Genomic DNA, 56,935 nt, shown 5'->3' with positions numbered 1-56,935 from the left:
AAGCACGAAAGCTGCGGCCAGTGCACCCCGTGCCGCGAGGGCACCGGCTGGATGTGGCGCGTGATGGAACGCCTGCGCACCGGCGACGCGACGATCGATGAGATCGACACGCTGTTCGACGTGACCAAGCAGGTCGAAGGCCACACCATCTGCGCGCTGGGCGACGCGGCGGCGTGGCCGATCCAGGGCCTGATCCGCCATTTCCGCCCCGAACTGGAGCGCCGTATCCGCGAAAATGGCGGCATGATGGAGGCCGCGGAATAATGCCTAAAGTAACCGTAGACGGCATCGAACTCGATGTTCCACAGGGCGCGACGGTCCTGCAGGCGTGCGAGATGGCGGGGAAGGAAATCCCGCGCTTCTGCTATCATGAGCGGCTGTCGATCGCCGGCAATTGCCGCATGTGCCTGGTCGAGGTGTCGCCGGGGCCGCCGAAGCCGCAGGCATCGTGCGCGCTGCCCGCATCCGACGGGCAGATCATCCGCACCGACAGCCCGATGGTCAAGAAGGCGCGCGAAGGGGTGATGGAGTTCCTGCTCATCAACCATCCGCTCGACTGCCCGATCTGCGACCAGGGCGGCGAATGCGACCTGCAGGATCAGGCGGTCGCCTACGGCCGCGGCGGATCGCGCTTTCACGAGAACAAGCGCGCGGTGACCGAGAAATATATGGGGCCGATCGTCAAGACGATCATGACCCGCTGCATCCAGTGCACGCGCTGCGTCCGTTTCGCGGAAGAGGTCGCGGGGGTCGAGGATATCGGCGCCCTCTATCGCGGCGAGAATATGCAGATCACCTCCTATCTGGAGCGTGCGGTCGCGAGCGAGCTTTCGGGCAACGTCGTCGATCTCTGCCCGGTCGGCGCGCTGACCAGCAAGCCCTATGCGTTCGAGGCGCGGCCGTGGGAGCTGACCAAGACGCTCGGCATCGACATGAGCGATGCTGTCGGCACCAACGTCCGCATCGACAGCCGCGGGCGACAGGTGCTGCGCGTGCTGCCGCGCGTCAACGACGACGTGAACGAGGAATGGGCGAGCGACAAGACGCGCCACCATGTCGACGGCCTGATCCGTCGCCGCCTGGACCGTCCCTATGTCCGCAAGGACGGCCAGCTCGTCGAGGCGAGCTGGGCCGAGGCGTTCGAGGCGATCAGGGCCGCGAATGCCGGTGCTTCGGTCGCGGCAATCGCGGGCGACATGGCCGACTGCGAGACGATGTTCGCGGCGAAGGCGCTGGTGACCGCGCTCGGCGGCCATCTGTTCGAGGGGCGCCAGACCGGGCTTGCCTATGACGTCACCAGCCTGTCGGCGGTCAATTTCAACACGACGATCGCCGAGGCGGAGAATGCCGACGTGATCCTGCTCGTCGGCACCAACCTGCGCTGGGAAGCGCCGCTCATCAATACGCGCGTCCGCAAGGCGGTGTACAAGAAGGGCGCGAAGGTGTTCGGCATCGGGCCCGAGATCGACCTGACCTACAAGGTCGAATGGCTTGGCAACGACGCCTCGCTCGTCGCGAAGCTGCCCAAGGCGGCGCTCGATGCGCTGAAGGGCGCCGAGCGGCCGATGCTCATATTCGGCGGCGGCGCGCTGTCGGTGCCCGGCGTCCACGGCGCCGGCCTCGCACTCGCCAGGAGCGTGAACGCGGTCAGGGACGGCTGGAACGGCTTCAACGTCGTCCATTTCTCCGCCGCGCGCATGGGCGCGCTGATGCTCGGCTATTCGCAGCCGGGCGGCATCAACGACGTGATCGCGGCCAAGCCGAAGCTGGCCTTCTTCCTTGGCGCCGACGACGTCGATTTCGCGGCGTTCGATGGAACGCTGAAGGTCTATGTCGGCCATCACGGCGACAAGGGCGCGCACGCCGCCGACGTCATCCTGCCCGCCGCGGCGTGGACCGAGAAGGATTTCACCACGGTCAACACCGAGGGCCGCGTCCAGCGCAGCGACAAGGCGGTGTTCGCGCCCGGCGACGCGCGCGAGGACTGGAGCATCTTCCGCGCCCTCGCCGACGCGCTGGGCGTTTCGGTCGGCTTCGACAGCTTTGACGAGTGCCGCGCGGCGATGATTGCGGCGGTGCCGGAACTGGGTATCGAAGGGCTGGTCGATTACGGCTGGCCAGAAGACTTTAATGACTTACCCAAGCTGCCCGCCAAGCCCGAGGCGCGCGAAATTCCGTCGCCGATCAAGGATTTCTACCTGACCAACGCCATCTGCCGCGCCTCGCCGACGATGCAGCGCTGCTCGGACGAACTGCTCCACGGCGTCGATTTTGCGGAGGCGGCAGAATGACCGAGTTTTTCCAGAATCTCGGCCTGTCCTACGAATGGGCGTGGGGGCTTGCCACCATCTGCGGCATCCTGCTGATCGCGCTGCCGCTGATGCTCGCGGTGGCGATGATCATCTATGCCGACCGCAAGATCTGGGCGGCGATGGCGCTGCGGCGCGGGCCGAACGTCGTCGGACCTTTCGGCCTGCTCCAGAGCTTCGCCGACGGACTCAAGGTGTTCCTCCAGGAAACGATCATCCCGTCGGGCGCCAACCGCGGCCTGTTCCTGATCGCGCCGATCATCACCTTCACGGTGGCGCTGATGGCGTGGGCGGTGATCCCGTTCAATTCGGGCGCGGTGCTCGCCGACATCAATATCGGGCTGCTCTACATCCTCGCCATCTCGTCGCTCGGCGTCTATGGCGTCATCCTGTCGGGCTGGTCGTCGAACTCCAAATACCCCTTCTTTTCCGCGCTTCGCGCGTCGGCGCAGATGATTTCCTATGAAGTGTCGATCGGTTTCATCCTGATCGGCGTCGTGCTGTTCGCCGACAGCTTCAACCTCAATGAGATCGTCAAGGCGCAGCAGGGGCACGGGCTTGGGCTGGTCAACGCCTTCGGCTTCAACCTGCTGCTCTTCCCGCTCGCGGTGCTGTTCTTCATCTCGTCGCTGGCCGAGACCGCGCGCACGCCGTTCGACCTGACCGAGGCCGAAAGCGAGCTCGTCGCGGGCTATCAGACCGAATATTCGTCGATGAGCTTCGCGCTGTTCTGGCTCGGAGAATATGCGAATGTGCTGCTGATGTGCGCGCTCAACGCGATCCTGTTCTGGGGTGGCTGGCTGCCGCCGATCGACTGGGCGCCGCTCTATGCCGTGCCCGGCTGGATCTGGCTGTTCGCGAAGATCTTCTTCTTCTTCTTCGTCTTTTCCTGGGTGAAGGCGACCGTCCCGCGTTACCGCTACGACCAGCTCATGCGGCTGGGCTGGAAGGTCTTCCTGCCGATCTCGCTCTTCTGGGTGTTCCTGGTGTCCGGCTATCTGATGCTGACGAGGTATTCATGAGTAACATCGCCCATCTCGTCAGAACCTTCACCCTGTGGGAGTTCGTGCAGGCGCACTGGCTGACGCTCAAATATTTCTTCAAGCCGAAGGCGACGATCAACTATCCCTTCGAGAAGAATCCGCTGTCGCCCCGGTTCCGCGGCGAGCATGCGTTGCGCCGCTATCCGAACGGCGAAGAGCGCTGCATCGCGTGCAAGCTGTGCGAAGCGGTCTGCCCGGCGCAGGCGATCACGATCGAGGCAGAACCGCGCGACGACGGGTCGCGCCGCACGACGCGCTACGACATCGATATGACCAAGTGCATCTATTGCGGTTTCTGCCAGGAAGCCTGCCCGGTCGATGCGATCGTCGAGGGGCCGAACTTCGAATTCGCGACCGAAACGCGCGAGGAACTGCTCTATGACAAGGCCAAGCTGCTCGCCAACGGCGACAAATGGGAGCGCGCGATCGCGGCCAATCTTGCCGCCGACGCGCCCTATCGGTAAGGGCGCGCGGACATGATTCAGCTCATCGCCTTCTATCTCTTCGCAACCGTCACCATCGCCGCGGCCGCGATGGTGATCCTCGCGCGCAACCCGGTCCACAGCGTCATGTGGCTGATCCTCGCCTTCTTCAACGCGGCAGGACTGATGCTGCTCGCGGGGGCCGAGTTCATCGCGATGCTGCTCGTCATCGTCTATGTCGGCGCGGTCGCGGTGCTGTTCCTGTTCGTCGTGATGATGCTCGACATCGATTTCGCCGAACTGCGCGCCGGTTTCGTGCGCTATCTGCCGCTGGGCGCGCTCGTCGCGATCATCCTCGCCGCCGAACTGGTCTTTGCCGTCGGGGCATGGAGCGCGGGCGGGATCGACCTCGCCAATCGCGCCGCGCCGATCGCAAGCGATACAAGCAATATCCAGCAGATCGGCGAACTGCTCTACACGCGCTACATCTTCCTGTTCGAGGCGGCGGGCCTGATCCTGCTCGTCGCGATGGTCGGCGCGATCGCGCTGACGCATCGCCGGCGCGGCGGCACGCGCAACCAGAACATCGCCGCGCAGAACCGCCGCCGCCCGTGGGAAGCGACGCGGCTGGTCGATCCGGGCGTCGGGCAGGGGATGGAACTGTGATTTCGGTCGGCCATTATCTTGCCGTTTCGGCGGTGCTGTTCACGCTCGGCGTGCTCGGCATCTTCATCAACCGCAAGAACATCATCGTCATCCTGATGGCGATCGAACTGATCCTGCTCGCGGTGAACATCAATCTCGTCGCGTTCAGCGCCGCGCTCGGCGATCTGGTCGGGCAGGTCTTCGCGATGTTCGTGCTGACCGTCGCCGCGGGCGAAGCCGCGATCGGGCTCGCGATCATCGTCATCTATTTCCGCGGCCGCGGCACCATTGCCGTCGACGATGCCAACCGGATGAAGGGGTAAGCCGGTGATCCAGGCTATCGTTTTCCTGCCGCTGCTCGCGGCTCTCGTCGCAGGGCTGGGCCAGCGCGTGATCGGCAATGTGCCGTCGAAAATCATCACGACGGGCGCGCTGTTCGCGAGCTGCGTGCTCAGCTGGCCGATCTTCCTCTCCTTCGTCGCGGGAACGGGCGAGGCGAGCGTGACGCCGGTGCTGCACTGGGTCCAGTCGGGCGCGCTCCAGTTCAACTGGGAATTGCGCGTCGACACGCTGACCGCGGTGATGCTGGTGGTGGTGACGACGGTGTCGGCGCTCGTCCATCTTTACAGCTGGGGCTATATGGCCGAGGACCCGGACCAGCCGCGCTTCTTCGCCTATCTGTCGCTGTTCACCTTCGCGATGCTGATGCTGGTGACCGCGAACAACCTCGTCCAGATGTTCTTCGGCTGGGAGGGCGTCGGTCTCGCCTCCTATCTGCTGATCGGCTTCTGGTACAAGAAGCCGAGCGCCAACGCCGCGGCGATCAAGGCGTTCGTCGTCAACCGCGTCGGCGACCTCGGTTTCATGCTCGGCATCTTCGGCACCTTCCTGGTGTTCGGCACCGTGTCGATCCCCGCGATCCTCGACGCCGCGCCGGGCATGGCGGGCACGACGATCGGTTTCCTCGGCATGCGGCTCGACACGATGACCGTGCTCTGCCTGCTGCTGTTCATCGGCGCGATGGGCAAGTCGGCGCAGCTCGGGCTGCACACTTGGCTTCCCGACGCGATGGAGGGCCCGACCCCGGTGTCGGCGCTGATCCACGCCGCGACGATGGTAACGGCGGGCGTGTTCATGGTGTGCCGCCTGTCGCCGATGTTCGAGGCGGCGCCGGTCGCGCTCGGCGTCGTGACCTTCGTCGGCGCCGCGACCTGCCTGTTCGCCGCGACGGTCGGCACGACGCAATGGGACATCAAGCGCGTCATCGCCTATTCGACCTGTTCGCAGCTCGGCTACATGTTCTTCGCGGCGGGCGTCGGTGCCTATGGCGCGGCGATGTTCCACCTGTTCACGCACGCCTTCTTCAAGGCGCTGCTGTTCCTGGGCGCGGGCAGCGTCATCCACGCGATGCACCATGAACAGGACATGCGCTATTACGGCGCGCTCCGTAAGCATATCCCGCTCACCTATTGGGCGATGATGGCGGGGACGCTGGCGATCACCGGCGTCGGGATCGCGGGCGTCGCGGGCTTCGCCGGCTTCTATTCGAAGGACGGCATCCTCGAGGCGGCCTTCGCGTCGGGCGGCGGTGGCGTCATCGCCTTCTGGGTCGGCATCTTCGCCGCGTTGCTCACCAGCTTCTATTCGTGGCGGCTCGTCTTCCTGACCTTTCACGGCAAGCCGCGCTGGGAGCAGAGCGAGCATATCCAGCACGCGGTGCACGACGATCATGGCTACGGCCACGACGATCACGCGCATCATCATGAAGCGCACGGCGACGGCACCGCGGGCTATCATCCGCACGAAAGCCCGCTGTCGATGCTGATCCCGCTGGTGGTGCTGTCGCTCGGCGCGGTGTTCGCCGGCATCCTCTTCCACCACCAGTTCATCTATCCGGAGGAAGGCGCGGCCTTCTGGAAGGGCAGCCTGTTCTTCGACGAGCATCTGATGCACGCCGCGCACGAGGTGCCGCTGTGGGTCAAGTGGATGCCGTTCACGGTCATGGCGATCGGCCTGTTCCTCGCGTGGAACAGCTATATCCGCGACACCAGCCTGCCGGAGAAGTTCGTCGCGCAGTTCAAGCTGCTGCACCGCTTCCTGTACAACAAATGGTATTTCGACGAGCTTTACGACATCCTGTTCGTGAAGCCCGCCTTCGCGATCGGCCGCTTCTTCTGGAAGCGGGGAGATGAGGGCACCATCGACCGCTTCGGTCCCGATGGCGCCGCGGCGCTCGTCGAGGGGGGCACGCGGCTCGCGGTCCGGCTGCAATCGGGTTATGTTTATGGATATGCGTTCGTGATGCTGCTCGGTCTTGTCGGCCTCGCCAGCTGGGCCATGGTGAATTTCCTGTGAGCGGGCTTCCCATCCTGTCGCTGATGCTGGCGATCCCCATGGTCGCCGCCATCCTCTGCCTGTTCCTGGAGGCGCGGCCTGCACGCCAGGTCGCGCTCGCGGCGACGCTGCTCGACTTCGCGCTCGCGGTGCTGATGTGGACGCAGTTCGACATCGGCGGCGCGCAGTGGCAGTTCGTCGAACGCGCCGACCTGTTCGGCCGCTTCCAGTGGGCGCTCGGCGTCGATGGCGTCGCGATGATGCTGGTCGTGCTCAGCGCTTTCCTGATGCCGCTGTGCATCCTCGCGAGCTGGGAATCGGTCAAGGAGCGCGTCGGGCTCTACATGGCGATGTTCCTGATCATGGAAGTGATCATGATCGGCGTCTTCGTGGCGCAGGACCTGCTGCTCTTCTACATCTTCTTCGAAGGCGTGCTGATCCCGATGTATCTGATCATCGGCATCTGGGGCGGAGCGAACCGCCGTTACGCGGCTTACAAATTCTTCCTCTACACGCTGCTCGGGTCGGTGCTGATGCTGCTCGCGATGATCGCGATGATCCGCGAGGCGGGGACGACCGAAATCCCGGTGCTGCTCAACTACGACTTCCCGCCGGAGATGCAGACCTGGCTGTGGCTCGCCTTCTTCGCCAGCATGGCGGTCAAGATGCCGATGTGGCCGGTTCACACCTGGTTGCCCGACGCGCACGTCCAGGCACCGACGGCGGGGTCGATGATCCTGGCGGGCGTGCTGCTGAAGATGGGCAGCTATGGCTTCCTGCGCTTCATGATGCCGATGTTCCCCGACGCCTCGGCACAGTTCATGTGGCTGATCTTCGGGCTGTCGATGGTCGCGGTGATCTACACCAGCCTCGTCGCGCTGGTGCAGAGCGACATGAAGAAGCTGATCGCCTATTCGTCGGTCGCGCACATGGCGATCGTCACCGCTGGCCTCTACGCCTTCAACCAGCAGGGGATCGAGGGCGCGCTGATCGTCATGCTCAGCCACGGCGTCGTGTCGGCCGCGCTCTTCTTCTGCGTCGGTGTCATCTATGACCGGCTGCACACGCGCGAGATCGACCGCTACGGCGGGCTTGCGGTGAACATGCCGGCCTATGCGCTGTTCTTCCTGCTGTTCACCATGGCGTCGATCGGCCTGCCGGGGACCAGCGGCTTCGTCGGCGAATTCCTGAGCCTTGCCGGCCTCTATGAGGCGTCGAGCTGGGCCGCGCTGGCGTGCACCACGGGCATCATCCTCGGCGCCGCCTATATGCTTTACCTCTACCGCCGCGTCGTGTTCGGCGAACTGACCAAGGACGATGTGAAGGCGATGCCCGACCTCAATCCGCGCGAATGGGCGATCTTCGTGCCGCTGGCCGCGGTGACGCTATGGATGGGCGTCTATCCCGAAAGCTTCCTCGCGCCGATGCGTGGTGACGTGACGACGGTGGTCGCGCGGCTGGCCCCGACCAAGCCCGCGGGCGACGCGCAGCTTGCCGCCGCCAAGCCGAAAGCCGCCGCAACGGGCGACGCACACCATGCGGGAGGCGTGCAATGACCGCCGATCTCGCTCTCATCTGGCCCGAGCTGATCCTGACGATCGGCGGGCTGGTCACGCTGCTGCTCGGTACGTTCGGCGGCGACCGCCGGGTCGGGCTCTACCAGCTTGCGTCGCTGCTGACGCTGGCTGCCGGCGCGGCTGCTGTGGTGGCGCTGTTCGGGACCCAGGCCTCGGTCTTTTCGGGAACCCTCGCGGTCGACGATTTCGGCGGTTTCGCCAAGCTGATCATCTATGCCGCGAGCTTCGTCTGCATCGCGATCGCGCCGCGCTATTTCGGCGAAGGCATGCGCGCCGAATATTCGGCGCTGATCGTCTTCGCGACGCTCGGCATGGGGATCATGGCCGCGTCGCGCGACCTGATGACGCTCTATATCGGGCTCGAACTCAACAGCCTCGGCTCCTATGTGCTCGCCAGCTTCATGCGCGGCGACGACCGGTCGAGCGAGGCGGGGCTCAAATATTTCGTCCTCGGCGCGCTGGCGTCGGGCTTCCTGCTGTTCGGCATCTCGCTGCTTTACGGCTTCTCGGGCACGACCGATTTCGCCGGCATCGCGCGCGCGATGGGCGACGGGATCAACATCGGGCTGCTGTTCGGTATCGTCTTCGTGATCGCGGGCCTCGCGTTCAAGATCAGCGCCGTGCCGTTCCACATGTGGACGCCCGACGTCTACGAAGGCGCGCCGACCCCGGTGACGACGCTGTTCGCCAGCGCACCCAAGGTGGCGGCGATGGCGCTGCTCGTGCGCGTCGTGATCGACGCGATGGGATCGGCCGGCCCGGCGCTCGCCGCGTGGCAGCAGATCATCATCTTCCTGTCGCTCGCTTCGATCATCCTCGGCGCGGTCGGCGCGATCGGGCAGAAGAATATCAAGCGCCTGCTTGCCTATTCGTCGATCAACAACGTCGGCTTCATGCTGATCGGCCTCGCCGCCGGGACGCAGCAGGGGGTCGAGGCGGTGCTGACCTATCTGCTCGTCTATGTCGTCACCACGATCGGGGCGTTCCTGTTCGTGATGCAGCTTCGCGACGCCGATGGGCGCATGGTGGAAAGCATTCCCGCCTACGCCGGCCTGTCGAAGCGCCAGCCGGGGCTCGCCGCGGCGATGGCGGTGTTCCTGTTCAGCCTCGCTGCGATCCCGCCGCTGTTCGGATTCTGGCCGAAGTATCTGGTGTTCGAGGCCGCGGTGAACGCCGGGCTCGTCCCGCTGGCGGTGGCCGGGGTGGTCGTGTCGGTGATCGGCGCCTTCTATTATATTGCGATCGTCAAGACGATGTTCTTCGACGACGAGGCCGATGCGGTGATCCGCAACGACGGATCGCGGATCGAGGGCGCGGTGATCGGCGTCAGCGCGCTGTGGCTGTCGGTGATCGGCTATCTGTTCATCCCGATGCTGGCGGTGGCCGCGGCGGGCGCCGCATCGGTGCTGTTCTGATCCCGCCGATCGAGCGGATCGCGCAGACAGGTTCGACCAATGCCGACCTGCTGGCGCGGCTGGCAGGCGGCGAGCATGTCGGCGAAGGCCATTGGCTGGTCGCCGATCGCCAGACCGCCGGACACGGGCGGCTCGGCCGGCCATGGGGCGACGGGCTCGGCAATTTCATGGGCTCGACCGTGGTGCGGCTGACCGCCGCCGATCCGCCGGCCTCGACGTTGGCGCTGGTCGCAGCGGTCGCGCTGGCGCGGGCCCTCGCGGCCTTTGCGCCGCAGATTCCGATCCAGGTCAAATGGCCGAACGACCTGCTCGTCGACGGCGCGAAATGTTCGGGAATCCTGCTCGAAAGGGCGGGCGATACCGTGGTGATCGGCATCGGCGTCAATCTGGCCGTCGCGCCCGATCTGCCGGATCGCCCGACCTTTTCCTTTGCAAGCCGCGGCGTCGCCATCGACCGCGACCGGTTTGCCGACGCGCTGGCGGTGGCGCTGATGGACGCGTTGTGGACGTGGCGACAGGAAGGCGTCCCCAGCATCGTGCGCGCCTGGCTGCCGCTCGGCCATCCGGTCGGAACGCCGCTCCATGTGTCGGAACAGGGCATCGACGGGACGTTCGACGGCCTCGCGCCCGACGGGGCGCTGCGCTTGCGCGGCGCGGACGGGACGGTCATGCTGATCCATGCGGGCGATGTCGAGCTTCGCCGCCCGGTCAGGGAAGGGGAGTAAGCGATGCTGCTCGCAATCGACGTCGGCAACACCAACGCCAAGTTCGCGCTGTACGACGGCGCGGCGGGGCAGCCGCTCGCGCGCTGGCGGATCGCGACCGACGACCGCCGCACCGCCGACGAATATATGGTCTGGCTCGACCAGTTGCTGCGCATCGAGGGGCGCGACCGGCGCGCCATCGACGCGGTCATCATCTCGACCGTCGTGCCGCGCGCGTTGCATAATCTGCGCCTGCTCGCGCAGAAATATTTCGGGGTCGAAGCGCTGATCGCCGGGCGCGATCCGGTGAGCTGGGGCATCGCGCTCAGAGTCGACGAGCCGCAATCGGTCGGGGCCGACCGCGCCTGCAATGCCATCGCGGCGCAGGCCATCGCACCGCGGCGGGACAAGCTGGTCGTCAGCTTCGGTACCGCGACCACCTTCGATCATATCGGGCCGGAGGGCGCCTATATGGGCGGAATCATCGCGCCCGGCGTCAACCTGTCGCTGGAGGCGCTGGTCGCCGCGGCGGCCAAGCTGCCGCGCATCGCGATCGAGGCGCCGGCCAGCGCCAGCGTCATCGGCCGCACGACCGAAAGCCAGATGCTGATCGGCGTCTATTGGGGCTATGTCGCGATGATCGAAGGCCTGATCGCGCGCATGAAGGCGGAGGTCGGCGCGCCGATGACCGTCATCGCGACCGGCGGACTCGCGCCGCTGTTCGAACAGCACGCGCATCTGTTCGACCATATCGAGCCCGACCTGACGCTGAACGGCCTGATGCACCTCTATCACCAGCGAGGACAGGACGCATGACGACCCCCGGCAAGGAACTGCTCTTCGTCGCGCTCGGCGGATCGGGCGAGATCGGCATGAACGCCAACCTTTATGGCTGCGACGGCAAGTGGATCATGCTCGACCTCGGCGTGACCTTCGGGTCGCACGATTATCCGGGTATCGACATCGTCATGCCCGATCTCGAATTCATCGAAGATCGCAAGGCCGACCTGCTCGGCATCGTGCTGACGCACGGGCACGAGGATCATATCGGCGCGCTTCCCTATCTCGCCGCCGACCTCGGCGTGCCGCTCTATGCCAATCGCTTCACCGCCGGACTGATCGCGCACAAGCTGGCCGAGGAGGGGCTGGAGAAGGAGGTCGAGATCCGCACCGTCGATCTCGACGCGCAATTCCGACTCGGCCCCTTCGGCATCCGCCTGATGCCCCTCGCGCATTCGATCCTCGAGATGAGCGCGGCGGTGATCGACACGCCCTACGGCCGCATCTTTCACACCGGCGACTGGAAGCTCGACGACGATCCGGTGCTCGGCACGCCGTCGAGCGCCGCCGCGCTGACCGCGGTCGGCGACGAGGGCGTCGACGTGCTCGTCTGCGATTCGACCAACGTCTTCAATGCGCAGGCGTCGGGAAGCGAAGGCGCGTTGCACGACGGCCTGCTCGAAGCGGTGGGTTCGGCGCGCGGCCGCGTCGTCGTCACGACCTTCGCGTCCAACGCCGCGCGACTCAAGACGCTGGGCGATGTCGCGCGGGCGACGGGGCGCAGCCTGTGCGTCGCGGGGCGCTCGCTCGACCGCATCCTCGGCGTCGCCCGGGCGGTCGGCTATCTCAAGGATTTCCCGCCCACCGTCGATTTCGACGAGGCGATGCGGCTGCCGCGCGACAAGCTGATGGTGGTCGCGACCGGCGGGCAGGGCGAGCCGCGCGCGGCGCTTGCGCGCATGGCGGGCGACGGTCATCAGATCAAGCTCGAAGCGGGCGACACGGTCGTCTTCTCCTCGAAGCAGATTCCGGGCAACGAGATCGCCATCGGGCGGATCATGAACCAGCTCGCGGCAAAGGACGTGCTGACCGTCACCGAGAAACAGGCGCATATCCATGTCAGCGGCCACCCCGGCCAGCCCGAACTCGCGGCGCTTTATGGCTGGCTGCGGCCGAAGCTGATCGTGCCGGTGCACGGCGAAATCCGCCATATGCACGAACAGGCGCGTTTCGCGCGCGAACGCGGCGTCCCCGATGCGCTGGTGCAGGAAAATGGCGACCTCGTGCGGCTCGCGCCGGGGCCGGCGCGGATCGTCGAGCGCGTGCGCGCGGGGCGGCTGATCCTCGACGGCGACGTGATCCTGCCCGCCGATGGCGAGACGATCAACGAACGGCGCAAGCTGGCGATCAACGGCCAGATTTCGGTCGCGGTCGTGTTCAACGGCGGGCGCTTCGCCGACAACCGCATCCATTATCGCGGCGTGCCGGTCGAGGATGAGCGCGACGCCTTCCTCGACGAAATGAACGACGCGGCCGAGCAGGCCGCGACCGGTCCGGCGCGAAGCCCGGATGCGCTCAGGGAAGCGATCCGCCTCGCCGTGCGCCGCGTAGCGACCGACTGGACCGGAAAGAAGCCGATCGTCGACGTGCTGGTCGTCGATCTGTGATGGGGAAGACGACGCGATGAAGTGGACCTCGGCCGTCGCCATTTATTTTCTGCTGTGGATCTTCAGCGCTTTCTTCGTGCTGCCGTTTCACGGGCGGCGGGCCGGTGACGACGCCGTGCCGCTGGTCAGGGGGCAGGAACCGGGTGCGCCGGCGCATTTCCGGCCGCTGCGCGTGCTGGCCCAGATGACGATGCTGAGCGCCGCCATCTTCCTCGCCTTCTACATCGCGTACAAGCAGGGCTGGGTCGATCCCGACGTGATCGCGGGCCGCGCCTGACGCGCCGCCCGCGAGGCGCTCCAGCGATCGGCAGACCGCTTTTCAATAAATAAAGTGAATATGCCGTGTCCCCGCGAAGGCGGGGACCCAGAGCGGCAAAACGCCAAACTTGGCTTTAGAGCGGCGTGCCATAAGCCTGCAACGCCCCTTATCCGTTCGTGTCGAGCGAAGTCGAGACACTCATCGGCCTTGCGCCACACAGATGGGTGTCTCGACTTCGCTCGACACGAACGGGACGACGGGTCAGATTTAAGGCTCGATGCTATAGCCGCTCTGGGCTCCCGCCTACGCGGGAGCACACGCTCTCTTCGAGCCGCGCCATTACCCAAACGACGCGAGTTCAGCCCCGTAGCCGGTCGATCGCCTGCGCGAGCGCGACATAGAGCTTGCCGATGTCGGACGAGAGCAAGGTGACGCTGATCGCCGACCCGTCGCGCGCGCCGAGCAGCAGGCGGAGCATCGCCTCGAAATCGTGGATGAACTGGTTCACCGCGGCGTGGAACCCGTCGTCATTCTGGTAAAGGCGCAGGATTTCCTTCGCTTCGCTATTCTCGACCAGCTTGACCGCGCGCCGGGCGAAGACGCCGCGGTCGCCCTTCAGATAGGCGTCCCAGGCCGTGTCGCTGACCTCGGTCGACAGGATCTTGGTGACGTCGATCGCGGTCGATTTCAGCGCCTCGGTCAGCACGCCGACCTGTTTGGCGAGCGAATCGCGGTCGGAGGCGGCAATCGCCTGTTCGGCCTCGACGGCGCGCTGCTCGACGCTGGCGCTGGTGTCCATGATCGTGATGAGCTGCCGCATCAGCCGGTCGGCGGCGCCGTTCGCCGCCGATACCGCGCGGGCCGAAGCCTCCTCGATCGCGGAGAGCTGTTGCATCACCTCGGTCTTGAATGCGGCATCGATTGCGCCCGTCGCGGTGGCAGTCATCGTTTCGCGGGCGCCGGCGACGAGCGCGTCGAGCGTCCGGCGCGCATCGGCGGCCGCGGCTTCGGCGGTGGTCCGCACCTCGTCGAGCGTTGCGGTCATCCGGGCGCCGCCCTGTTCGGCGAACGCGTCCGCGCCGGCGCGCAGCCGCGCGAGCGCATCGTCGGCTTCCGCCAGCACGGCGTTGATCCGTCCGGCGAGCGCTTCCTGGCTTTCGGCCTGGCTCGCCATCCGCTCCTCGGTGGTCGCGAGCGCCGACTGGACGGCGTTGACGTGCGACAGCGTCGACTGCGCCACCATTTCGGAGGCTTCGAGCATCGGGCGCATCTGCGCCAGCGTTGCCTGCGTCGTCTTGCCGTGCGCCCCTAGGCGGTCGAGGGCGTGCGGCAGCGTCTCGTCGAGTTCGCGCGTGACGGCGTCGAGCGCGAGCAGCAGCGATTCGGCATGCGCGATAAGCTGGTGCGCCGATCCGTTGCCGCTTTCGACCGTGGCCATGAAGGTCGCAAGCTGCCCCTTGGTGTCGTCGATCGCGCGGCCGATCACGCCCGTGCTGGCCGAGACGCTGATATCGAGCACCTCGAGCTGCTGGCCGATCTCGGTCACATGCGCCTTGACCCGCGCGGCCAGCGCCTCGCTGGCCTCGCCATGTGCGGCGAGCTGCGCGCCCATCGCATCGCCGGCGTCGCGGGCTGCCGAAAGGCGCTCGTCCATCTGCTGTCCGGCGGCGGCGAGCCTGTCGCGGAACCCGTCCCACGTCTCGGCCATCCGCGCGCCCATCGCGCCGACCGCCGTCTCGAGCGCCGTCTGCGCCGCCGCGCTTCCGTCGGTCATCCGGGCCAGGGCAGCGTCCTGCGCTTCGGTGACCTGCACCGACGCCAACAGCAGCTTCGCCTCGGTCTCTTTCGTTTGTGCCTGCAAGGCGCCGATCGTTTCGTGAAGGCTGGCGGCGGCCGCTTCACCGACCTGCGCCGCATGGGCGCTTTCCTCGCTCAGCGCGGCAAGCCGCGCTTCGAGGTTGGCGCCCTGCTGATGCGCGACGAGGCCGGCTTCGCGGAAATTCACCGCGAGCCGCTGCGCCACATCGTCGATTCGCGGCAGGCCCGCGAGCAGTCCGTCCATGCGCTGCATCGCGACATCGCCTGAACGGGCAAGCTGGTCGTGCGCATTGGCGATCACCGAGGCGTTGCTCGCCAGCCGGTCGCTGCTTTCGTGCAGCCGCGCGACGGTATCGAGTCCGAGCTGCTGCACGGTGCGCGCCTGATCCGAAAGCTGTTGCTGCGCGTCGGCAAGATGCCGGGCCAGCGCCTGCATCGAATCGTTGAGCGCCCGGTTTTCCTCGCGCAGCTCGGCCGCGACATGCGCGAAGCGCGCCTGTTCGGAGCGTCCCGAGCGAAGCCAGGCCATCCACAAGATGCCGAGCAGCGCCAGCGGCATCGCGATGGTGGCGATCAGCGCGGACCATTCGGTAAAAGCCGGCGCGCGCGCGAAACCATCGGTCGCGGCGGCCGCGGCGAAGATCGTCCAGCCGAGGCCTGTCGCCCACAGCAGCGCGGGGACGAAGCGGTCGCGCCGGCGCGCGCCGGATTCATGATCGGAGGTTTCGTCCATCGTCTCGCTGTCGATCAGCGCCGACCGGTCGAGCCAGTCACGCTCGGCCGACGCTTCGTCCTGCGGCGTCGCCGCATCGGGCGCGGCGGCGGCGTCCGGCGCGGCCGGCGCTTCGGCGCCGCCTGCCGGATTTTCCGTGGAATCCCGCCACAACCCTACGATCTTCTTTTCCCCTGCCATCCCTCCATCTTAGCAGCAAATGGCGACCATGAAACGGAAACTTAACCATGGCATGACAGGGCTGTGGAATGTCGTTCGATAGCGGCCCCCTCGATCGGTACCTGATGGCCGCGGTCGGCGACGACGCGGCGATGATGATGGATCTGCGCCAGGCCTTCACCGGCAGCGCGCGCGACCTTGCCGACCTGATGCTCCGCGCCCGCTGCGACGCCAACTGGCACGTCGCCGCGTTGCGGCTCAAGGGGCTGGCGGCGACCTTCGGCATCGTTCCCCTGATCGAGCTCGCCGAAGAGGCAATGGCCGGCGTGCCTGGCGACCCCGCCGTGCTGCGGCGTATCCACGGCGCGATCGACGGCGTCGGCTGATCGGTGGACCGGGTTCAAACCCCGTTCAGCCGCCGTCCTCCACTGCAAATATCGATGCTGGCGTCTTGCCTTGGCAACGCAGGGGGTTTAGCCGCGTTATCGAACCGCGGCCTGCCCCCGCTACGCCCGGGATCATCGGCCAGGCAACCGATTCAGAGGAGAGATCTTGATGTTCAACCGTTTCCGCTCGATGCCCGCAACGGCGATCGCCGCTGTCCTGGGCTGCGCGCTGATGACGACCGCCCCCCTTCCTGCCGCGGCCAAGGAAAAGCCGAAGAAGGAGACGAAGGGGACCAGCATTTCCGCGAGCAAGGGCTTCACGCCGTCGGTCAAGAAGATGATGGATGCCGCCGCCGCCAAGGACGCCGCCGCGCTGCAGGCGGCGCTGACCGAGGGGCAGGGCACCGCATCGACGACCGAGGATCGCTATTGGCTGGCCTATTATCAATTGCAGCTCGGCATCCTGAACAAGGACCAGTCGCTCCAGCGGCAGGGGCTCGACGCGATGCTCGATTCGGGCATCACCCCGCCCGAGAGCCTTGCCGCCTATAATTTCTTCGCCGGCAACTTCGCCTATGGCGCAAAGGATTATCCGAAGGCCGTCCAGCGGCTCGAGGCCGCCCGCGCCGCGGGTTCGACCGAGCCGCAACTCGGCCTGCTGCTGATGGACAGCTATCTGAACGCCGGACAGGTCGATCAGGGCGTCGCGACCGCCAAGGCGACGATCGAGGCCGCCCGTGCCGCCGGACAGCAGCCGTCGGACGAGCTTTACGTGCGGCCGATCAAGGCGCTCCAGGCCGCGAAGCGCGACGCCGAGGCCAATGAGATGCTGGCGCTCCGCCTCCGCGACTATAGCGCGCCCGAGGTGTGGCGGCAGACGCTGTTCGTGCTGTTGCAGCAGCCGGGCATGACCAAGGATGTGACGCTCGACACGCTGCGCCTGATGCGCGCCAGCAAGGCGATGCTCCAGCGCGCCGAATATCTCGAATATACGGCGCTGGCGACCGAAGCGGCGCTTCCGGGCGAGGTCGTCTCGCTGATCAAGGAGGGCCGGGCGAGCAAGGTGATCCCGACCCCCGACGCCAATTTCGACGAGGCCTTCAAGGCCCAGAAGGACCGGATCGGCGACGAGGAATCGACCCTCGCGGCCTATGCGCAGAAGCCGTCGACGCTGTCCAACCCGAAGGTGGCGGGCGCCACCGGCGATGCGATGGTCGGCTACGGCCGCTATGCCGAGGCGATCCCGCTCTACAAGGCGGCGCTCAACGGCGGCGACAAGGATCTGTGGACCTATCGCCTGGGCGTCGCGCAGGCCCTGTCGGGCGACACGGCGGGCGCACAGGCGACCTTCGCGCAGGTTGCCGGCTCGCGCAAGCCGCTCGCCAACCTGTGGCTGATCAAGCTGGGCAACGGCGCGGCCCCGGCCGCGGCTCCTGCCACCGGCGACTGAGTCGCGATTCGCGAATGAAATGAAAAGGGCGCCAACCTCGCAGTTGGCGCCCTTTCTCTTATCCGGACCGATCAGTCCTGCGGTCAGGTATCGACCGGGATGCCCGCCAGCTGCTTCGCGGTGCGAATCGTCAGCGACGTCTTGACGCTCGTCACGTTTGGCGCCGACGTCAGGTGCGCGGTGAGGAACGACTGGAAGCTCTGAAGGTCGCGCGCGACGACCTTGAGCAGGAAGTCGATTTCACCGTTGAGCATATAGCATTCGCGGACCTCGGCGAGCTGGCCGACATAGTCCTCGAACGCCTTCAAATCGGCCTCGGCCTGGCTACGCAGGCTGACCATCGCAAAGACGGTGATGCCATAGCCGAGCTTCGCGGGATCGAGGTCGGCGTGATAGGATCGGATGACCCCCGCTTCCTCGAGCGCACGGACGCGGCGCAGGCAGGGCGGGGCCGTGAGCCCCACCATCTGCGCCAACTCGACATTCGTCATCCGCCCATTTTTCTGCAGTTCACCGAGAATTTGCAGATCGATCTGATCGAACTTCTGGATCGCCATCTTGTAACTTCCGCTTTCCAAGCTTGCGGTGACCATAATATTATTTCAGCCGAATGCAATTGTCCCACAATGCGACGCGGGGTTCCAAGCCTCTTTCATGGCCGGTGGATTCACGCTAGCCGCTAAGAAAATGCTAACCAACGAAATGAGTGTGGGGCGGGTTCGACGTGACGGCTGACTCGATGATCGCGACCATATTGCGTCAGGCGCCGTCGAGCCGTCGGGCCGGCATCGCGGCCTGGCGTCAGCTCTCCGATATTCTCGCGCAGCGCGGCAATCAACTCCCCGAATCCGATGTGCGCCGCGCGCTCCATGCGCTTGCGGTGCTGCGGCCGCAGGTGCCGGAAAAGATTCGCCGCGACTGCGCGAAGGCGATCGCGCGCCACGGCCGCTTCGCCCCCCTCGTCGCGCTCTACGCGCATGACGTTCCCGCCGTGTCCGCCGCGATGCTGCGCGGTGCGCGGCTGACCGAAGCCGACTGGCTGGCGCTGTTGCCGGCGACCGACGCGACCGCGCGGTCGATCCTGGCAGGGCGCACCGACCTGCCGCAGGCGGCGCGGCGGGCGCTCGCCGCGCTCGGCAGCGCATCGATGGCCCTGCCGCGGCCCGAGGGGGCCGTCGCCGAGTCCATTACCGTAATGCGCGAAACGGTGCCTGAGAATGCGCCGTCTTCCGAATCGCAGCCCGAATCCCGCGAAGAACCCGTCGTCAGCGTCGCGCCCAGCCAGATCAGCGAATTGGTGCGCCGGATCGACCGCTTTCAGGCGGCGCGTCATCAGGCGGCGCCGAAGCCCCCACGCACGCGCTTCCTGTTCGAGACCGGCCCCGACGGGCTGATCCATTGGGTCGACGGAGTCACGCGCGGCGCGGTGGTCGGGCTTTCGATTGCTGAGGCGGCCTTCGGCGGCGAACCCGGGACCGACGGCCTCGCCGCCGGGGCCTTTCGCCAGCGTGCCGAGATCGTCAATGCGCGCATGATGCTGGAAGGGACGCGCGAAGAGGCCGGCGAATGGCGCTTTTCGGCCTTGCCCTGGTTCGATCCGGCGACCGGCCAGTTCCGCGGCTATCGCGGCACCGCCCGCCGCCCACACCGCAACGAGACGCCCTATGGTGCGCCGGAATCGGATGGCGCGGGCGACTCGATCCGTCAGCTCATCCACGAATTGCGCAGCCCGCTCAACGCGATCTCGGGCTTTGCTCAGATCATCTCGGGGCAGATGTTCGGCCCGGTCAGCCAATCCTATCGCGCGATGGCCGACCAGATCGTCGCCGACTCCGCGGCGGTGCAGGCGATCATCGACGATCTCGAAGCCGCGGCGCGCGCCGGGCAGGCGCCGGCGCTGCCCGCACCGGGCGACATCGCCGACCTCAACAGCATTCTGGTTCAGGTCGAAAGCGATCTGGCCGCGTTGCTCGCGCAGCAGCGGGTCGAACTCAGCCTGTCGCGCGTCGGGCGCTCGTTCGCCGCGCGCGCCGTCGATGCGAATGCGCGCCGGATGATCGGGCGGCTGCTGACCGCGCTGGTCGATATATCGGGTCCAGGGGCCGCGCTCGTCGGCCAGCTTGTTGCGGAAGCGGCGCCCGGCGACATGGTGCAGTTGCGTGTCGTGCGCCCCGCCGCGATCCGGTTCGCCTCCGCGGCCGAGCTTCTCGATCCCGGCTTCAGCCCCGAAGGCGAGGCGCCGGGCGCGGCGATCCTCAGCCTCGGCTTCTCGATGCGGCTGGTCGACAGCCTCGCACACGGCGCGGGCGGACGTCTCGAGATCGGAGACAATGCCTTGACCTTGCACCTGCCGTCGGCCAACCCGTTGCACGAAGCCGATCGCGCCGCTCCGGGGGGAGAGTGATCGGGCCTTCGATCGACGCGCGTTGAAGGGGAGAGGGGCGTTTGCAGCGGACGGCGGATTTGCTGGCCTATCCGGCCGCAAAGGATCGCATCGACCTGGCGGAAGGCGACCATCCCGTCTTCTGGGTCACGATAGATACCGAGGAGGATTTCGACTGGGGCGCGCCCTTCGCGCGAACCGGTTATCGCCTCGATTCGGTGCCGGCGCTCGCCGATTGTCAGCGCTATTTCGAGCGCGCCGGCGTCTGTCCCATCTATCTGGTCGACTGGCCGATCGTCGCCGACGACCGCGCGCTCGCGATCCTCGGCCCGGCGCAGGCCGCGGGGCACTGCGACATCGGCGCCCAGCTTCACCCATGGGTGACGCCGCCGCACGACGAAGAGGTGAACGAGCGTAACAGCTACACCGGCAATCTCCCACTCGCGCTCCAGCGCGCCAAGATGACGGCGCTGCGCGACGCGATCCGTGATCGCTTCGGCACCGCGCCGACGGTCTATCGCGCCGGGCGCTACGGCCTGGGGGGTGAGACCGCGACCATGCTGGCCGAACTGGGTTTCCGGTGCGACACGTCGGTGCGATCCGCCTTCGACTATCGGGCGGGGCAGGGACCCGATTATCGCAAGGCGCCGCTGCACCCCTGGCGGCTGGAGACGCCGGCAGGCCCGCTCGTCGAGGTGCCGGTGACGACGGTGTTCGCGGGACTGCTGGGCCGCGCCGGACCCGCGCTCTATCGCGGCGCCGCCCGCGTGGGGCGTCGCGCCGGGGCGGGGCTGGCCCGGCTCGGCCTCGTCGAGCGGATCGCCCTGACGCCCGAAGGCATTCCCGCCGACCGCGCGTGCCGGGCGATCGACGTCGCGATCGCGCGGCGCCTGCCCATTCTGACCTTCTCCTTCCATTCGCCATCGCTCCAGCCGGGCAACACGCCGTATGTCCGCACCGATCGCGATCTGGCGAATTTCTATCGCTGGTGGGACGTCGTCCTTGCGCACCTCGACCGCCGCGGCGTGCGCCCCGCTGGCACCGCCGACATATTGGCGCGATGCGCGCGATGAGCGATGCCGCTTGCCAAGCGCGCGGCGGGGGGGCCTGTAGCTCAATGGTTAGAGCTGGCCGCTCATAACGGCTAGGTTGCGGGTTCGAGTCCTGCCGGGCCCACCATTTCCCTTGCAAATTGCAACCCATGGCGCTCCATAGAAGCCTCGACAGCATGGGGAGGGGATCATGGCGCGACGCCGCACGATTTTTCTGGGCGGCCTTGCCGTCGTCGCCGTCGTGGCAGGCGCCGTGGCGGTCCGCACTGCGACCTTCGCGCCAAAGGATATCGCCGACGGCAGCGATGTCCGGCTCGCTGCGGTCCCGTCCTACGACCTCGACGCGGCGGTCGCGCATCTGAGCGCCGCGGCGCAGATTCCGACGATTTCGCATCAGGACCCGGCCGATAATGACGTCGCGCAATGGGATCGGCTGCATACGTGGCTCGCCGCGACCTATCCCGCGGTTCATGGTGCGATGACGCGCACGGTGCTGCCCAACCGGACGCTCATCTATCACTGGCCGGGCAGCGACGCGGCGCTCGCGCCGATCATCGTCATGGCGCATCAGGACGTGGTGCCGGTGACCCCCGGGACCGAGGGCGAGTGGAAATACCCGCCCTTTTCGGGCCAGATCGCCGAACAGGCGGTCTGGGGCCGCGGGACGGTCGACGACAAGGGATCGCTGATCGGGCTGTTCGAGGCGCTCGAGGCGCTGGCGAACGCAGGCTTCCAGCCAAAGCGCGGCATCTATCTCGTTTCGGGGCATGACGAGGAAGCGGGCGGATCGGGTGCGATCGCCGCGGCCGCGAAGCTCAAGGCCGACGGGGTGAAGGCGATCTTCACGATCGACGAAGGCAGCCTCGTCCTCACCGATACGCCCGTCATCAACGGCCCGGCGATCATGATCGGCATCGCCGAAAAGGGCTATGCGACGCTCAAGGTCACGGCGAACGCGCCGGGCGGGCACAGCTCGATGCCCCCGACCGAAACCGGGGTCCAGACGCTTGCCCAGGCGATCCTCGACATCAGCGGCGATCCATTCCCCTACGAAGTCCGGGGTCCGGGCGCGTCGATGCTCGAGGCGCTGGCTGCGGCAAAGGGCGGTACGACCCGGATGGCGGTCGCCAATCAATGGCTTTTTGGCCCGCTGCTCAAGCGCCAGATCGCGGCCGTCCCGTCGACCGCTGCTGCCTTCCACACCACCATTGCCCCGACGATGCTGGAGGGCAGCCCGAAGGAGAATGTTCTGCCGCAGACCGCCTCCGCGCTGATCAACTATCGCATCGCGCCGTGGAACCGCTCGGCCGACATCATGGCGCGCGCCAAATCAGCGGTGGGCGACGCGAAGGTCGAACTGAGCTGGGTCAAGCCGCCGCGCGAACCGTCGCGCGTGTCGTCGACCAATTCGCAGGGATGGAAATGGATCGCCGCCGCCGCGCGCGCCGACGCACCGGGCGCCGTGCTCTCGCCGATCCTCGTCGTCGCGGGCACCGACAGCCGCAGCATGGAACCGGTGTCGGAAGACGTCTACCGCTTCATGCCGATGCATTTCTCGCTGAAGGAATCGGCGATGATCCACGGCACCAACGAACATATGCGCGTCGACAGCTTCAAGCGGATGATCGACTTCTACGCGCGGCTCGTCGCGACCGCGGCGGGATAGACTCGCGCGCCCGGCGCGGCTAAGGCGCGGGGCCGGTCGGGGAGTAGCGCAGCCCGGTAGCGCGCCTGCTTTGGGAGCAGGATGTCGCAGGTTCGAATCCTGTCTCCCCGACCAATTCTCTCCCAGATGCTGCCTGTCCTTCTGGACGCCTTCCTGTTTTCGCCGTCCCGGCGCGCAGCCGTGGCGTGCTTGCGACGGGGTGCGGAACATCGGCGCCCCGCATCCGTTGCTTGGAAAGGTGGCGGTGCCGCCAGCCATGCGTCGCCGCTTCCTCCCCCCGAAAAAGGAGAAGGAGCCATGGCCGACACTATCGAAAGAAACGAAACCGACCGCCTGATCGCGTCCGACAAGGTCGAGGGCACGACGGTCTACAACCCGCAGGACGAGCGGCTCGGGACGATCCGGAATGTGATGATCGACAAGCGCTCGGGCAAGAGCGAATATGCCGTTCTCGAATTCGGCGGCCTCTTCGGCCTCGGCAGCGATCATTACCCCATTCCGTGGGAGATGCTGACCTACGACACCGACAAGGGCGGTTATGTCGTCAACCTGACCAAGGACCAGGTCGAAGGGGCGCCGCGCTATCGCAGCGAGGAAACGCCGGAATACAACGATACCTACGGCCGTACCGTCTATGAATATTACGGCCTCGGCTATCCGATGCTCTGACGATGGCGCATCCGACCGAACCCCTGCATCGGGCGCGGGATGTGCGCGGCGGCGAGATTATCCTGCGGACCCGGCGCCGCCGCCTGATCTTCGCGGCGGGGCTGGCGGCCTTCGTGCTGGTCGCGCTGGTCGCCGCGATCTTCGCTCCGCATTGACCGGCCCGCTTTGTGCCAAAGAAAAAGGCGGCCTTCCCATCGGGAAGACCGCCTCTTTTCTTTCGGTCGATGCCCCGAAGGGCTGCGACTTACTTCTTCTCTTCGGCCGGAGCAGCAGCGGCGTCGGCGGCCGGAGCAGCAGCGGCGGTCGCAGCGTCGGCGCCAGCGGCAGCAGCGTCGGCACCGGCAGCGGCGGCTTCCGCACCGGCGGCGGCAGCGTCGGCGCCTTCGGCGGTCGCGGCAGCGCCGTCTTCGGCAACCGCGTCAGCGGCCGGAGCTTCGGTGGTGGCGGCGTCGTCAGCGGCCTTCTCACCGCAAGCGGCGAGGGCGAACATGCTGGCAGCAACGGCGATAGCAGCAAACTTCTTCATGATGTGTGGGCTCCCTAAAATGCCTTTCCGCGCTGGGGAAACTTTCCCTTCCCGCGAGCCGCGGGATTTAGTCTTTCCGTACCAATCGTCAACAAAAATAATTGAGATGGGACGAAGCGGCAGAAAAGGTTCACTTTACCGTAACAATCACGGCAGCTCGGTATCGCTGCTTTCGGCGAGACTCGCGACGGTCGCGGTCCAGACGGCGACATTCTGGCGAAGCTGGACCGGATCGACCTTGTCGAGCGTGTCGTCGGGTGTGTGGTGCCAGTCGAAATAGCGGGTACCGTCCTGCTGCAGGTCGATCGCCGGAACACCCGCCGCGACCAGCGCGCCGATGTCGGCGCCGCCACCGGCCCGGTCGCGGCCGCGCGTCACCCCCAGCGGCGCCAGCGCGGCGGCGATGCGGTCGGCGAGCGGCTTCGCGCTGTCGGGCAGGCCGAAATCGACGCGCCAGATGCGGTCGGCGCCGAAGTCGGATTCCAGCGCGACCGCATGGCGCTCCTCGCCGTGCGCATCGAAATAGGCCTGGCCGCCGAAGGCGCCGACTTCCTCGGCCCCCGCCCACAGCAGGCGGATCGTCCGGCGCGGCTGGCCTGCCGCCATCACGTGGCGCGCCGCAGCGGTGATGATGCCGCATCCCGCCGCGTCGTCGATCGCGCCGGTCGCGAGGTCCCAGCTGTCGAGGTGGCAGGCGAGGATCACCGGGCTGGCGTGCGGGTCGCTGCCCGGCACCTCGGCGATGACGTTGCCCGATTTCTGCCGCCCCAGGTCGCGCGGCGTGAGGAGCAGCTTCATGCGCAGCGCTGCCGGCGCCGCGGCACCGGCCTTGATGCGCCGGAGCTGGCCGACGAGCAGGTCGGCGTCGGGGTTCGAGATCGCACCGGCGGGGATCGGCTTCACCCCATCGTCGAAATTGGTGACGCCGGCATGCGGATTGCGATGGTTGTCGGTCCCGATCGAGCGGATGACGATCGCGCGCGCGCCCTTCTTCGCCGCGACGTTCGGCCCCTGAAAGCGCCCGCGGCCGTAATAGCCATAGCCGCTGCCGTCCTGCGTCGGCTTCATCTGATTGTCGATGAAGACGATCTTGCCCTTCACCGCGGCGTCGGGCGCCGCCTGCAACGCGTCGAAGCCGGCGAAGTAAACGACATCCCCCTCGAAACCGGCGGCGCCGGTCGAACCGCTGTTGCCGAGCGCGGTGATCGCGAGGCTTTGCGGCAGGAAGGGGGCGGTCAGCCAGGCCTTCTCCTCGCCGCGCACCCAGGTCCGCATGTCATAGGTCTCTTCGCGCACATTGGCGAAGCCCATCGCCTTCAGCCGCGCGACCGCCCAGCGCCGCGCCGCGGCCTCGCGTTCGGTGCCGGCGGGGCGCGGACCGATTTCGGTCGTCAGGTCGGCGGTGATCGACCAGGCCGGGTCCTCGCCGTGCAGCGCGAGATCGAGCGCGCCCGGCGCCGCGGGCTGGAGAGCGGGCGCCGGGGCGGCGGAGAGGGTGGCGACAAGGGCGGCGAGGCCTGCAGCGCAGGCGGATACGGGGCGTTTTGGCATGGCCTGTTCCTAACCGCCGCCTCGGGGCGGGAGCAAGCGCCGATTGCCAATCCGCCGCCCATTCGCTAACCGGCCCCCGACTTCCTTTCCCCTCCCGGCCGCAACCAGCGGCCCAGCCAGTTTCGGAGCGTTTCGATGGCCGCCCAATATAGTTTCGTGATGAAGGGTCTGACCAAGACCTATCCCGGTGCGCAGAAGCCGGTGCTCAACGGCATCCACTTGCAATTCTATTCGGATGCGAAGATCGGCATCGTCGGCCCCAACGGCACCGGCAAGTCGACGCTGATGAAGATCATGGCGGGCATCGACACCGATTTCACCGGCGAGGCGTGGCCGGGCGAGGGGATCACCCTCGGCTATCTGGCGCAGGAGCCCGAGCTCGATCCGGCGAAGACGGTGAAGGAAAACGTCATGGACGGCGTCCGCCCGGTCGCCGACATGATGGACCGCTTCAACGAGATCAGCACGCTGATGGCCGACCCGCCCGAGGATGCCGATTTCGACGCGCTGATGACCGAGATGGGCGAGCTTCAGGAAAAGATCGACGCGGTCGACGGCTGGACGCTCGACAACCAGCTCGAAATCGCGATGGAGGCCCTGCGCTGCCCGCCGGGCGATTCGAGCGTCGCAAATCTGTCGGGCGGTGAAAAGCGCCGGATCGCGCTGACCCGCCTGCTGCTCGAAAAGCCATCGATCCTGCTGCTCGACGAGCCGACCAACCACCTCGACGCCGAAAGCGTCGCCTGGCTCGAAAAGCATCTCGTCGACTATCCGGGCAACGTCATCCTCGTCACCCACGACCGCTATTTCCTCGACAATGTCGTGAACTGGATTCTCGAACTCGATCGCGGCCGCTATTTCCCCTACGAGGGCAATTATTCGACCTATCTCGAGAAGAAGGCGAAGCGCCTCGAACAGGAATCGCGCGAGGAAGCCGGCCGCCAGAAGGCGATCCGCGACGAACTCGAATGGATCCGGCAGTCGCCGAAGGCGCGCCAGGCCAAGTCGAAGGCGCGTATCAAAAGCTTCGACCAGCTCGTCGAGGCGCAGGAAAATCGCGCCCCCGGCAAGGCGCAGATCGTCATCCAGGTGCCCGAGCGCCTCGGCGGCAAGGTGATCGAGGTCGAAGGCATCTCGAAGGCCTTCGGCGACAAGCTGCTGTTCGAGGACCTGTCCTTCACGCTGCCGCCCGGCGGCATCGTCGGCGTCATCGGTCCGAACGGCGCCGGCAAGTCGACGCTGTTCAAGCTGATCACCGGGCAGGAAACGCCCGACAGCGGCCGCATCACGATCGGCGATACCGTGCGCCTCGGCTATGTCGACCAGAGCCGCGACGCGCTCGACCCGAACAAGAATGTCTGGGAGGAAATCTCGGGCGGGCACGAGTTGATGACGATCGGCAAGCACCAGATGCAGACGCGCGCCTATGTCGGCGCCTTCAACTTCAAGGGCACCGACCAGCAGAAGAAGGTCGGCATGCTGTCGGGCGGTGAGCGCAACCGCGTCCACCTGGCCAAGATGCTGAAGGAGGGCGGCAACGTCCTGCTGCTCGACGAACCGACCAACGACCTCGACACCGAAACGCTCGCGGCGCTCGAAGAGGCGCTGGAGAATTTCGCCGGCTGCGCAGTGGTCATCAGCCACGACCGCTTCTTCCTCGACCGTCTCGCGACGCATATCCTGGCCTTTGAGGGCGACAGCCACGTCGAATGGTTCGAAGGCAATTTCGAGGCCTATGAGGAGGACAAGATCCGCCGCCTCGGCGACGAGGCGACGCGGCCGACGCGCGTCGCCTACAAGAAGCTGACGCGCTGACCGGCATGATGGGGGAACCGGCATGAAAGGGGAAGCGGCGTCCGCCGCAGAGCCGATTTCGTCGCACGCGATCCGCATGGACGCGGCGGCGCTCAACGCCTTCATGGCGGAGGCTTTCCCGCATTCGCGCCCCGGTTCGCGCGGACATGTCGTGTCCGTCGCGCCGGGGCATGTGCAGGCGCGGCTCGATCCCAATGAACAGGCGTTGCGTCCGGGCGGGCTGGTGTCCGGCCCGACCCAGATGGGGCTCGCCGACATGGCCGCCTATGCGCTCGTCCTCGCGCATATCGGCCCCGTCGCGATGGCGGTGACGAGCGCGCTCAACTATCAGTTCCTGCGCCCGTGCCGCCCCGGCCCGGTGATGGCCGACGCGCACATGCTGCGGCTCGGCAAGCGGCTGGCGGTCATGGACGTGCGATTGTGGACCGACGATCCCGAACGGCCGATCGGGCAGGCGAACGTGACCTACGCGATTCCGTGAGCAGCGGGAACGCCGCGACAAACGGCTTTCCTACATTGCTCCGCCATGCCAGCATGATGATGACTTTACATCGACCCCCTTGCGTCATTGCGAGCGAAGCGAAGCAATCTCCAGCTATCGTCCTGCGATCCCGATAGCCGGAGATTGCTTCGTCGCTACGCTCCTCGCAATGACGGGGCGGATCGATCCGATATCCTCAAGATCTCTAATCCACCGCCGCAACCGGCACCGGGCTGAACTCCCCGGTCGCTTCGTCGAGCAGGTGGAGGATGCCGTCGCTGACCGCGAACAGCGCGCCGCGCAGCTTCAGCGTGCCGCGCTCCTCCTTCTGGCTGATGCAGGGGAAGGTGCGCAGATTGTCGAGACTGACCTTCACCGCCGAAAATTCCATGTCGCGCCGCGCGCCGTTGCTGTGCAGATCGTCGTGGCGCGCGCGCACCGCCGCGCTCGCCTCGTCGAGCATCGAGATCCAGTCGGCGATGAAGCCGCCATGCCCGGGCTCGGTGCCTTCCATCGTCCGGTGCAGCGCGGCATGGCAGCCGCCGCAAAGCCCGTGGCCGAGAACGACGATCTCCTCGACATGCAATATCTGGACGGCGAATTCGAGCGCGGAGGACACGCCGTGGCGGCCCGGCGTGGTTTCGAAGGGCGGCACGAGCGCGCCGACGTTGCGGACGACGAAAATCTCGCCAGGGTGGGTGTCGAAGATCTGCGCGGGTTCGACCCGGCTGTCCGAACAGGCGATCACCATCACCTTGGGCGATTGCCCCTCGGCCAGCTGCTCCCATCGCTCTCGTTGCTCTTTCCACCCTGTAGCGCGGAACCGGGCATAGCCATCGAGCAAATCGGCAAAGTGAGTCATGGGCGCGCCTTAAACCGAAGATGCGGAGTTGAGAAGAGCGGGCCACGCGATTATGTGAGCGCGATGACCGCACCCGCACAGCCCGCCCGCCCTTCGACCCTGCGCCCGCGCAAGCCCGACTGGATTCGCGTCAAGGCGCCGACCAGCCCCGGCTATGCCGAGACGCGGCGCCTGATGCGCGACCTCAACCTCAATACGGTGTGCGAGGAAGCGGCCTGTCCGAACATCGGCGAATGCTGGACGAAAAAGCACGCGACGGTGATGATCCTCGGCGACACCTGCACGCGCGCCTGCGCCTTCTGCAACGTCAAGACCGGCATGCCGCGCGCGGTCGATCCGTTCGAGCCCGAACATGTCGCGATCGCCGCGGCGAAGATGGGGCTGACGCACATCGTCATCACCTCGGTCGACCGCGACGACCTGCCCGATGGCGGCGCGAGCCAGTTCGTCAAGGTGATCGAGGCGCTGCGCCGCGAAACGCCGACGACGACGATCGAGATTCTCACCCCCGATTTCCGCAACAAGCCCGACAGCGCGGTCGCGGCGATCGTCGACGCGCGTCCTGACGTCTACAACCACAATCTCGAAACCGTCCCGCGGCTTTACCCGACGATCCGCCCCGGCGCGCGCTATTACGCCTCGCTGCGCCTGCTCGAAAGCGTCAAGCGCCGCGACCCGTCGATCTTCACCAAGTCGGGCGTCATGCTCGGCCTCGGCGAGGAAAGGATGGAGGTTCATCAGGTGATGGACGACATGCGCAGCGCCGATATCGACTTCATGACGATGGGCCAGTATCTTCAGCCGACCCCGCGCCATACGAAGGTGATCGACTTCGTGACGCCGCAGGCGTTCGACGCCTATGCCCAGATCGCCCGCGCCAAGGGGTTCCTCCAGGTCGCCTCGTCGCCGCTCACCAGGTCGAGCTATCACGCCGGCGACGATTTCGAGCGCATGCGTGCGGCGCGCGAGGCGCAGCTGGCGCGTGCGGCCGCCGACTGACCTTGCCCCGGCACCACGAAACCCGCGAACTGCCCTACAGCGCCGAACAGATGTTCGCGCTCGTCACCGATATCGCGCGTTACCCCGAATTTCTGCCATGGGTCGTCGCCCTGCGCGTACGCAGTCAGGACGAGCACGCGGCGCTCGCCGACATGATCGTCGGCTTCAAGGGGCTGCGCGAGAGTTTTTCGTGCCGGGTCGAAAAGCATCGGCCGACCCATGTCGCGGTCCATTATATCGACGGACCGATGCGCCATCTCGACAATGAATGGCATTTCGCGCCGCTCGACGGCGGCGGCTGTCGCGTCGATTTCCTCGTCGATTTCTCGTTCCGCAACCGCGTCTTCGAAACGCTGGCGGGACAGATGTTCGACAAGGCGCTGCGCCGCATGATCGCGGCGTTCGAGGACCGCGCGGCGGTCCTTTACGGCGCGGGAAGCTCGATGTCGTCGGACGACGGTCGCAGCGAGTCCTTCTCGGGCTGAAGCAGGTCGAGCGCGAACAGCGTCGCCGCGTGGCGGATCGCGGCGCGTTCGGTCGACTGGAAACGCACGACCTGCGAGAAATAGTCGTCGGGGTCCTGCCCGCGCAGCGCGCGCGCGAACACGACCTGTCCGACCGGCTTCTTCTCCGACCCGCCGCCGGGGCCCGCGATGCCGGTGATTGCCACCGCGACGTCAGCGTCGCTATTGGCGAGCGCGCCCGCCGCCATCGCCCACGCGGTCGCGAGCGACACCTCGCCGAAGGTTTCGAGGATTTCGCTGCTGACGTCGAGCTGGCGCTGCTTGGCATCGCCCGAATAGGTGATGAAGCCCGCGGAGAACACGTCGCTGCTCCCCGCGATATCGGTCAGCGCCGCGCACACCATGCCGCCGGTGCAGCTTTCGGCGACCGCGACCCGGCGCTCCGCCGCGCGATTGGCGGCCAGAACCGACGCGGCGACCTCTTCACGCGCGACTCGGCGAGTTTCATCGACAGGCTGCAAGATCAATTCTCCGGAAGTTGTAACGTAGCGACGGCCTGCGCGGCGATCCCCTCTCGGCGGCCCGCAAAACCCAGCCGCTCGGTCGTTGTCGCCTTCACACTAACGCGATCGGGCGAAACCGCAAGGATTTCCGCGATCCGTTCGCGCATCGCGGCGCGGTGCGGGCCGATCCGCGGCGCCTCGGCGATGATCGTCAGGTCGGCGTGCGACACCCGGCCGCCGCGCGCCGCGACGCGCTCGGCGGCAAAGGCCAGGAAGCGCGACGAGGCGGCTCCGCGCCATTGCGGGTCGCTCGGCGGGAAATGATCGCCGATGTCGCCTTCGCCCAGCGCGCCGAAGATGGCATCGGTGAGCGCGTGGAGCGCGACGTCGGCATCGCTGTGCCCTTCGAGCCCGTGGCTGTGCGCGATTTCGATGCCGCCGATCCACAGTGGCTTGCCCGCCGTCAGCCGGTGCACGTCATACCCCATTCCGACCGCGGTCCGCATACGCCCCTCCGTTTCCAGCAGCCCCGACAGGATCGTCAGATCGGCGGCATAGGTCAGCTTGTGCAGCCGCGCATCGCCCTCGACCGTTGCAACGCGGAGCCCGAGCCGCCGTACGAGTTGCGCATCGTCGGTCGCGTCGTTCGCCGCCGCGGCGACATGCGCGCGGCGCAGGGTGCCGAGCCGAAAGGCCTGCGGTGTCTGGACCCGGGCGAGCGCGCTGCGGTCGACGGTCGCGCCCGCTTCGCTCCCGCCATGTTCGACCAGCGTGTCGGGGACCGGCAGCGTCGGGATCGCGGCTTCGGCCGTATCGAGCGCGGTCAGCAGCCGGTCGATCACGCCGGCCTCGACCCCCGGCCGCGCCGCGTCATGGACCAGCAGCGGCGTCTCGTCGGGCTCGTCCGCCAGCGCCGCCAGCGCGTTCGCGACCGAATCCTGCCGTTCGGCGCCCGGCGCGGCGATCGTCCAGCCGCGGGGCAGGTCGCCCGCCGCTGCGGCGACGGCACCGCTCGCCACCAGCACGCCCTCCGCTATGGCCGGATGTGCGGCGAAGGCGTCGAGGCTCCAGCGTAGCACCGGCTTGCCGCCCAGCGTCTGCATCTGCTTCGGCTGGTCGAATCCGGCGCGGGCGCCCTGGCCGCCGGCCAGCAGGATCGCGACGGCGCGCGGCGCGGGAAGGGGAGCCGACTCGGTCATGACGCGCGCCGGTTAGCGCAGCCGCCGCTTGCGGGAAAGCCGCTAAGCGTGTAGGTGGCGTGCTCATTTTTTAGGCAATTCGACGAAAGCATCCGCCATGGCGCCGTTGCGGCCCATCCAGATCGGCCCGATCCGCATCGAGGACCCCGTGATCCTCGCGCCGATGACCGGCGTCACCGACCGGCCGTTCCGCACGCTGGTGCGCCGTTACGGCTCGGGGCTCAACGTCACCGAGATGATCGCGAGCCAGGCGGCGATCCGCGAGACGCGCCAGTCGATCCAGAAAGCCGCTTGGGACCCGGTCGAAGAGCCGGTGTCGATGCAACTCGTCGGCTGCACGCCTTATGAGATGGGCGAGGCGGCAAAGCTGGCCGAGGATCGCGGCGCGGCGATCATCGACATCAATATGGGCTGCCCGGTGCGCAAAGTCACCAACGGCGACGCAGGATCGGCGCTGATGCGCGAACCGAAACTCGCCGCCGCGCTGATCGAATCCTGCGTGCGGGCGGTGAAGGTTCCGGTTACCGTCAAGATGCGCATGGGCTGGTGCCATGACAGCCTGAACGCGCCCGAACTTGCGCATATCGCGGAGGATATTGGCGCGCAGATGATCACCGTCCACGGCCGCACGCGCAACCAGATGTACAAGGGCACCGCCGACTGGAGCTTCGTCCGCAAGGTCAAGGATGCGGTGTCGGTCCCCGTTATCGTCAACGGCGACATCTGTTCGGTCGCCGACGCGCGCGCGGCGCTAGCGCAGAGCGGCGCCGACGGGGTGATGATCGGCCGCGGCGCCTATGGCCGCCCGTGGCTGCTCGGCCAGGTGATGACGGCGCTGCGCGGCGAGGGCGAGCGCTCTGATCCCGGCATCGACGAACAATATGCCGTCATTACATCGCACTATCGCGCGATGCTCGACCATTATGGCGAGACGACGGGTGTCAATATCGCGCGCAAGCACCTCGGCTGGTATGTCAAGGGGCTGCCCGGTTCGGCCGAGTTCCGCAACAAGGTCAATCAGATTCCCGACAGCCGCGGCGTCCTCGACGCGCTCGCCGCCTTCTATGGCCCCTTCCTCAGCAAGGCGGCGGCGTGACCGCGCTCACGTCGAGCATCCCCAGCTTCGATCATGACGAATTCATCCAGTCGCACCCGGTCGCGACCCTGCTGATCGACCGCGGCGGTGTGGTGCTGTTCGTCAACGCCGCCGCCGAACAGCTTTGCAATACTGGGCGGTCGGCGATGGTCGGGCGCCGCATCCATGACGTCATCGCCCTCGACCGCGGCTATCGGCAGCGGATGAACGACCCCGCGACCGCGGCGCTGTTCGCGCACCGGGCCGAGATCGCGGTCGGTGGGCGCCGGACGATCGTCGTCGACATGCAGATGGTGCCCTATGGCACAGCGGGGCACCGCATCCTGGCGCTCATTCCTTCGGACAGCGAGGCCGAACTGATGGGCGGCGCGATCGGCCGTTCGGGCCGCGCCGCGGGCGCCGCTGCCGCGATGCTCGCGCACGAGGTCAAGAACCCGCTCGCCGGCATCAAGGGCGCGGCGCAGCTTCTCGCGCGGCAGGTCGATGCGGGCGGCGAACGTTTCACGACGCTGATCTGCGCCGAGGTCGACCGGATCGCGACATTGATCGACCAGATGGAACATATCTCGCGCGGCGGACCGCTCGCCTGTTCGGCGATCAACCTCTATCCGCCGATCCATCAGGCGATGGAAACCGCGCGCGCCCGGCAATTCCCCGGCGTTCGCTTCACCGAGGATTTCGACCCGTCGCTGCCGCTGGTGCTCGGTAATCATGACGCCATGGTTCAGATATTGCTCAACCTCGTCACCAACGCGTGCGAGGCGCTGGCGGGGCGCGACGACGGGGTGGTGCGCATCGCCACCGCCTATCGCCACGGCCTGTCGATCGACAATGGCGACGGGCGCGGGCGCATCGCGCTGCCGATCGAACTCAGCGTCAGCGACAATGGCCCCGGCGTGCCGATGGACATGCGCGGCGACCTGTTCGCGCCCTTCGTGACCACCAAGCGCGATGGGCGCGGCCTCGGCCTCGCGCTTGTTGCCAAGCTGGCGCGCGACATGGGCGGGACGGTGCAGCATGTCCGCGACGGCGACTGGACGCGCTTCCGCGTCCATCTGCCGGCGGCCGGGCGGAAAGGGACGCCATGACGCAGGCACGCACGGCGGGCGGCAAGACGATCCTGCTGGTCGAGGACGATCCGGCGATCGCGTTGATCGTGCGCGAGACGCTGGCCGGGGAGTGCGCCCATTTCGCATCGGTGACCGGCATCGCCGAGCGCAACGCATGGCTGGCCGAGAACCGCCCCGACCTCATCATCACCGACGTGGTGCTGCCCGATGGCGACGGCATCGATTCGCTGCCCGGCGCCGGGGTCGACCCGCTGACGCCGGTGATCGTGCTGTCGGCGCGCAACACGCTCGACACTGCGGTGCGCGCGACGGGGATCGGCAGCTACGACTATCTGCCCAAGCCTTTCGATCTCGACGAACTGACCGCCAGCGTGCGCGCCGCGCTCCAGCGGCGCGTGCTGCCCAGCGAGCGCGTCGAGCCGGCGACCGACGACAGCCACGGCCTCGTCGGCCGCGCCCCGGCGATGCAGGCGGTCTATCGCACCATCGCGCGGCTCGCGACCAACGACCTCGCCGTGCTGATCCTCGGCGAATCCGGGACCGGCAAGGAGGTCGTCGCGCGCGCGATCCATGCCACCGGGCTGCGGCGCAAGGGCCCGTTCGTCGCGATCAACATGGCGGCGATCCCGCGCGAGCTGATCGAGGCCGATCTGTTCGGCCACGAAAAGGGCGCCTTCACCGGCGCGACCAGCCGCAGCGCCGGGCGGTTCGAGCAAGCGGCGGGCGGCACGTTGTTCCTCGACGAGATCGGCGACATGCCGATCGAGGCGCAGACGCGGCTGTTGCGCGTCCTCCAGACGAGCGAATATTCAACTGTCGGCGGCAGCCAGGCGCTTCGGGCCGATGTGCGCGTCGTCGCCGCGACCCACCGCGACATGCGCGCGCTCGTCGCCGACGGACGGTTCCGCGAGGATTTGTTCTACCGGCTCAATGTCATCCCGGTGACCCTGCCGCCGCTGCGCGAACGGCGCAGCGACATCGCCGCGCTCGTCCGCCATTTCGTCGAGGCGGGGCGTCATGCCGGACTGCCCGACCGCCAGTTCGCGCCCGCCGCGATGCAGTTGCTCGAACGCCACGACTGGCCGGGCAATGTCCGCGAGCTCGGCAATGTCGTGCAGCGCCTCGCGGTGCTGTCGCGCGACACGGTCGTCACCGCGCACGACGTCACGTCGGTGCTCCGCGACGACGGGGAGGAAGCGGACGCGGGCACGGCGGAATCGATCGCACGCGCGGTCGACGACTGGGCGCGCGAACAGCTCGCCGATGCGGGCGCGGAGGGCGATCTGCACGCGCGGCTGCTGGCGATCGTCGAGGCCGCGCTGCTCCGCCGCACGCTGCGCGCGGCACGCGGCAACCAGCTCGAGGCGGCGCGCCGCCTCGGCATCAACCGCAACACGCTGCGCAAGCGGCTCGGCCAGCTCGCGATCGACCCCACGCATCCCTGAGCGGGCGCCGCAGCCACAAAATCCCGCGCCGGACCGGGCGGCGGGCGCGCCGGTCGGCAAAAATAACGCAGTTTGTGTGTTCTCTATGCAACAGCTTTGTCGTATCGACGCAACATATGGTGCAGCCGGCCCGCCTCGCCCTCGATATCGATTCGGACGATGCGGCCGCTCGCTCGGGGATCTGGCGCTTTGCCGCGCCCGAATATTACACGCTGGCGGTGATCGCCAGCGTTGCGATCGCGACCTATATCTTCGTCACCGGCGACGCGCAGAGCGAGCGGCTGCTGACCCCGGCGCTGGTCGCGGCGATCATGGTCGCCAACCTTGTGCCGGCGATGGCGCTGATCGTGCTGGTCGGCAGCCGCATCGCCCGGGCGCGCGCGACGCGGTCGATGGGTGGCGGCAACGGTCGCCTCCACGTCCGCCTCGTCGCGCTGTTCTCCCTGATCGCGGCGGTCCCGACGCTGCTTGTCGTGATCTTCGCCTCTTTGCTGTTCCAATATGGCGTCGATTTCTGGTTCTCCGACCGCTCGCGCGGCATGTTCGAAAATGCCGCCAGCCTTGCCGAAGGCTATTATCAGGAGAACCAGCGCGAAGTCGCGGCGAACACCGGCGCGATGGCGAAGGACCTCGGCGCCTTTCTCCAGCGCGCTTCGACCGACGATCCCGGTTTCTCCAACTATTATTTCCAGCAGGTCGTCGTCCGAAACCTGAATGAATCGGCGATCATCGAGATCGGGGTCGACAATGTCGCGCGCACCGCGGCGGCGATCAATCCCGACGACCGCGAGGCGGAGAACCGGCTTTCACCCGCGATCCTCGCCCGGCTCGATGCCGGCGAGGACGTCGTCGTCGTCCGCCAGCCCGACCGGATCGAGGCGGCGACGCGATTGCCGGGGACGCGGCGCGCCTATCTCTACGCATCGCGCGACTTCAACGTGCCCGGGTTCCAGCAATCGCTCCGCGCCAGCAACGTCCTCGCCGACTATAACGACCTGTTCGAACGATCGCAGCAGTTGCAGTTGCAGTTCAACGGCGCGCTCTACCTCGGATCGCTGCTGCTGCTCGCGTTGGCGGTGATCGCGGCGATCGTCGTCGCCGACCGCATCGTCCGGCCGCTCGGCACGCTGATCGGCGCCACCCGCACCGCGGCAGGCGGCGACCTGTCGGTCCGCGTCTCGCCGCCGCGCCGCGACGACGAAATCGCGGTGCTGACCCGCGCCTTCAACCGCATGACCGAACAGCTCGAAGGGCAGACGAGCGCCCTCGTCAACGTCAACGAGCAGCTCGAGGCACGACGCAGCTTCATCGAGGCGGTGCTGAGCGGCGTGTCGTCGGCGGTGATTTCGGTCGATGCCGATCACCGCATCCTGCTCGCCAACGCGGCCGCGGAGCGGCTGATCGAACCCGATGGCGAGGGGCTGACCGGCCGCCCGCTCGCCGAGGTGGCGCCGGAACTCGCGCGCCTGCTCGACAGCGAGGAGCATGAGGCGATCGTCCAGCTCGCCCGCAAGGATGCCGAGCCCGCGACGCTCGCCGCCAAGGCGGTCGCGCAGGGCGATGGCTTCGTCCTCAGCTTCGAGGACATCACCCAGCAGCTTCTCGACCAGCGCCGCGCCGCCTGGTCCGACGTCGCGCGCCGCATCGCGCATGAAATCAAGAATCCGCTGACTCCGATCCAGCTCGCCGCCGAACGCCTCCAGCGCCGTTTCGGCGACAAGGTCGAGGGCGACACCGCGACCTTCCGCAAGCTGACCGACACGGTGATCCGGCAGGTGCACGACATGCGCCGGATGGTCGACGAATTCTCCAGCTTCGCGCGCATGCCCAAGCCGACATTTGGGGTCGAGGACCCCCGCGACATCCTGCGCCAGGCCGTCTTCCTGTTCGAGGTCGCCAAGCCCGACATCGCCTTTCGCATCCGTACGCCGGGCGAGATAGACCCGCTGGTGTGCGACCGGCGCCTGCTGTCGCAAGCCTTGACGAATATCGTCAAGAACGCGGTCGAAGCTATTGAAGAGAAATACAAGGATTCGACCGAACCGGCGGTGGGCCGGGTCGAGGCGAGCCTCGAGACGACCGACGACGGAGCGGTGCGCATTACCGTCGCCGATGACGGCATCGGCCTGCCGGAGGCGCGCGACGCCATCGCCGAACCCTATATGACGACGCGGCGGGGCGGCACCGGGCTGGGGCTCGCGATCGTCAAGAAGATCGTCGAACAACATTATGGCGAGCTGGAATTCACCGACAATCCGGCGGGGCAGGGGACTTGCGTCACGCTGACGCTGCATCCCGACCGGCTGCGCCCGCTGGCCGGAAAAGGGGGAGGGGGATCGACAGGACAGGCGGAATCGGTTCCGGGCCGCATCCGCACCCGACAGGATAGAGAAGATCATGGCGCTTGATATTTTGATCGTCGACGACGAACGCGACATCTGCGAGCTAGTGGCCGGGGTCATGGAGGACGAGGGCTATGAGGCGCGCACCGCGTCGGACAGCGACGCCGCGCTCGAAGCCGTCCGCCAGCGCCGCCCGTCGCTCGCGCTGATCGACGTCTGGCTCCAGGGATCACGGCTCGACGGGCTCGGGCTGGTCGAGGCGATCAAGGCGTTCGACCCGACGCTGCCGATCATCGTGATTTCGGGCCATGGCGGGCTCGATACCGCGGTGGCGGCGATCCGCCGCGGTGCCTTCGATTTCATCGAAAAGCCGTTCGAGGCCGAGCGCCTGCTGCATCTTGTCGCGCGCGCCACCGAAAGCGAGCGGCTGAAGTTCGAATATGAGCAGCTTCGCGAAAAGGCTGGCCCGGCCGACGAACTGACCGGCACCAGCGCCGCGATCAACAATGTCCGTGCGACGCTGAAGCGCGTGGCGGGGACCGGCAGCCGCGTCCTCATCACCGGCGCGCCGGGAGTGGGGAAGGAGGTTGCCGCGCGCGTCCTGCACGGCTGGAGCGGGCGGCAGACCGCGCCCTTCCGCGTAATCTCGTCGGCACGCATGGACCCCGAGACGGTGGAGGCAGAGCTTTTCGGGACCGAATCGGACGATGGCTCGATCCGTGTCGGCCTGCTCGAACAGGCGCACGGCGGCACTCTGTTCCTCGACGAGGTCGCCGACATGCCGCTGACCACGCAGGGCAAGATCCTGCGCGTGCTGACCGACCAGAGCTTCAACCGCGTCGGCGGACGCACGATGATCCGCGTCGATGTCCGCATCATTTCGGGGTCGGCGCGCGACCTGAAGATCGAGATCGCCGAGGGACGGTTTCGCGAGGATCTCTATTACCGGCTCAACGTCGTGCCGGTGCATATCCCGCCGCTGCGCGAGCGGCGCGACGACATCGCCAGCCTGTCCGATCATTTCGTGCGGCGTTATGCCGCCGACCGCCGCGTCCCCCCGCCGGAGATCAGCGCAGAGGCGATGGCGGCGCTCCAGGCGCACGACTGGCCGGGCAATGTGCGTGAGCTGCGCAATGTGATCGAACGCGTGATGATCCTCGCGCCCAGCGACCGGCTGGCGCGGATCGACGCCGACATGCTGCCGGCCGAGCTGATGCGGGGCGGCACCGATATCCTGCCGCACGCCGAATCGATCACCGCGATCCCGCTCAAGGAAGCGCGCGAGAATTTCGAGCGCGAATATCTGCGCATCCAGATCAACCGGTTCTCGGGCAATATCTCGCGCACCGCGACCTTCATCGGCATGGAACGCTCCGCGCTGCACCGCAAGCTCAAGCTGCTGGGCCTCACCGAGCATCCCGACGGCGACGGCTAGACCCTGATGACTTTGGATTGCCGCGCGGCTTCGCCGCTCGCAATGCCGAGTCCTTCTAAGGCGTGTGGGGATTCATCTTGCAACGGTCCTTTATCGTGTGTCCCCGCGAAGGCGGGGACCCATCTGCGGTGGTTTCGAGATGGAACCGGCTGAAGATGGACCTCCGCCTTCCGCCTATGGCGGAAGTTTATCCTGAGCGCCCGCCCTGCGGGCAGTCGAAGGGCGGGGGAACACGGCTTTGTCGAGACACGAACGGATAAGGGGCGGTGCAGGTTTATGGCACACCGCTCTGGGTGGGCGAACGCGCGCCGGGAACCGTCGCCGACCGGTTCGAAACGACACCGGTCGGGGCGGGCTCTGGCGACAGGCGCGTGCTTCGGACCCGCTTCGCGGGAACATCCCGCTTTTTCCATAGTATAGAGACCACTGGACCTGTGCCGCGCTTTGCCCCATATTGCGCCTGCGAAGATGCAGGCTGCCGGCGCCGCCGGTGTCGCGCTGCGGCTTTTGCCGCCAAGAACAGGAGGCCAATGTGTCCGATAAAACCCAGAATCTTCAAGATCTTTTCCTAAACGCCCTGCGCCGCAGCAAGACCCCGGTGACGATGTTCCTCGTCAAGGGCGTCAAGCTTCAGGGGATCATCACCTGGTTCGACAATTTCTCGCTGCTGCTCCGCCGCGACGGGCAGTCGCAGCTTGTCTACAAGCATGCGATCTCGACGATCATGCCGTCGCACGATTTCGACCTGGCGCTGCTCGGCGACAATGTCCGCGACGCGCCGCCCAGCAAGGGGAAGGCGTTGCAGGACGTGTTCCTGAACGCGGTGCGCCGGTCCGAGGAATCGGTGACGATGTTCCTCGTCAACGGCGTGATGCTGCAGGGCGACATCGTCGCTTTCGACCTGTTCTGCATGCTGCTCGAGCGCGAACGGCAGGTTCAGCTCGTCTACAAGCATGCGATTTCGACGGTGCAGCCGAACGGTCCGATCAATCTGGCCGACAGCGGGGAAGGCGACTCCGGCGACTGATCCGATGGACGACGCCGCACAGGGCGAGGTGACGCGCGGTGCCGCGGCGGTGCTGGTCGTGCCCGAGTGGCACGGGCAGGGGCTTTCGCGCGACCTCGACGCGCGCGTTGCCGAAGCGAAAGGGCTCGCGCTGGCCATCGGTCTCGATGTGGTGGCCGTGCATCCGCTACGCTTGCGCCAGACGCGCGCCGCGACCCTGATCGGCGCCGGCCAGATCGAGGCGATCAAGCCCGGCATCGCCGAAAACGCGGCGCAGCTCGTCATCGTCGACGCGGCCCTGACCGCGATCCAGCAACGCAATCTCGAAACCGAGTTCGGCGCCAAGGTGATCGATCGTACCGGGCTGATCCTCGAAATCTTCGGCGAACGCGCCGCGACGGCGGAGGGGCGGCTTCAGGTTGAACTCGCCCACCTCGACTATCAGGCCGGGCGGCTGGTACGCAGCTGGACCCACCTCGAACGCCAGCGCGGCGGTTTCGGCTTCCTCGGCGGTCCCGGCGAAACGCAGATCGAGGCCGACCGCCGGATGATCCGCAACCGCATGGCGCGCATCCGCCGCCAGCTCGACGATGCGCGCCGCACGCGCCAGCTCCAGCGCGCCAAGCGGCAGCGCGCGCCGTGGCCGGTGATCGCGCTGGTCGGCTATACCAATGCCGGAAAGTCGACCTTTTTCAACCGACTGACCGGCAGTGACGTCATGGCGGAAGACATGCTCTTCGCGACGCTCGACCCGACGATGCGCGAAATCCGCCTGCCCGGAATCGACAAGGCGATCCTGTCCGACACGGTGGGATTCGTCTCCGACCTGCCGACCGAACTCGTCGCGGCCTTCCGCGCGACGCTGGAGGAGGTCACGACCGCCGACCTGATCGTCCACGTCCGCGACATCGTTCATCCCGACACCGACGCGCAATATGCCGATGTGCGCGCGATTCTCGATTCGCTGGGCGTCAATGAAGCAGGCGGCGGCGAAGGGGATGGCGAAGACCGCGCCCCCCCGATCGCGCAGATCGAGATATGGAACAAGATCGACACCGCCGATCCCGAGCGTCGCGCCGAGATCGAGGCGATGGCGGCGCGGCGCCCCGACGTCGCGCCGATCTCCGCGGCGACGGGCGAGGGGGTCGAGGCGGCGCGCGTCCTGATGGCCGCCGAACTGACCGCGCGGCACGAACTGCTGCGTGTGCGCCTGCGCTTCGATCAGGGCGAGGCGATGGCATGGCTGCACGCGCGCGGCGAAGTGCTGGCCGATGAACCGCAGGGCGACGGCCATCTGCTGACCGTGCGGCTCGACCCCGCCGACCGCGCGCGCTTTGAACGGCTGTGGCCTGACCGGCATTGAATGAAACGGCATGCTGCCGGCGGGTTAGTGTGATGACTTTGGATTGACCCACTTTGTCATTGCGAGGAGCGTAGCGACGAAGCAATCTCCAGCTATCGTCCTGCGCAATACCGATAGCTGGAGATTGCTTCGTTACGCTCGCAAAACATCGCGCTCTATAGCTCCGACGCCTTGACTGCCTGCCAATGCGCTTCGAGCGCGTCGAGCGGCAGGTCCGCGATGCGACCTGCGGCTCGCGCCTCAACCCCCTGAAAGCGATGCTGGAACTTAGCATTCGCGGCGCGCAGCGCCTCTTCGGCGTCGATGCCCAGATGGCGGGCATAGTTGACCGCCGCGAACAGCAGGTCGCCGACCTCCTCGAAGCGCGCGGCATCGCTGTCGGCCGCCATGACTTCGGCCAGTTCCTCGGCGATCTTGGCGCGTGGCCCTTCGGCGTCGGGCCAGTCGAAGCCGACGCGCGCGGCGCGCGCCTGCAATTTCTGCGCACGCAGCAGCGCGGGCAGCGACAGCGCGACGCCGTCGAGCGCGCCCCTGGGCCCATCGGCGGCGCGTTCGGCGGCCTTGATCTGCTCCCATTGCTGGCGGACGTCGCCGGTCTGGGCATCGCCGAAGATATGCGGATGGCGCCGTTCCATCTTGTCGGCGATCGCGGTGGCGACGTCGTCGAAATCGAACAGGCCCTTGTCGGCCGCGATCTGGCTTTGAAAGACGATCTGAAGCAGCAGGTCGCCGAGTTCGTCGCATATCGCGGCAGGATCGCCGCCGGCGATCGCATCGGCGACCTCATAGGCTTCCTCGATCGTATAGGGCGCGATCGTCGCGAAATCCTGCGCCAGATCCCATTCGCATCCGCCGTCGGGATCGCGCAACCGCCGCATGACGGCGCGCAGCCGGCCGATGGGGGATGGAGGGGAGCCGGTCGCATCCTGGGGCATATATTTATCCGATAATATATATTATGTTAAATAATATTCGATACGGGAAGGGAGGTGGACCTCACCCCGCGGCGAGCTGATAGGTTCGGATCGCCAGGAATACGAGCGCGAAGATCGCCACCCACGCGAGCCCCATCTTGATCCAGTCGGCCGCCGGCAGCCGCCGCACGACCAGCGCGCTCAGCACCAGCGTGAAGGCCATCGCGAACCACAGGATGTTGGCGCCGGTTTCCATCGTCATAGCTGCACCTCCAACCCGTCATAGCCCGGTTCGACGCCCGGCGGCAATTCGTCCGCCAGTTCGTCATAATCCATCGTGTTGTCCATGTGCGTGATGATCGCGCGCGGATCGCCGACCTTGCGCAATCCTTCGAGCGTCATCGCCAGATGCGGATGCGTCGGGTGCGGATAGCGGCGCAGCGCGTCGATGACGAACAGGTCGACGCCCTGGAAGAAATCGACCATATCGTCGGTAAATCTCGAAAAATCAGTGGCGTAGCCGATCCTGTGCGCACCGTCGCTGAAGATGAGCCCGGTCGCCTTGATTGGCCCGTGCGGCATGTCGATTGCCGACACTTCGATCGGCCCGATCGCCTGATGATCGGCCAGATCGATCGGATCGACCGACGCCGGATAGCCGGCGTTGCCGACAAAGGCATAGGTGAAGCGCCATTTCAATATGTCGAGCACATTGCCGCGCGCATAGGCCGGCACCGCCGAGCCGCGCAGATGCATGATCTGCCGCAGATCGTCGAGCCCGTGGCAATGGTCAGCATGTTCGTGCGTCCAGATCACCGCATCGACCTCGCCCACCCCCGCGTCGAGCAGCTGGAGCCGCATGTCGGGGCTGGTGTCGACGAGCAGCCGGAACCCACCGAGCGAAACGAGGATCGAGGCACGGCTGCGCAAGTTGCGCGCATTGTCGGGGTCGCAGCGCCCCCAGTCGCCGCCGATGCGCGGGACCCCCGACGACGTCCCGCAACCCAGAATCCGCAGCTTCATACGTGGTGCGACGTCATGGCTGCGCCTTGCTGAAAAGACGATAGAAATTTTCGCTGGTCGCGGCCGCGAGCGCGCCGCGGTCCTCGCCGCGCAGTTCGGCAAGAAAGGCCAGCGTATCAGCGACGAAAGCGGGTTCGCCGGGCTTGCCGCGGTGCGGGACGGGGGCGAGGAAGGGGGCGTCGGTCTCGACGAGCAGCCGCTCCTGCGGCAGCCAGCGCGCCGTTGCCTGCAGGTCGGCGGCGTTGCGGAAGGTCACGATGCCCGAGATCGAGATATAGAGGCCGAGGTCGAGCGCCCCGCGCGCAAAATCGTCGCTCGCGGTGAAGCAGTGGATCACGCCGGCGTAGGGCGCCCTGCCCATCTCCTCGCCCAGCAGCGCCAGCGTGTCGGCCTCGGCCTCGCGCGTATGGACGATGATCGGCAGTCCGCTCTGCTGCGCGGCATGGATATGCCGGCGAAAGCTGTCGCGCTGCCGGCCCCGGTCGCTCTTGTCGTAATAATAGTCGAGCCCCGTCTCGCCGATGCCGATCACGCGCGGATGCGCGGCGCGCTCGACCAGCTTCGCGGTGTCGACGTCGGGATGGCCGTCGGCGTCGTGCGGATGGATCCCGACGCTCGCCCAGACGTCGGCGTTCGCCTCGGCCACCGCGAGCACCGCGTCCCATTCGCTCTCGCGCGTCGCGATGTTGAGCATCGCGGTCACGCCGCGCTCGCGCGCGCGGGCGAGCGCCTCGCCCTGCCGCTCGGCAAGCCCCTTGTAATTGAGATGGCAATGCGAATCGACGAGCATCAGGCGGCCGCCTCCTCCCCTTCGGGCAGGTCGAGGCGCGGGAAGATCGGCACCGGCTGGCCGACCGCGAAGCCGCTCGCCGCCAGCGCCGCGAACCAGCCGTCGTCGGCGAGCGCCGCGCTGTCGCGCGCGGCGACGCCCATCTGGTCGAGCAGCCGGTCGGCCGAGGCAGGCACCACGGGACGGATCGCGATCGCCAGCGCGCGCACCGCCTGGAACAGCGTCATCAGCACCGCGCGCATCCGCTCGGGATCGGTCTTGCGCAGCGCCCACGGCGCCTGCGTGTCGACATATTGATTGCACGCGAAGACCGCGCGCAGCCAGTCCTCGATGCCCACCGAGAAAGCGAGATCGCCGAACGCACGCGGCAGCCGGTCGCGCGCCATCACCAGCACGTCGGCCAGCAGCGCCGCATCCTCGGGCGCTTCCTGATAATCCGACGAAACGTCGCCGTCCAGATTCTTGAAAATCATCGACAAGCTGCGTTGCGCCAGATTACCGAAGCTGTTCGCCAGGTCGGCATTGGCGGTGCGCACGATCGCCTCGGCCGAATAGCTGCCGTCGTGGCCGAAGCTCACCTCGCGCAGCAGATAATAGCGCAGCGTATCGACCCCGAAGCGTTCGGCGAGGTCCATCGGATCGACGACATTGCCGAGCGATTTCGACATCTTCTCGCCGCGATTGAGCAGAAAGCCGTGCCCGAACACCTGCTTCGGCAGCGGCAGGCCGGCGCTCATCAGGAAAGCCGGCCAGTAAACCGTATGAAAACGCACGATATCCTTGCCGATCATGTGAATGTCGGCGGGCCAGAAGCGATCGAATTCGCCGTCGCGGTCGGGATAGCCGATCCCCGACAGATAGGTCGTCAGCGCGTCGACCCACACATACATGACGTGCCCCGGCGAATCCGGCACCGGCACCCCCCAGTCGAAGCTGGTGCGCGAGACCGACAGATCCTTTAGACCGCCCTCGACGAAGCGCAGCACTTCGTTGCGCCGGCTTTCGGGGCGGATGAAGTCGGGATGATCGCGATACAGCGCGAGCAATCGGTCCTGATAGGCCGACAGGCGGAAGAACCAGCTTTCCTCGACCGTCCACTCGACCGGCGTGCCCTGCGGCGACAGGCGGACGTCTCCCTCCCCTTCGGTCAGTTCGTCCTCGTCGTAGAAGGCCTCGTCGCGAACCGAATACCAGCCCTCGTAGCGGTCGAGATAAAGGTCGCCGTTCGCCTCCATCGCGCGCCAGATCGCTTGCGACGCCCGGTGGTGCGCAGGGTCCGACGTGCGCATGAAATGATCGTAGCCGATATTCAGTTTGGCGTACATCTCGCGGAAATAACCGGACATTTCATCGGCGAGATCGATCGTCGCGCGGCCCTGATCGCGCGCCGTCTGGAACATCTTCAGCCCATGCTCGTCGGTGCCGGTGACCATCCGCACGTCGCGCCCCTGCGCGCGCTGGAACCGCGCCATGACGTCGGTCGCGATCGCCTCATAGGCATGGCCGATATGCGGGCGACCGTTGGGATAGCTGATCGCGGTGGTGATGTAGAAGGGGATTTTCTCTGCGGACATGCGCGCGCCTTAGCGGCTGCGGCGCCGTTGGGAAAGGGCCGGGCCGTCACAAAGGCTGAAGCGGATCGATAGCTCTCCTTTCATCATCGTCGTGTTGAAACAAACCGGCATATCTGTCTTCAGGCAAATTAAGGTTCGTTCCCCGACGAAAGTCGGGGTCCAGATGTTATAGCGCTGTCCCGCATGGACCCCGGCTTTCGCCGGGGAACGGTTTCTAGAGTGTGATGACATAGAATGGAATCGTCATTGCGAGCGGCGAAGCCGCGCGGCAATCCAGAGCGTGCGGTAACCGCTCTGGATTGCTTCGCTCCGCTCGCAATGACGAAAGTAGGTCAATCCAAAGTCATCAAAGTCTAACCGGACAATACCCAAATCCGGCCCCTCACCCCTCGCGCGGCGCCAGTTCCGCCAGGCAATTGCCGATCTCGAACCCGACCATCGCCCCGTCGTAGGATCCGCGCACCGCGTCGCGGACGGTGCGCTGCACGCGGTCCCAACCGGCGAGCACCGGCGCGATCTCGCTCACCGGGCGTTCGCGGGCGAGCCGCGCGAGCAGACCCGGTACGATGTCGATCACCAGTTCCAGCCGCGCCCGATTGCTCGCCCCCCCGACCTCGCGCGCCAGCGCCTCGCGCAGCCGGTTGTCGGGATCGCCGCCCGCTGCGATCGCGAGCAGTTTCTTCTCCATTGCGGCGACGTCGCTGTCGATCAACGCCAGCGCCTTGCCCGGCACCCCGCCCGACGCCGCGACGATCGCGCGCGCCTCTGCGCGGTCGAGCATCGGGCGCAATTCGTGCAGCCACGCCGTCATGACGTCAGGGTCAAGCGGTTGAAAACGCAGGGTCCGGCACCGCGACCGGATCGTCGGCAGCAAGCGCCCCGGCGAATGACTGACCAGCAGGAACACCGTCCGCGCCGGCGGCTCTTCCAGCGTCTTGAGCAGCGCATTGGCGCCGTCAGTCTCGAGGTCGTCGACCGCGTCGATGATCACCACGCGCCAGTGGCCGAGCGACAGCGACAGATACAGACGCCGGATCATCGTGCGCACCTGGTCGATGGTGATGTTGCGCGCGAGGTCCTTGCCCTTTTCCTTGGGCTGGCGTTCCAGCCGGACGATCTCGGGGTGATTGCCCGCCTCGACCAGCCGCCCCGCCGCGCCGTCGCCGGGGTCGTCGAGCGCGATCGCCCCGCCCTCTCCACCGGCATCGTGGGTGACAAGGAAGCGCGCGACGCGCGACGCGAAGGCCGCCTTGCCGATGCCCTGCGGCCCGGCGAGCAGCCACGCATGATGCAGGCACCCGGCGCTCCACGCGTCGATGATGGCCTTCTCGGCCTCCTGATGCCCGATCATCACGGCAGCCAGTCCGCAAGGCTGGTCAGGATCGCGGCGGTGACCGCCTCCGCCGGCGCCTCGGCGTCGATCACGCGCCAGCGGCCGGGCTCGGCGGCCGCCATTTCGGCGAAGCGGCGGACGAGCCGCGCCTGATAATCATCCGGCTTGCTTCCCATGCGGTCGGCGCCGTCGGCATCGCGCACCGCCAGGCGGCGCCCGACCTCCTCGGCGCGCGCGGTCAGCAGGAAGGTCCGGTCGGGCAACAGTCCCAGCGATCCGAAACCGTGGAGCATCAGGATATCGGCGTCGGTGATTCCGCCGCCGCCGCCCTGATAGGCGCGCGACGAATCGACGAAGCGGTCGCACAGCACCCACGCCCCGCGCGCGAGCGCCGGGCGGATCGTGCGCGCGACATGGTCGGCGCGCGCGGCGGCGAACAGCAGCGCCTCGCTGCGCGCGTCCCAGCGGTCGTCGGCACCCTCCATCAGCAGCGCGCGGATCGCCTCGGCGCCGGGGCTGCCCCCCGGCTCGCGCGTGACGAGCGCCTCGAGTCCCCGCGCGGCGAGCGCGGCGGCCAGCGCGCGGATCTGGGTCGACTTGCCGACCCCCTCCCCGCCTTCCAGCGTGATGAAGCGCCCGCTCACCAGCCGGTCAGCCGATAGAAGCCGGTGCGCATGCGCGCCCACCAGCCGCCCCGGCCGACGTCGGCGGCGGCCAGCAGCGGGGTGGTTTGCGGCGGCAGGCCGTCGGGCGCGACGACCAGCTCGGCGATCCGGTCGCCGCGCGCGACCGGCGCGGTCAGCGGCGCCGTGGCGCGCATCGTCGCGCGAAATCCGCCCTGATAGCCTTTGGGCACCGTCATGCGCACCGGGATCGCCGCTTCGGCGGCGACCACCGGGGCTCTCCCCCGCTCGACGGCGAGACGGCCGACGGCCGCGCCGGCGGAGGCAATCTCGCGCCCTTCCCACGCGCCGAAGCCCCAGTTCATCAGCCGCTCGGCCTCGTCGCGGCGCGCTTTTTCGCTGGCCATGCCGGCGACGACCATGATCAGCCGCCGGCCGTCCCGTTTCGCGGAGCCGAGAAAGCAATAGCCCGCTTCGGCTGTGTGTCCGGTCTTGAGCCCGTCGGCACCGGCAAAGCGTCCGAGGATCGGGTTGCGGTTCGGCTGGACGATCGGCGTGCCGTCGGGCGCCTTGCCATGCTGGAGTTTGGGGATCGCGAAATAGCGCGCATAACCCTTGGGATGGTCGCGGATCAGCCGGTCGGCCAGCGTGATCAGGTCGGCCGCGCTGACCTTGGTGATACCGCCGTCGGGCCAGCCGCTCGGGGTTCCGAATCGGCTCGACGTCATGCCAATCCCGGCCGCCACTACATTCATTCGCTTGACGAAAGCTTCCTCGCTGCCGTCGATGCCGACCGCCAGCGCCGCCGCGGCGTCATTGCCCGAAACGGTGATCAGCCCCTTCAGCAGCTCGTCGACCGAAACCTTCTCGCCCGCGCGCAGGAACATCGTCGATCCGCCGTTGCCGCCGTTCCATTTCCGCCACGTCGCCTCGCTGACGGTGAAGACGGCGTCGCGCGACAGCTTGCCGCTCTCGATCAGGTCGAGCACGACATAGGCGGTCATCACCTTGGCCATCGATGCCGGCGCAAAGCGCTTGTCGGCGCCGCGCTCGAACAGGATGGCGCCCGAATCCATGTCCTTCAGCATCACGATCGGCGCCTGCGTCACATAGAGCGGGCGGCTGACCGGCGCCGCGGGCGGACCGCCGTCGGCGGGCGCCGCGGCCGGCGCCAGCAGCAGCGCCAGCGTCGCGGCCAGCGCGGCGCCACCGCCCTTCGCGATCGGGAAGCGTTGCGACATCATGCGAGGCGTCTCAGCGGTCGCGTATAACGACGGCGTCGCGGAACCCCTTCGCCTTCGCCTTGCCCAGCGCGCCCTGCGCCTCGCCGTCGCTGGCGAAGGGGCCGATCCGCACGCGCCACAGCTTGCCGGCCCGGCTTACCGTGCCGCCGACCGTCTTCGCCGCGGCGGCGGCGCGCGCTTCGGTGCTGAACGCCGCGACCTGCACGACATAGCCGCCGCCGGTCGCTGCCGGCGCCGCCGCGGGCTTTTCCGGTGCCTTGGGCGCGGCCGCGGCAGCGGGTCCCTCGACGATGAAGCGGTCGTCGCCCGGCTTCGCGTGGCCCGACGCGATCGGGGCGGCCGGCTGCGGCGCCGCGACGGCAGCGGGCTTGGGTTTCGGCACGTCCTTCAGCTTGGTGCGCAGAATGGCGAGCAGCGAATCGGGAGTGGCCAGCCGCTCGGGCACTGCCCTGCCCGCGCGAAGCTGCGCTCTTTCGGCGGCGGGCGGATTGGTGCGCCGCACGCGCACCGCCGCCACGCCGTCGGTCAGGCCGAGCTGCTGCGCCGCGCCGCGCGACAGGTCGATCAGCCGGTCGTTCGCCATCGGCCCGCGATCGTTGATGCGCACCAGGATCGTGCGTCCGGTATCGAGCGCGGTGACCTCGACATAGCTTGGCAGCGGCAGCGTCTTGTGCGCCGCGCTGATCGCGGCGGGGTCGAAGGTCTCGCCGTTCGCGGTGGGGTTTCCGGCGCGTTCATCGCCATACAGGCCCGCGTAGCCGACCTCGTCATAATCGGGGATATCGGCGGGGGTGTAGGTGACGCCGCCGATCGCATAGGGCTCGCCCAGCATCGCCGGGCCGTCGGCGGTCGCGGGCACCGGTGCGGGCGCAGGCCCCGGAGCGGACCCGCCGCGCTCGCCGCCGAAACCCCCACAGGCCGACAGCAGCAATGCCGCTCCGGCCAGTACCCCGCCCCTAACGATCGATCTCATCGGCCAGCAACCCCACAGACAGCGCATAAAAGTTGGAGCAATTATAGTCGAGTATCGCACGATAATTGCCGGTCAGCAAATAGGCGGTCTTGCCCGGGCCGTCGGGCTCGAGCAGCGTCGCCTGGATCGCGCCGTCGGGCCAGCGGCCGCCGATCGGCTGGAAACCGTCGGCGCGCCATTCGGCCATGCTGCGCCAGCGGCTGTAGCGCGCGAACACCCGCGGACAGCGCGTCGGCTGGAGGCGCGTCGCGAAGCGGACGCGGTCGAAGCCGTCCGGAACGCGCACCGCGACGCCCCACGGCTCGCCCTGCCGCCAGCCGGCGCGGCGCAGATAGGCGCCGATCGATTCGATCGCGTCGGCTTCGCTCGACCAGATGCGCGCGACGCCGTCGCCGTCGCCGTCCTCGGCGACCTGCAGATAGACCGAGGGCAGGAATTGCGGATAGCCGAAGGCGCCGGCCCAGCTTCCTTTCAGCACGCTGCGTGGCACGCCCTTCTCGACCATTTCCAGCGTCGCGAGGAACTCGGGCTCGAACAGGCTGCGCCGCCGCCCCTCATAGGCGAGCGTCGCAAGCGCTTCGGGCAGATCGAAATTGCCTGTCACCGCGCCATAGGCGGTTTCGTGGCCGAAGATCGCGATCATGATGCTCGTCGGAACACCCGTGCGCTGCTCGATGCGCGACAGCAGCGGCAGCAGCCGGTCGTGGACGCGTCGCCCGCCGTTGATCCGCGCGGCGTCGACATGCTTGGCCTTGTACGGAGCGAAGGCCGGAATCGGCGTGTCGGGTGTCGGCGGACTGCCCAGATTGTCGCGGTCGAGCGCCACCACCCGCGCATTGTAGCGCAGCCCCGCCGTCACGCTGTCGAAAGTCGTTCGCGATACGCCGCGCGCCTGCGCCTTGGGCCACAGCGACTGGACATAGGTATCGAACCCCGCGTCGCCGCTCGCCTGGGCCTGCACCGGCGCCGAAGCGGCCAGCAGCCAAGCCGACAATATCGTGGCCGAAGAACGGAAAAGGCGCCCGAATCCGAATTGCTTGCTGCGTGTCATCGCTTACCCATAGGCAAGGAATGACGCCGATGCACCAGCCTTGAACGCGCGATGCTGCGACGACCCGAGTCAAAGCCGCGCCGGGCCGTGGCGGGATGTTTCGCTTGCCGCGTGTCATCCGCACGCTATGGCGTCCGCAAAGGACAGGTGGCCGAGTGGTTTAAGGCAGCGGTCTTGAAAACCGCCGTGGGTGCAAGCTCACCGTGGGTTCGAATCCCACCCTGTCCACCATTTTTCGTTCCGGGGACTTCCGTAGAAGTCCCTAGAAATCCCAGAAAACCTAGCTTATTATGCCTGCGGCTTTCCGCTCGCATCCGCTGCCGTCCGTGTGCAGCCGAAGCGTAGTGTGGGGAGAAATGTGGGGAGAGATCGGCGTGCTCCCACATTTGACGCCTCAAAGTGTGGGGAGAGAATCCGATGGGTAAACTCACAGCGATAGCGGTCAAGGCGGCCCTGACTAGTCCCGGTACTTATCAGGATGGAGACGGGCTGTTCTTGAAGGTGGACAAGCACGGCGGGGCCTACTGGCTCCTGCGCTTGCAGCGCGACGGAAAGCGACAGGACATGGGGCTGGGCAGCGCCAAGCTGCTGACGCTGGCGGAAGCCCGCGAGAAGGCCGGCGCGCTGCGTAAGGCGGTCAAGGTCGAACGGCGCGACGTCTTGGCCGAGAAAAAGGACGAAGCCGCCGCGAAGGTGACGTTTCGCGAAGCGGCTAAGCAGTATCATGCCGAGAACAAGGCGGGCTGGAAAAGCGCTGTCTATGCCCGCCAGTGGCTCGCCAGTCTGGAAAACCACGCCTTCGCGAAGCTGGGCGATATTCCGACCGGCGGCATCACCTCGCCCGACATCATCGCCGCGCTGTCGCCGATCTGGCAGGACATTCCCGAAACGGCGCGCCAAGTCCGCAATCGGATTTGCGCGGTCCTCGATTACGCCCATGCCAAGGGCTGGCGCTCTGCCGAAGCCCCATCGGGCAACGGGAGCTTGAAAGCCGGGCGCGGCCTGCCCCGGCAGGTGAAGGAACGCGCGAACCGTAAGGCCATGCCCTATGTCGCCGTGCCTGCCTTCATGGTGGCGTTGCAGCGCAAGCCCTCGTTCGGGCGGCTGGCGCTGGAACTGCTCATCCTGTCCAGCGTCCGTTCGCAGGAAGTCCGCTTGGCGACATGGGCCGAATTTGACCTTGAGAGCCGCCTATGGACCATTCCCGCCGACCATATGAAGCGGAACAAGGCGCACATGGTTCCGCTCTCTGACGCGGCTCTGGCGGTGCTGGCGAAGGCGGCGGCGTTCAGGATGGCGGAAGCCGACGTCGTATTCCCCGGCGTAGGCGGCAAGCCGATGTCGGATATGACGCTGCTCAAAGTCCTACGCGACATGAGCGAACCATACCACGTCCACGGCTTCCGTTCGGCCTTCACCGACTGGGCCGCGAACGAGGGCTTTGCCGATGCCGTGGTCGAGGCCGCGCTGGCCCACAAGACCCCGGACGCCGTGCAGGCTGCCTATCGACGCACGACCTATCTCGGCACCGCCGACCAGCCGGGCGCTCGCGTGAAGCTGATGACCGCATGGGGGCGCTATTGCGCGAGCGGGACGGCTGGCGCGGGCAATGTGGTGCCGCTTCCCGGCAAGAAAGCCGGATAAAGGGCGGCTTTTTCTGCGGGCATGAATGTCTGCCATGCCGACAAGATGAGGATGCGGATAGCAGTCTCGAAAAGTGGCGGAAATACGCGGTTTTGATGATCGGCACGGCCATGCGCTGTCTAATCGCACCCTCGAAAAGTGGCAGAAAACCGCCATGCACCCGTGCGTGAGGTGTGTATCTGAAATGTTAGCTCGATGCGTAGCATCGCAGCCCCGTCGCCACCGCTTTCGATCAAAATCGCCCTTCCCGAAAATAGTGGGGCGCAAAATCGCTCCTGACACGTCATAGTTTTCGGAGAGGATGAATAGCGCATGGTCACGGAGCCAGCCTCCGACCTTGAACGATTGAGCCGGAAGTTCCGGCCAGCCCTTGTTGCGTTTTTCTTGCGGAGAGTTTCGAGTCATGCAGAGGCCGAGGACATGACGCAGGAGGTATTCGCCCGTCTCGCCCAAACACGCACCGATCATGTCGATTCGACCGAAGCGTTCATTTTCCGCATCGCGACGAACTTGCTCCGCGACCATCAGCGCAGCAATCGCTCCCGCTTCGCCGCGCATCAGGCGATGCGGCTGGACGAGGAACAGGGCATTGACCCGCTCGACCCGCACCGGATCGCCGCCGCGCGCGAGACGATCGGGGCGCTTTGGGCCGCCGTTCAGGCGCTACCCGAACCGACCCAGCAGATTTTCATCCTCTACCGCGTCGAGAATATCGCCAAGCAGGTGATCGCCGACAACTTCGGCTTCAACGTGCGGACGGTCGAAAAGCATATTTCGCGCGCCATGGTGTTCCTTGCCCGCCGTATCGGAGGGCGAAGCTGATGCGCCCGGCGAACGATAGCGCACCCGACTATGAGGAGCAGGCGGCCGAATGGTGCTGGCGCATGGCCGAGCGCGCGCTGACCCCGGCTGAACAGTCCGAGTTCGACGCGTGGCTCCGTGCCGACACGCGCCACCGCGAGGCCTTCGACGAAATGGTGACGGTCTGGAAAGGCACCGATGCCATTGCCGAAATGCCGGGCTTCCTGTCGCTCCGCGCGAAGGCGCTGACGACGATGGAGAAAGCGCGCGGCCTGCAATTCGGCTGGTGGCATCGTCGGTGGGGGCGAGTCTTCGCTATGGCGGCGATGCTGATGCTGATGATCGGCAGCGGCTTATGGTATCTCGCCAGCGGTCCCGATGTTTATGCGACGGGCGTAGGCGAGCGGCGCGTCGTTCGGCTGGCGGACGGTTCGCGCGTCTCGCTCGATGCGTCCAGCCGGGTCAGCATCGACTATTCGGGCGACAAGCGAACGCTCGTCCTCGAACGCGGGCGCGCGAAATTCGACGTTGCGAAAGACCCGTTGCGTCCGTTCACGGTGACGGCCGCAAACAGGACGGTGGTAGCGACCGGCACAGCGTTTAGCGTCGAGCTGCTGCGCGACCAGATGCGTGTCCTGCTTTACGAGGGGCATGTCGCCATTCTGGCGGACACGCCTGGCAAGGAGCCGTCCCCCGTCCGCATCGGCGACCGCGGCGGCAAAGAGGCGCAACTTAATCCGGGTCAAGAATTGGTCGCCAACCTTTCGACGGGCGCGGCGAGCATCGTTGCCGCCGACACCGCCAAATCCCTGTCATGGGAAGGCGGTCGCCTGACCTTCATCGACGAGCCGCTGGCCCGCGCGGTCGAGCGCATGAACCGATATGCCGACACGCCGATGGTCGTGGGCGACGTGGCGGCGGCTTCCTATCGCGTCAATGGCGTGTTCGACGCGGGCGACACGCGCGGCTTCATCAGCGGAGTGTCCGAAATCTTCCCGATCGGCGCGCGCACGGAAGGCTCGGAAATCCGTCTCTTTTCAAAGAAGATTCCGGCGTCCGAAAAATAATGGGGCGCAGATTCGAGGGTCATCCGTCATCTACTATAGGGGGAGGCATAAAGGGATTCCCCCGGTAACAAATGGGGGAGTGATCTATGTCTTTCAGGCCGCATCTGCTGTCCGGGCTTGCCACCGCCGCGATCGTCGCTTGCGTCGCGCCGACGCCTGTTCTTGCGCAGCAGGCCACCAGCTTCAACATTCCGGCGCAGGATTTGGCAGCCGCGCTTCGCGCCTTTGCGCAGGAAAGCGGTGTGCAGGTGATTTTCGATGGCGACGCGCTTCGCGGCAAGCGCAGCCCGGCATTGAAAGGCAGCTACACCGCCGACGCGGCCCTGTCTGCGCTGCTGCGTGGCAGCGGCATGGCTGCCCACCGCAACGCCGAAGGGGTCTATGTGGTGACGCGGGCCGTGGCTGACAATTCGGCCGCCGATGACGCAGGCTACGCCGGCAACGAAATCGTCGTCACCGCTCAGAAGCGCGTCGAGTCCATTCAGGACGTGCCGATCGCGATGACCGCGCTGTCGCAGAAGAATCTGGAAGAGCAGAAGATCGAGAGCGGCGCCGACATCATGCGCGCTGTGCCGAATTTGACGTTCAGCAAATCGAACTTTTCGGGCTACAACGTTTCGATCCGCGGCATCGGAACCAAGGCGATTTCCGCCACCAGTGATCCCGGCGTCGCGGTCAGCTTCAACAATGTAGGCATGATTAAGAACCGCTTCTTCGAGCAGGAATTCTTCGACATGGAGCGGCTGGAGGTACTGCGCGGGCCGCAGGGCACACTTTACGGCCGCAATGCCACGGGCGGCGTCATCAACCTAATCACCGCCAAGCCGAAGCTGGGAAAATTCGAGGGCAGCATCAAGGGCGAGGTCGGCAATTACAACAGTCGCCGCATGGTCGGGATGCTCAACATTCCGATCGTACCTGATGCCTTCGGGCTGCGCGTCGCCGGGTCGATGACCGACCGCGACGGCTATGACTATAATTCGGTGACGAAGAACCGCATCAATGGACGCGATCTTTATTCCTTGCGGGCGACATTAGGCTTCGAGAACGAATGGTTGCGTGGCAATTTCATCTGGGAACGCTTCCATGAGAACGACAACCGCTCGCGTACTGGCAAGCAGCTTTGCCATCACGATGACAGCCCGGACATGATTGGGTCGACGCCCACGCGCGAAGCTAACCCGAGCGCCATCTATGCCAACTACCAAGGGTTACGGGCGGCGATGTTCAGCACCGGCTGCAAAGCGGGAAGCCTCTATGACGACGCGGCCTTTGGTACGCCCAATGGGCTGGCGCTCGCCTATGTCAATGGCTTGGCCTTTGCCGATTTTACATTTGGCGGTCGCTATTTTCCTACCGGGGGCAGACCCTCTGTTAGTGATAAGGCAAGTATCATTGACCCCAATGCGGATCCCTATGGAGGGATGATGCAATCGCGCGATCTGCGAGAAATAGCATCGGTCCGCGATCCGATCTATCGCGCCAAGTCGGATATTCTTGCGCTTAACCTGGACGTCGACCTGTCTGATGCCCTGACGCTGTCATCGCAGACAGCCTTCAATTGGGACAAGGTTTATAGCTTTCAGGATTATAATCGCTTCAACACTCTGCCGATCTTCAATGATTCATCCAGCTGGGTGGATTTTAACGGCAATCCAAGCCCCTATCAGGGCATGATGCCCGGTGGAGTTTTCTGCGATCCCCAGATCGGTTGCTCCGACACACTTGCGACCTTCGATATCTCTTCGGCCTATTCAAAACAGTTCGCTCAAGAGGTGCGCCTGCAATCCGATTTCTCTGGTCCATTCAATTTCAGCATAGGTGGTAATTACACGAAATTCAAAACTCAGGACGACTATTATGTCATGAGCAATGCCCTAACGGCTCTTGCTATGATAGGGCCGTTTAATGAAACGGGAACTATGACGCACTGTAATAGGGTGGCGTTCGGAAATGTTAAAGGTGCAGAAATACCCATTGAAGAGGCCAAGTTTTGCCCCTACATTGATCCTAATTCTGTTGAAAGCATCGATGGCGAGGGACACAATTATTTCCGATCATCTAATCCCTACAAGCTGGAAAGCTGGGCGTTATTCGGTGAGGCGTATTATGATATCAGCTCGGAATTAAAGCTCACAGCGGGCCTGCGCTATACGCGCGATAAGAAGAACTTGAGGATCAGCGTGCAATAGGCACCCCCTTCGTGGGGTGATCGGCGTGCAAAAAGGACCCCTTCATCCCGGGGATTTAGTCGGCCGACTGGTTTTGAT

At 66.5% G+C, this 56,935-nt stretch carries 52 protein-coding genes and 3 tRNA genes (1 of these 55 cut by a window edge); 38 read left to right on the top strand and 17 right to left on the bottom strand.

The features are described 5' to 3' along the window. The 13 genes in view from nuoF to ABS88_RS09635 are tightly spaced (at most 16 nt apart) and all read left to right on the top strand, a layout consistent with a single transcriptional unit that may run on beyond the window. Window positions 1–264 carry the end of an NADH-quinone oxidoreductase subunit NuoF gene (gene nuoF, locus ABS88_RS09695; protein ID WP_104959669.1) on the top strand. 1,029 nt of this gene lie to the left of the window's left edge, so only the last 264 of its 1,293 coding nucleotides appear in the window; its start codon lies off the left edge, out of view; its stop codon occupies window positions 262–264. Continuing rightward, a complete protein-coding gene (gene nuoG, locus ABS88_RS09690) occupies window positions 264–2,291 on the top strand; it encodes an NADH-quinone oxidoreductase subunit NuoG (RefSeq protein ID WP_076075303.1) in 2,028 nt (675 codons plus the stop codon). Before nuoF ends, nuoG begins: the two co-directional genes overlap by 1 nt. Beyond that, window positions 2,288–3,331 (top strand): NADH-quinone oxidoreductase subunit NuoH, encoded by a 1,044-nt coding sequence (nuoH, locus tag ABS88_RS09685; RefSeq protein ID WP_076075304.1) that lies wholly within the window; start codon window positions 2,288–2,290, stop codon window positions 3,329–3,331. The genes nuoG and nuoH overlap by 4 nt, the downstream gene beginning before the upstream one ends. Continuing rightward, window positions 3,328–3,816 carry an NADH-quinone oxidoreductase subunit NuoI gene (nuoI, locus tag ABS88_RS09680; protein ID WP_067183557.1) on the top strand — a complete coding sequence of 163 codons (489 nt, stop codon included), beginning with the start codon at window positions 3,328–3,330 and terminating at the stop codon, window positions 3,814–3,816. The genes nuoH and nuoI overlap by 4 nt, the downstream gene beginning before the upstream one ends. A gap of 12 nt (window positions 3,817–3,828) precedes the next feature. Further along, entirely contained in the window at window positions 3,829–4,440 is a 612-nt protein-coding gene (locus tag ABS88_RS09675) for an NADH-quinone oxidoreductase subunit J (protein ID WP_067112172.1), read from the top strand. Next, a complete protein-coding gene (nuoK, locus tag ABS88_RS09670) occupies window positions 4,437–4,742 on the top strand; it encodes an NADH-quinone oxidoreductase subunit NuoK (RefSeq protein WP_067106636.1) in 306 nt (101 codons plus the stop codon). Before ABS88_RS09675 ends, nuoK begins: the two co-directional genes overlap by 4 nt. 4 nt (window positions 4,743–4,746) lie before the next feature. Further along, a complete protein-coding gene (gene nuoL / locus ABS88_RS09665) occupies window positions 4,747–6,774 on the top strand; it encodes an NADH-quinone oxidoreductase subunit L (protein WP_076075306.1) in 2,028 nt (675 codons plus the stop codon). After that, window positions 6,771–8,309 (top strand): NADH-quinone oxidoreductase subunit M, encoded by a 1,539-nt coding sequence (locus ABS88_RS09660; protein ID WP_076075307.1) that lies wholly within the window; start codon window positions 6,771–6,773, stop codon window positions 8,307–8,309. The genes nuoL and ABS88_RS09660 overlap by 4 nt, the downstream gene beginning before the upstream one ends. After that, window positions 8,306–9,745, top strand: a complete 1,440-nt coding sequence (gene nuoN / locus ABS88_RS09655; protein WP_104959668.1) for an NADH-quinone oxidoreductase subunit NuoN — start codon at window positions 8,306–8,308, stop codon at window positions 9,743–9,745. The genes ABS88_RS09660 and nuoN overlap by 4 nt, the downstream gene beginning before the upstream one ends. Beyond that, window positions 9,667–10,470 carry a biotin--[acetyl-CoA-carboxylase] ligase gene (locus tag ABS88_RS09650; RefSeq protein ID WP_083675083.1) on the top strand — a complete coding sequence of 268 codons (804 nt, stop codon included), beginning with the start codon at window positions 9,667–9,669 and terminating at the stop codon, window positions 10,468–10,470. The genes nuoN and ABS88_RS09650 overlap by 79 nt, the downstream gene beginning before the upstream one ends. A gap of 3 nt (window positions 10,471–10,473) precedes the next feature. Further along, window positions 10,474–11,265, top strand: coding sequence for a type III pantothenate kinase (locus ABS88_RS09645; protein ID WP_076075310.1), 792 nt, complete (start codon window positions 10,474–10,476; stop codon window positions 11,263–11,265). Continuing rightward, entirely contained in the window at window positions 11,262–12,896 is a 1,635-nt protein-coding gene (locus ABS88_RS09640; RefSeq protein WP_076075312.1) for a ribonuclease J, read from the top strand. Before ABS88_RS09645 ends, ABS88_RS09640 begins: the two co-directional genes overlap by 4 nt. Window positions 12,897–12,912: 16 nt before the next feature. Continuing rightward, window positions 12,913–13,173, top strand: coding sequence for a DUF1467 family protein (locus ABS88_RS09635; RefSeq protein ID WP_076075313.1), 261 nt, complete (start codon window positions 12,913–12,915; stop codon window positions 13,171–13,173). Window positions 13,174–13,513: 340 nt separating this feature from the next. Here ABS88_RS09635 and ABS88_RS09630 read toward each other — a convergent pair whose 3' ends face one another. Next, window positions 13,514–15,886: a hypothetical protein gene (locus tag ABS88_RS09630; protein ID WP_076075315.1), complete on the bottom strand. Its 2,373-nt coding sequence runs from the start codon at window positions 15,884–15,886 to the stop codon at window positions 13,514–13,516. Window positions 15,887–15,954: 68 nt separating this feature from the next. Here ABS88_RS09630 and ABS88_RS09625 point away from each other — a divergent pair, with 68 nt between their 5' ends. Then, a complete protein-coding gene (locus ABS88_RS09625) occupies window positions 15,955–16,251 on the top strand; it encodes an Hpt domain-containing protein (protein ID WP_076075317.1) in 297 nt (98 codons plus the stop codon). A gap of 169 nt (window positions 16,252–16,420) precedes the next feature. After that, on the top strand, window positions 16,421–17,701 hold the full coding sequence (locus tag ABS88_RS09620; RefSeq protein ID WP_076075319.1) for a hypothetical protein: 1,281 nt from the start codon (window positions 16,421–16,423) through the stop codon (window positions 17,699–17,701). A gap of 83 nt (window positions 17,702–17,784) precedes the next feature. On the opposite strand, the gene ABS88_RS09615 is transcribed toward ABS88_RS09620, so the two are convergent. Beyond that, window positions 17,785–18,258, bottom strand: coding sequence for an Lrp/AsnC family transcriptional regulator (locus tag ABS88_RS09615; protein WP_104959667.1), 474 nt, complete (start codon window positions 18,256–18,258; stop codon window positions 17,785–17,787). 167 nt (window positions 18,259–18,425) lie between these two features. Here ABS88_RS09615 and ABS88_RS09610 point away from each other — a divergent pair, with 167 nt between their 5' ends. From ABS88_RS09610 to ABS88_RS09580, 7 genes are all read left to right on the top strand, one after another. Next, complete coding sequence (locus tag ABS88_RS09610; RefSeq protein ID WP_286749658.1) at window positions 18,426–20,105, top strand: histidine kinase dimerization/phospho-acceptor domain-containing protein; 1,680 nt, start codon at window positions 18,426–18,428, stop codon at window positions 20,103–20,105. Between the two features lie 41 nt (window positions 20,106–20,146). Next, window positions 20,147–21,157: a polysaccharide deacetylase family protein gene (locus tag ABS88_RS09605; protein WP_076075324.1), complete on the top strand. Its 1,011-nt coding sequence runs from the start codon at window positions 20,147–20,149 to the stop codon at window positions 21,155–21,157. Window positions 21,158–21,187: 30 nt separating this feature from the next. After that, a tRNA-Ile gene (locus ABS88_RS09600) sits at window positions 21,188–21,263 on the top strand. Window positions 21,264–21,326: 63 nt separating this feature from the next. Then, window positions 21,327–22,802 carry a M20 family peptidase gene (locus ABS88_RS09595; RefSeq protein WP_076075327.1) on the top strand — a complete coding sequence of 492 codons (1,476 nt, stop codon included), beginning with the start codon at window positions 21,327–21,329 and terminating at the stop codon, window positions 22,800–22,802. Between the two features lie 37 nt (window positions 22,803–22,839). Next, a tRNA-Pro gene (locus ABS88_RS09590) sits at window positions 22,840–22,916 on the top strand. A gap of 183 nt (window positions 22,917–23,099) precedes the next feature. Then, window positions 23,100–23,471, top strand: coding sequence for a PRC-barrel domain-containing protein (locus ABS88_RS09585; protein ID WP_067106618.1), 372 nt, complete (start codon window positions 23,100–23,102; stop codon window positions 23,469–23,471). Window positions 23,472–23,473: 2 nt separating this feature from the next. Beyond that, window positions 23,474–23,626, top strand: coding sequence for a peptide ABC transporter permease (locus ABS88_RS09580; protein WP_286749657.1), 153 nt, complete (start codon window positions 23,474–23,476; stop codon window positions 23,624–23,626). Between the two features lie 89 nt (window positions 23,627–23,715). On the opposite strand, the gene ABS88_RS09575 is transcribed toward ABS88_RS09580, so the two are convergent. Together ABS88_RS09575 and ABS88_RS09570 are read right to left on the bottom strand one after the other, a co-directional pair. Further along, window positions 23,716–23,997, bottom strand: a complete 282-nt coding sequence (locus ABS88_RS09575; protein ID WP_076075329.1) for a hypothetical protein — start codon at window positions 23,995–23,997, stop codon at window positions 23,716–23,718. Between the two features lie 147 nt (window positions 23,998–24,144). Beyond that, window positions 24,145–25,548, bottom strand: coding sequence for a M28 family peptidase (locus ABS88_RS09570; RefSeq protein ID WP_076075332.1), 1,404 nt, complete (start codon window positions 25,546–25,548; stop codon window positions 24,145–24,147). A gap of 135 nt (window positions 25,549–25,683) precedes the next feature. On the opposite strand from ABS88_RS09570, the gene ettA reads away from it, so the two are divergent. Beyond that, window positions 25,684–27,363, top strand: a complete 1,680-nt coding sequence (ettA, locus tag ABS88_RS09565; RefSeq protein ID WP_076075335.1) for an energy-dependent translational throttle protein EttA — start codon at window positions 25,684–25,686, stop codon at window positions 27,361–27,363. Window positions 27,364–27,385: 22 nt separating this feature from the next. Further along, complete coding sequence (locus tag ABS88_RS09560) at window positions 27,386–27,844, top strand: PaaI family thioesterase (RefSeq protein WP_076075337.1); 459 nt, start codon at window positions 27,386–27,388, stop codon at window positions 27,842–27,844. Between the two features lie 205 nt (window positions 27,845–28,049). Here ABS88_RS09560 and ABS88_RS09555 read toward each other — a convergent pair whose 3' ends face one another. After that, complete coding sequence (locus ABS88_RS09555) at window positions 28,050–28,706, bottom strand: carbonic anhydrase (protein ID WP_104959665.1); 657 nt, start codon at window positions 28,704–28,706, stop codon at window positions 28,050–28,052. 63 nt (window positions 28,707–28,769) lie between these two features. Between ABS88_RS09555 and lipA the strand changes: the two genes are divergently transcribed. Next, entirely contained in the window at window positions 28,770–29,705 is a 936-nt protein-coding gene (lipA, locus tag ABS88_RS09550) for a lipoyl synthase (protein WP_104960347.1), read from the top strand. Between the two features lie 2 nt (window positions 29,706–29,707). Continuing rightward, window positions 29,708–30,190 carry a type II toxin-antitoxin system RatA family toxin gene (locus tag ABS88_RS09545; RefSeq protein WP_067106609.1) on the top strand — a complete coding sequence of 161 codons (483 nt, stop codon included), beginning with the start codon at window positions 29,708–29,710 and terminating at the stop codon, window positions 30,188–30,190. Here the strand turns inward: ABS88_RS09545 and ABS88_RS09540 are convergent. Together ABS88_RS09540 and ABS88_RS09535 are read right to left on the bottom strand one after the other, a co-directional pair. Then, the gene (locus ABS88_RS09540) at window positions 30,130–30,690 is read right to left on the bottom strand and encodes a CinA family protein (RefSeq protein WP_067106607.1); all 561 of its coding nucleotides are present in this window, start codon (window positions 30,688–30,690) and stop codon (window positions 30,130–30,132) included. The genes ABS88_RS09545 and ABS88_RS09540 overlap by 61 nt on opposite strands. A gap of 2 nt (window positions 30,691–30,692) precedes the next feature. Beyond that, window positions 30,693–31,871 carry a bifunctional 2-C-methyl-D-erythritol 4-phosphate cytidylyltransferase/2-C-methyl-D-erythritol 2,4-cyclodiphosphate synthase gene (locus ABS88_RS09535; RefSeq protein ID WP_067106606.1) on the bottom strand — a complete coding sequence of 393 codons (1,179 nt, stop codon included), beginning with the start codon at window positions 31,869–31,871 and terminating at the stop codon, window positions 30,693–30,695. A gap of 97 nt (window positions 31,872–31,968) precedes the next feature. Here ABS88_RS09535 and dusB point away from each other — a divergent pair, with 97 nt between their 5' ends. The 7 genes from dusB (at window position 31,969) to hflX (ending at window position 41,628) form a co-directional block, all read left to right on the top strand. After that, window positions 31,969–32,967 (top strand): tRNA dihydrouridine synthase DusB, encoded by a 999-nt coding sequence (gene dusB / locus ABS88_RS09530; RefSeq protein ID WP_067106604.1) that lies wholly within the window; start codon window positions 31,969–31,971, stop codon window positions 32,965–32,967. Further along, entirely contained in the window at window positions 32,964–34,055 is a 1,092-nt protein-coding gene (locus tag ABS88_RS09525) for a two-component system sensor histidine kinase NtrB (RefSeq protein ID WP_067106602.1), read from the top strand. The genes dusB and ABS88_RS09525 overlap by 4 nt, the downstream gene beginning before the upstream one ends. Continuing rightward, a complete protein-coding gene (locus ABS88_RS09520) occupies window positions 34,052–35,482 on the top strand; it encodes a sigma 54-interacting transcriptional regulator (protein ID WP_067106600.1) in 1,431 nt (476 codons plus the stop codon). Before ABS88_RS09525 ends, ABS88_RS09520 begins: the two co-directional genes overlap by 4 nt. Before the next feature lie 116 nt (window positions 35,483–35,598). Beyond that, window positions 35,599–37,890 (top strand): sensor histidine kinase, encoded by a 2,292-nt coding sequence (locus tag ABS88_RS09515; RefSeq protein ID WP_076075345.1) that lies wholly within the window; start codon window positions 35,599–35,601, stop codon window positions 37,888–37,890. Beyond that, the gene (gene ntrX, locus ABS88_RS09510; RefSeq protein WP_067106596.1) at window positions 37,880–39,259 is read left to right on the top strand and encodes a nitrogen assimilation response regulator NtrX; all 1,380 of its coding nucleotides are present in this window, start codon (window positions 37,880–37,882) and stop codon (window positions 39,257–39,259) included. The genes ABS88_RS09515 and ntrX overlap by 11 nt, the downstream gene beginning before the upstream one ends. 532 nt (window positions 39,260–39,791) lie before the next feature. Then, window positions 39,792–40,286, top strand: a complete 495-nt coding sequence (gene hfq / locus ABS88_RS09505) for an RNA chaperone Hfq (RefSeq protein ID WP_067106641.1) — start codon at window positions 39,792–39,794, stop codon at window positions 40,284–40,286. Between the two features lie 4 nt (window positions 40,287–40,290). Next, the gene (gene hflX / locus ABS88_RS09500; RefSeq protein ID WP_104959664.1) at window positions 40,291–41,628 is read left to right on the top strand and encodes a GTPase HflX; all 1,338 of its coding nucleotides are present in this window, start codon (window positions 40,291–40,293) and stop codon (window positions 41,626–41,628) included. Between the two features lie 155 nt (window positions 41,629–41,783). On the opposite strand, the gene mazG is transcribed toward hflX, so the two are convergent. The 10 genes from mazG to ABS88_RS09450 form a co-directional block, all read right to left on the bottom strand. Further along, window positions 41,784–42,563 (bottom strand): nucleoside triphosphate pyrophosphohydrolase, encoded by a 780-nt coding sequence (mazG, locus tag ABS88_RS09495; protein ID WP_104959663.1) that lies wholly within the window; start codon window positions 42,561–42,563, stop codon window positions 41,784–41,786. Window positions 42,564–42,624: 61 nt separating this feature from the next. Next, on the bottom strand, window positions 42,625–42,804 hold the full coding sequence (locus ABS88_RS09490; protein WP_067106587.1) for a hypothetical protein: 180 nt from the start codon (window positions 42,802–42,804) through the stop codon (window positions 42,625–42,627). Further along, a complete protein-coding gene (locus ABS88_RS09485; RefSeq protein ID WP_076075358.1) occupies window positions 42,801–43,565 on the bottom strand; it encodes an MBL fold metallo-hydrolase in 765 nt (254 codons plus the stop codon). The genes ABS88_RS09490 and ABS88_RS09485 overlap by 4 nt, the downstream gene beginning before the upstream one ends. 13 nt (window positions 43,566–43,578) lie before the next feature. After that, on the bottom strand, window positions 43,579–44,355 hold the full coding sequence (locus ABS88_RS09480) for a TatD family hydrolase (protein ID WP_076075360.1): 777 nt from the start codon (window positions 44,353–44,355) through the stop codon (window positions 43,579–43,581). Then, window positions 44,355–45,929, bottom strand: a complete 1,575-nt coding sequence (metG, locus tag ABS88_RS09475) for a methionine--tRNA ligase (RefSeq protein WP_076075363.1) — start codon at window positions 45,927–45,929, stop codon at window positions 44,355–44,357. The genes ABS88_RS09480 and metG overlap by 1 nt, the downstream gene beginning before the upstream one ends. A 382-nt stretch (window positions 45,930–46,311) precedes the next feature. Beyond that, window positions 46,312–47,280, bottom strand: a complete 969-nt coding sequence (locus tag ABS88_RS09470) for a DNA polymerase III subunit delta' (protein WP_104959662.1) — start codon at window positions 47,278–47,280, stop codon at window positions 46,312–46,314. Further along, window positions 47,280–47,909, bottom strand: a complete 630-nt coding sequence (gene tmk / locus ABS88_RS09465; RefSeq protein ID WP_076077835.1) for a dTMP kinase — start codon at window positions 47,907–47,909, stop codon at window positions 47,280–47,282. The genes ABS88_RS09470 and tmk overlap by 1 nt, the downstream gene beginning before the upstream one ends. After that, window positions 47,903–49,129, bottom strand: coding sequence for a D-alanyl-D-alanine carboxypeptidase family protein (locus tag ABS88_RS09460; RefSeq protein ID WP_083675084.1), 1,227 nt, complete (start codon window positions 49,127–49,129; stop codon window positions 47,903–47,905). Before ABS88_RS09460 ends, tmk begins: the two co-directional genes overlap by 7 nt. Window positions 49,130–49,139: 10 nt before the next feature. Next, window positions 49,140–50,102: a septal ring lytic transglycosylase RlpA family protein gene (locus ABS88_RS09455; RefSeq protein WP_104959661.1), complete on the bottom strand. Its 963-nt coding sequence runs from the start codon at window positions 50,100–50,102 to the stop codon at window positions 49,140–49,142. Beyond that, window positions 50,086–51,153, bottom strand: coding sequence for a lytic murein transglycosylase (locus tag ABS88_RS09450; protein ID WP_076075373.1), 1,068 nt, complete (start codon window positions 51,151–51,153; stop codon window positions 50,086–50,088). The genes ABS88_RS09455 and ABS88_RS09450 overlap by 17 nt, the downstream gene beginning before the upstream one ends. Before the next feature lie 141 nt (window positions 51,154–51,294). Between ABS88_RS09450 and ABS88_RS09445 the strand changes: the two genes are divergently transcribed. From ABS88_RS09445 to ABS88_RS09425, 5 genes are all read left to right on the top strand, one after another. Then, a tRNA-Ser gene (locus ABS88_RS09445) sits at window positions 51,295–51,384 on the top strand. Window positions 51,385–51,552: 168 nt separating this feature from the next. Then, window positions 51,553–52,797: a tyrosine-type recombinase/integrase gene (locus ABS88_RS09440; protein WP_286749655.1), complete on the top strand. Its 1,245-nt coding sequence runs from the start codon at window positions 51,553–51,555 to the stop codon at window positions 52,795–52,797. Between the two features lie 312 nt (window positions 52,798–53,109). Then, window positions 53,110–53,619 (top strand): RNA polymerase sigma factor, encoded by a 510-nt coding sequence (locus tag ABS88_RS09435; RefSeq protein ID WP_286749654.1) that lies wholly within the window; start codon window positions 53,110–53,112, stop codon window positions 53,617–53,619. Next, complete coding sequence (locus tag ABS88_RS09430; RefSeq protein WP_286749653.1) at window positions 53,619–54,665, top strand: FecR family protein; 1,047 nt, start codon at window positions 53,619–53,621, stop codon at window positions 54,663–54,665. The genes ABS88_RS09435 and ABS88_RS09430 overlap by 1 nt, the downstream gene beginning before the upstream one ends. An 86-nt stretch (window positions 54,666–54,751) precedes the next feature. Continuing rightward, the gene (locus ABS88_RS09425; RefSeq protein WP_286749652.1) at window positions 54,752–56,857 is read left to right on the top strand and encodes a TonB-dependent receptor; all 2,106 of its coding nucleotides are present in this window, start codon (window positions 54,752–54,754) and stop codon (window positions 56,855–56,857) included. Window positions 56,858–56,935: the final 78 nt, after the last annotated feature.

The organism is Sphingopyxis sp. SCN 67-31 (genome assembly GCF_001725095.1).
The sequence above is the reverse complement of the archived record's forward strand: the minus strand, read 5'-3'. Positions and strand labels throughout refer to the sequence as shown.

What these genes read in the sequence shown, in the direction of transcription:
- ABS88_RS09480 (WP_076075360.1), bottom strand. Translation starts at nt 44,355, where the DNA reads ATGCTCGTCGATTCGCATTGCCATCTCAATTACAAGGGGCTTGCCGAG.
- ABS88_RS09470 (WP_104959662.1), bottom strand. Translation starts at nt 47,280, where the DNA reads ATGATCGGGCATCAGGAGGCCGAGAAGGCCATCATCGACGCGTGGAGC.
- ABS88_RS09675 (WP_067112172.1), top strand. Translation starts at nt 3,829, where the DNA reads ATGATTCAGCTCATCGCCTTCTATCTCTTCGCAACCGTCACCATCGCC.
- ABS88_RS09485 (WP_076075358.1), bottom strand. Translation starts at nt 43,565, where the DNA reads ATGAAGCTGCGGATTCTGGGTTGCGGGACGTCGTCGGGGGTCCCGCGC.
- ABS88_RS09625 (WP_076075317.1), top strand. Translation starts at nt 15,955, where the DNA reads ATGTCGTTCGATAGCGGCCCCCTCGATCGGTACCTGATGGCCGCGGTC.
- ABS88_RS09430 (WP_286749653.1), top strand. Translation starts at nt 53,619, where the DNA reads ATGCGCCCGGCGAACGATAGCGCACCCGACTATGAGGAGCAGGCGGCC.
- ABS88_RS09630 (WP_076075315.1), bottom strand. Translation starts at nt 15,886, where the DNA reads ATGGCAGGGGAAAAGAAGATCGTAGGGTTGTGGCGGGATTCCACGGAA.
- ABS88_RS09635 (WP_076075313.1), top strand. Translation starts at nt 12,913, where the DNA reads ATGAAGTGGACCTCGGCCGTCGCCATTTATTTTCTGCTGTGGATCTTC.
- ABS88_RS09645 (WP_076075310.1), top strand. Translation starts at nt 10,474, where the DNA reads ATGCTGCTCGCAATCGACGTCGGCAACACCAACGCCAAGTTCGCGCTG.
- ABS88_RS09555 (WP_104959665.1), bottom strand. Translation starts at nt 28,706, where the DNA reads ATGACTCACTTTGCCGATTTGCTCGATGGCTATGCCCGGTTCCGCGCT.
- ABS88_RS09455 (WP_104959661.1), bottom strand. Translation starts at nt 50,102, where the DNA reads ATGAGATCGATCGTTAGGGGCGGGGTACTGGCCGGAGCGGCATTGCTG.
- ntrX (WP_067106596.1), top strand. Translation starts at nt 37,880, where the DNA reads ATGGCGCTTGATATTTTGATCGTCGACGACGAACGCGACATCTGCGAG.
- ABS88_RS09580 (WP_286749657.1), top strand. Translation starts at nt 23,474, where the DNA reads ATGGCGCATCCGACCGAACCCCTGCATCGGGCGCGGGATGTGCGCGGC.
- ABS88_RS09520 (WP_067106600.1), top strand. Translation starts at nt 34,052, where the DNA reads ATGACGCAGGCACGCACGGCGGGCGGCAAGACGATCCTGCTGGTCGAG.
- dusB (WP_067106604.1), top strand. Translation starts at nt 31,969, where the DNA reads ATGGCGCCGTTGCGGCCCATCCAGATCGGCCCGATCCGCATCGAGGAC.
- mazG (WP_104959663.1), bottom strand. Translation starts at nt 42,563, where the DNA reads ATGCCCCAGGATGCGACCGGCTCCCCTCCATCCCCCATCGGCCGGCTG.
- ABS88_RS09585 (WP_067106618.1), top strand. Translation starts at nt 23,100, where the DNA reads ATGGCCGACACTATCGAAAGAAACGAAACCGACCGCCTGATCGCGTCC.
- ABS88_RS09560 (WP_076075337.1), top strand. Translation starts at nt 27,386, where the DNA reads ATGAAAGGGGAAGCGGCGTCCGCCGCAGAGCCGATTTCGTCGCACGCG.
- ABS88_RS09515 (WP_076075345.1), top strand. Translation starts at nt 35,599, where the DNA reads ATGGTGCAGCCGGCCCGCCTCGCCCTCGATATCGATTCGGACGATGCG.
- lipA (WP_104960347.1), top strand. Translation starts at nt 28,770, where the DNA reads ATGACCGCACCCGCACAGCCCGCCCGCCCTTCGACCCTGCGCCCGCGC.
- ABS88_RS09460 (WP_083675084.1), bottom strand. Translation starts at nt 49,129, where the DNA reads ATGATGTCGCAACGCTTCCCGATCGCGAAGGGCGGTGGCGCCGCGCTG.
- ABS88_RS09595 (WP_076075327.1), top strand. Translation starts at nt 21,327, where the DNA reads ATGGCGCGACGCCGCACGATTTTTCTGGGCGGCCTTGCCGTCGTCGCC.
- ABS88_RS09570 (WP_076075332.1), bottom strand. Translation starts at nt 25,548, where the DNA reads ATGCCAAAACGCCCCGTATCCGCCTGCGCTGCAGGCCTCGCCGCCCTT.
- ABS88_RS09490 (WP_067106587.1), bottom strand. Translation starts at nt 42,804, where the DNA reads ATGACGATGGAAACCGGCGCCAACATCCTGTGGTTCGCGATGGCCTTC.
- ABS88_RS09450 (WP_076075373.1), bottom strand. Translation starts at nt 51,153, where the DNA reads ATGACACGCAGCAAGCAATTCGGATTCGGGCGCCTTTTCCGTTCTTCG.
- ABS88_RS09535 (WP_067106606.1), bottom strand. Translation starts at nt 31,871, where the DNA reads ATGACCGAGTCGGCTCCCCTTCCCGCGCCGCGCGCCGTCGCGATCCTG.
- ABS88_RS09425 (WP_286749652.1), top strand. Translation starts at nt 54,752, where the DNA reads ATGTCTTTCAGGCCGCATCTGCTGTCCGGGCTTGCCACCGCCGCGATC.
- ABS88_RS09435 (WP_286749654.1), top strand. Translation starts at nt 53,110, where the DNA reads ATGGTCACGGAGCCAGCCTCCGACCTTGAACGATTGAGCCGGAAGTTC.
- nuoN (WP_104959668.1), top strand. Translation starts at nt 8,306, where the DNA reads ATGACCGCCGATCTCGCTCTCATCTGGCCCGAGCTGATCCTGACGATC.
- ABS88_RS09575 (WP_076075329.1), bottom strand. Translation starts at nt 23,997, where the DNA reads ATGAAGAAGTTTGCTGCTATCGCCGTTGCTGCCAGCATGTTCGCCCTC.
- hflX (WP_104959664.1), top strand. Translation starts at nt 40,291, where the DNA reads ATGGACGACGCCGCACAGGGCGAGGTGACGCGCGGTGCCGCGGCGGTG.
- nuoH (WP_076075304.1), top strand. Translation starts at nt 2,288, where the DNA reads ATGACCGAGTTTTTCCAGAATCTCGGCCTGTCCTACGAATGGGCGTGG.
- ABS88_RS09640 (WP_076075312.1), top strand. Translation starts at nt 11,262, where the DNA reads ATGACGACCCCCGGCAAGGAACTGCTCTTCGTCGCGCTCGGCGGATCG.
- ABS88_RS09620 (WP_076075319.1), top strand. Translation starts at nt 16,421, where the DNA reads ATGTTCAACCGTTTCCGCTCGATGCCCGCAACGGCGATCGCCGCTGTC.
- metG (WP_076075363.1), bottom strand. Translation starts at nt 45,929, where the DNA reads ATGTCCGCAGAGAAAATCCCCTTCTACATCACCACCGCGATCAGCTAT.
- ABS88_RS09615 (WP_104959667.1), bottom strand. Translation starts at nt 18,258, where the DNA reads ATGGCGATCCAGAAGTTCGATCAGATCGATCTGCAAATTCTCGGTGAA.
- ettA (WP_076075335.1), top strand. Translation starts at nt 25,684, where the DNA reads ATGGCCGCCCAATATAGTTTCGTGATGAAGGGTCTGACCAAGACCTAT.
- nuoG (WP_076075303.1), top strand. Translation starts at nt 264, where the DNA reads ATGCCTAAAGTAACCGTAGACGGCATCGAACTCGATGTTCCACAGGGC.
- nuoI (WP_067183557.1), top strand. Translation starts at nt 3,328, where the DNA reads ATGAGTAACATCGCCCATCTCGTCAGAACCTTCACCCTGTGGGAGTTC.